Raw genomic sequence first — 54,852 nt, 5'->3', positions numbered from 1 at the left:
CCAGCAAACCACGCGCGGTACGGGCAGTAGCTTCCTGCGCGGCGACCAGCAGGGCCACCATTTCCATGGCTTTGGGTTCGCCCTTCACAGCGGGAATGGTGGTCAGCTTCTCGTAATCGGCATAGCTACCCGGGGCTTTCACACCCAGGGCCCGGATACGCTCGGCGATGATATCCAGCGCATTCCACTGCTCGGTGTACTGGCCCATGAACATCACATGCAGGCTGTTGAACATCGGCCCGGTCACGTTCCAGTGGAAGTTGTGGGTCATCAGGTAGAGGGTGAAACTATCGGCAAGCAGTTTGGAGAGGCCGCCTGCAATCGCAACGCGGTCCTTCTCGGAAATGCCGATATCGATCTTGCTCACGGACGTGCTTTTCTTGGCTTTCATGGCAGAACTCCTGAGTGATTGAAGGGAAACCGGGGGCACCGACCAGACGGCCGGTGCCGATATGAAGACACTATCGCAGAAAAGGTTTTTGATCCAATTACAAAATAGCAACATCAGCATAGCCTGCCGCCATCCGGCAGTGCAGCCAGACGCTGCCCTTCCCTGCAACCCATGCTGACACGTACACTTGCGGGATGACCGACACCGCCCTGCCCATCTCCCTGCGCGGCGACCTGCTGCTGCGCAAATCCCGCCGCTGGGGCCTTTTCGCCCTGCTGGCTCTGCTGCTGACCCTGCCCTGCGTACTCTTCATGAAGCCCTTGTGGTCTTTTCTGATCACCCTCGGCTCCGGAAGTTTCATGCTGATGGCCGGCCTCTGGGGGCTGATCCTCGCTGCCGGCCCGCTGGCCTTTCTGGCCTGTGGCCTGGCCGCCCTGTTCCTGCGCGTCGAAGCGCGCTTCGCCCCGCGCAGCCGCCAACAGCCCTTCAGCGATACGCTGGCGATCAGCTTCGCCCTGTTGTTGAGCTTCCTTCCAGCGCTGGCCGCACTTTACCCGCCCGTCAAAGCCATTCTTACCGGCTACATCGGCTTTCGCGGTCTGGGCCAGCAATACCCGCTGGCCTCTGACCCCTATGGTTTCTGGCAGGCGGTTGCCTTCTGGTTCATGGGTGCCGCGACCCTCGCCTTCCTGGCGGGCCTCTACTGGCGCGGCAAGTGGCGCGCCCACCGCACAGCTACGACAACGGCTGCGGCATGAGCCGCAGTAACTCGTTGTATCGGGCGATCCTCGCCCATGCCGGCCCCATCCTGATCGCCCAGCTCGCCTCGATGAGCACCACGCTGGTCGACACCCTGATCAGCGCGCGCGTGAATACGGTGGATCTGGCCGCCGTAGGCATCGGCGCCGGTCTCTACATCTCGGTGATGCTGGCCGCCGCCGGCGTGGTGCAGGGGCTCACGCCGATCGCCGCGCATCAGGTCGGCGCCAGGCAATTCGACCGCCTGCCCGCCACCTTCCAGCACGGCCTGATGCTGTGCGCGCTGCTGGCGCTGGGCTGCTTCGCGATTCTGGCCACGCCGGGCTGGATGCTGCGCATGAACGCGGTGAGCCCGGAAGTGGCCGAGCGCACCCGCGCCTATCTCTTCATCCTCGCCCTGAGCCTGCCCGGCACCCTGATCTATCGCGCCTGCGGCGGCATGCTCAACGCTCTCGGGCGGCCGCGCGCGCTGATGTTCCTGGGGCTGGCCAACGCCGTCAGCCACGCCCTGCTGGCGCCCGCTCTCGCCTTCGGCTGGCTGGGCCTGCCAGCGCTCGGTGCGGTGGGCTGCGCGGCCTCAGTGGCGATCAACACCACTCTGCTGGCAGTGGCCGGCCTGCTTTATCTGGCCCGCTCCAAGGTGAGTCGCGAGCTGCATCTCTTGCGCGGCTGGCAGCGCCCGCAATTGACCCAACTCGCCGAGCACCTGAAGCTGGGCCTGCCGATCGGCATGTCGATGTTTGTCGAGATGAGCAGCTTCGCGCTGATCGGCCTCTTGGTCGCCTCGCTCGGCGCGGAAGCCATCGGCGCCAACCGCCTGCTCGGGAACTTCGCCGGCACCTGCTACATGCTGCCGCTCTCGATCTCGATTGCCACCCTGGCGCTGGTGGGTCAGGCCGCCGGCGCGCAGGACTGGCCGCGCGTGCGGCGCACTGCGCTGACCGGGCTTTTCCTGGGCTGCAGCATCTCCAGCGTGATTGGCCTGCTGCTGTGGCTCTTCGCCGGGCCGCTGGTGCGCGGTTTCGTGCCGGACCCGGCCGTGCAGGCCATGGCGCTGGGCCTGGTAGTGCTGATCGCGCTGTACCAGTTCTGCGACGCCGCCCAGACCATCGCTGCCCAGGCCCTGCGCGGCCTGAAGATCACCACCCTGCCGATGCTGGGCCACATCCTGAGCTTCTGGGGCGTTGGCCTCGCCGGCGGCTGGTGGCTGTGCTATCACGGCTGGAGCGCGCCGCTGGGCCTGGCCGGCTTCTGGATTGCCGCTGTCGCTTCCTCCGGGCTGGCCAGCGTATTGTTCGGCGCCATGCTCGCATTCGCGCTGCAAAGGAGAGCCTGATGAATCCGCTGCATGACACGCTGGACCTGCCGGATCTGAATACCGTGGTCACCCGCCTGCTGGCAGCAAAGCGTGTGCTGGTCATCACCGGCGCCGGCATCTCGGCGGACTCGGGCCTGCCCACCTATCGCGGCATCGGCGGGCTCTACAACGACCAGCACACCGACGACGGCCTACCGATCGAGGTGGCACTGTCCGGCGAAGTCATGGAGGCCGAGCCCTCCATCACCTGGAAACATCTGGCCGCCATTGAGGCCAACTGCCGCGGCGCGCACCCCAACGCCGCCCACAAGGTGATCGCGGCAATGCAGGAGGTGGTGCCGACCACGGTGCTGACTCAGAACATCGACGGTTTTCACCGTCAGGCCGGCAGCCGCGACCTGATCGAGATCCACGGCGATCTGTTCGAACTCGAATGCGTGCATTGCAGCCACCACGAAACCGTGGCCGACTACAGCCGCTTCAGGCAGCTGCCGCCCCCCTGCCCGCACTGCCTGGGGCATCTGCGCCCGGCCGTGGTGCTGTTTGGCGAAGCGCTGCCGCGCCCGGCCATCCAGCGTCTGGAAAAGGTCCTGCAGGAGGGTTTCGACTTGGTGTTCTCGATCGGCACCACCAGCGTCTTCCCCTACATCGCCCAGCCCTTCACGGCGGCCCGCCATTTCGGCGCGCTGGCGGTGGAGATCAATCCGGGCGATACGGAAGTGAGCCGCCACGCCAATGTGCGCTGGCGCTGCGGCGCGGCCGCCGCACTGGAGCGGCTGTGGCAGGCAGTGTCGGTCGCACGCCATGCGGCGCACGCCTCACGCGCAGCCCCACAGCCCTGAGCGAAACGCGGCTCAGAGCGGGTCCTGGCGCAGGTTGCGGCGCGCAAACTCGGCGCAGCGCTCGGCGAATTCCTCGGTGCTCTTGGGCATCGACACGCGGGCGCGGGTAATGTCCGAAATCAGGTCGCGAGCCTGGCGAATCAGGCGCACGCCATGCTCGGCCTCCAGCACCACGCGCTCATTGGCATACTCGGGCAGGACCGGGCTGAAATCCCACAAGCGCTCGCCGGCAACCGCGAACCGCGCCCACACATCGAAAATGTCGGCATCGGTGCGTAACACCTCGCTCTTGATGCGAGCCGTTTCCGCGTATGCGGCCGCCAGCTTGTCCACCCCGGCAAACATCGGACGATCGACAAAACTGGCCGACAGGGCATTGGCGATCGCATCGATATCGCGCATCGCCGCCGCAATCTTGTTGTAGCGACTCTCGTAGAAGGCCTCGACCGGAATCGAGAAAGCCTTGAAAGGCTCGCCCCACAGCTCGTCGATGCCTTCATCGCCGCTGCGGTGCTGCACTGTGCGGCCCAGTTGCAGCGCATCCTGCAGGCAGCGGCCACATTCGCGCATCAGGGCGTTGTCGGTAGCGATCTCCACGCCCACCGCCTGCAGATCGACCAGCTTGGTGAAGATGTCGGTGGCGCGGTTGAACAGCGCGCCCGCCAGCATGGCGCCCTTCACACGCTTGAGTTCCGGATCGGTCTCGGCCTCGAAAGCCGCACGCGCCTCACCCAGGCGCCGGCCCGGGATGTTGATGCCGTGCTCGACGTGGTTGAACAGTCGCCGCGTGAGGGCCTCGATCAGGCGCTTCTTGGCGTCCAGCGTACTCGCCGGGGCCTCGTAGGTCTTGATCCAGTAACCGTAGTAATAGACCCGCTCGACGCCGTCGATGATCCGCTTCGTGCCGCAGGGAGTGTCTTCGTTCATGGTGCCGCTTCTACCGCCAGATTCATGCGGGCGTAACTCTACTGTGTTTCGCAAGGTGGGCAGCAGGCAGCGTTGTATTGCTGCCAACTTTGCCACACTGAGTCACACAGAGGCGCTGCAGCTATACTCGGCCGATGCCCGCATCCTCCCTGTTCCAGGGCCTCCTCTGTGCGCTGGGTGCCGGCGTTCTATGGGGCCTGGTGTTCATCACTCCGGCGATCCTCACCGATTATCCGCCCGCCCTGCTCGCCTTCGGCCGCTATCTCGCTTTCGGTCTGGTGTGCCTGCCGCTCGCCTGGCGCGACCGCCGCCGCCTCGCGCCCCTCAGCCGGGCGGACTGGCTGGCCGCCTTCGAGCTGGCCCTGATCGGCAACATCCTCTACTACCTGTGTCTGGCTGCCGCCATCCAGCGCAGTGGCGTGCCCCTGCCGACGCTGATCATCGGCACCCTGCCACTGGTGATTGCGATCGTTGCCAACCTGCGCGAGCGCCTGCCCTGGCTGCGTCTGCTGCCTTCCCTGGTGCTGATCGGCAGCGGCCTGTTGCTGGCCCGCCTGCATGAGTTGCCCGCCGGCGATAGCGGCCCGCTCGGCAGCGGCCCGCTCGGCAGCGGCCCGCTCGGCAGCGGCCTGATCCTGGCCGTGGCGGCCCTGGCTTGCTGGACCTGGTATCCGCTGCGCAATGCGCGCTGGCTCAAGCGTCACCCAGCGCTCGCCTCCAGCACCTGGGCCACCGCCCAGGGCCTTGCCACCCTGCCGCTGGCCTTGCTGGGCATGGCTGGCAGCCTGGGGTGGCAAGTCGGCGGAGCCAGCTTCAGCCAGCCTCTGGGCCCGCGCCCGGCACTCTATGTGGGCCTGATGCTGGCCATCGGCCTGCTCGCCTCGTGGCTCGGCACCTTGCTGTGGAATCGCGCCAGCCGCCTCTTGCCGACTACCCTGAGCGGCCAGCTGATCGTTTTCGAAACCCTCGCCGCCCTGCTCTATGCCTATCTGTGGCGCGGCGAAGCGCCGGGCCTGCTGACCGCCACGGGCATCCTGCTGCTGATCAGCGGTGTGCTGGCCGGCGTGCATGCCTGCCAGAATTCCGGACGCACTGGAGACAAGACATGATTGAAAGCCTTATCGCTCTGCTGGCGCTGTGTGCGCTCGGCTGGTACTGGCAGGATTCGGCGCATGCGCGCGAGTTCGGCGTAGCCGCAGCACGGGCCGCCTGCGCCCGCGAGAACCTGCAGTTTCTGGACGACAGCGTGGCTCAGCGCGGCCTGCGCTGGGTGCGGAATGCTGCCGGCCGGCTGACCTTGCAGCGCAGCTACACCTTCGAATACAGCCTCACCGGCGATGATCGCCAGCCGGGCCTGGTCGTGCTGCAGGATCGTGAAGTGGTGCTCCTGCAGCTCAGCCCGGCGACAAGATCACCGGGACCGATGCTGCACTGATTCAGAGCGGCAACAACAGCTTGTGCAAGACCAGCGCCGCGGCGCCGGCCGGCACCGCCTGGGCACCGAAGCGCGCGTGCTGCAGCACCGGCATTTCGAGGCCAGCGGCCTGCGCCAGAGCGTCGAAGCTGCGCCGCGCCGAGTTCAGGAAGGCCTGCCCAAGCTCGGTGGCCGAGCCGCCCAGCACGATCATGGCCGGGTCCAGAGTGGTCCACAGATTGTGGATCAGCAGGCCCAGGCGCTGGCCTGCGGTCTGCAGCGCCTTAACGGTTTCCGGATCCGCATTGCGGGCTCGCTCGAACAGCTCGGGCACGCTGCAGTGCTGCGCATTGGCCAGCGATTGCAGACCGAAATAGGATTCGGCGCAGCCATGCCGGCCACAGGAACAGAGCGGGCCATCGGCCTGCAGCTGGATGTGCCCGACCTCGCCGGCAAAGCCGCGGCGGCCCAGCAGCAGGCGCTCGCCCACCACCACACCGGCGCCCACACCGATGCCGAGGCCGATGAAGAGCAGCGGATCGCCCATCTCACCGGCGGCAAACTCCACTTCGCCCAGTGCGGCCACATCACAATCGTTCTGCACCCACAGCGGTAGGTCAGCAAGGCCACGGCTGCCCAGCACGCGCAGCAATTCGTCGCGCACCGGCACATTGCGCCAGCCCAGGTTCGGCGCCACCACCAGCAGGCCATCCGCTTCCTGCACGGCACCTGGCAGGGCCACGCCAATACCGAGCAGGCCACGCCCCTCGCCACGCAGGCAGCCCACCATGTCGGCCAGCATGCCGGCCAGCGTGCCGAGAATTTCGCCCGGCCGCTCGCTGCTGCTGAAGCTCTCCTCCAAGCGGTGCAGTACCTCGCCATCAAGCGACATGCCCAGCACGCACAGCTTGCCCACCGCCAGCTCCGCACCGATCAGGGCCAGACGGCGCCCGTCGATACGCAGCGGGGTCGGGCGGCGGCCGATGGCACCGGTGACCAGCACCTCCTCCTCGCGCAGCCAGCCCTCGTCCACCAGTTCCTGCACCAGCAGACTCACGGTGGACTTGGTCAGCCCGGTCTCCACCGCCAGTTCTGCACGCGAGAGCCCGGGGCGCGCGCGCACCAACCGGACCAAGGCCATGCGGTTGATCCTTTTAAGGAGCCGCTGGTCACCTGTTATTGCCATCTTTGATCTGCCTCCAAGCCATGTAATTTTTTTGTTTTCCGGCCGATTGTTTCACACTACCTTGCCCGAAAGGGCGGCAACTTATCATCCGCCACGAAACATGTCACACCCGTTTGCATTCGCTCAGAACTTGCCTTCACGCTGAACTGAAGATACTGATTTTTTTGGCAAAATCGCAAACAATTCGCAGCCTTTCGCACTATCCCCCTCCACTCGCGGTTGCAGCCGCGTTTTTTTACAGGAGCAAGCCCAGCATGCAAGACACCCCCTCCCACAACGGACCGGTCTGGCGCCAAGCCATTTCCGGGGCCCAGATCCTCTTCGTCGCCTTCGGCGCACTGGTCCTGGTGCCCCTGCTGACCGGCCTGAATCCGAGCATGGCCCTGCTCGGCGCCGGGGTGGGTACCCTGCTGTTCCAGCTGGTCACCCGCCGCCAGGTGCCGATCTTCCTCGGCTCTTCCTTTGCCTTCATCGCCCCGATCATCTATGCCACCCAGCACTGGGGCTTGCCCGCCACGATGGGCGCACTGGCCTGTGTGAGCGTGATGTACTTCATCTTTGCCGGCCTGATTGCCCGCCACGGCGCCGGCATCGTGCACAAGTTCATGCCACCGGTCGTGATCGGTCCGATCATCATGGTGATCGGCCTCGCCCTGGCCGGCGTGGCGGTGAACATGGCCATGGGCAAGGACAATCCGATCGGCTACGGCCCCTCGCTGCTGCTCGCCGCCGTGTCGCTGGGCACCACCATCATCGTATCGATTTTCGCCCATCGCTTCCTCAAACTGATCCCGATCCTGATCGGTGTGGGCGTCGGCTACGCTCTGGCGGCCGTCCTGGGCTATGTGGATTTCGGCAAGATCGCGGCCGCGCCCTGGTTCGCCCTGCCGAATTTCGTGGCACCTGAATTCAACCTCTCGGCCGTACTTTTCATGCTGCCGGTCGCGCTGGCGCCGGCCATCGAACACGTCGGCAACGTGATCGCCGTGGGCGGCATCACCGGCAAGGATTACACCGAACAGCCGGGTCTGCATCGCACCCTCGCCGGTGACGGCCTCGGCGTGCTGTTTGCCGGCCTGGTCGGCGGCCCGCCGATCACCACCTATGCCGAAGTGACCGGCGCACTGACGCTGACCCGCAATTTCAACCCGGTGATCATGACCTGGGCGGCCGGCCTCGCAGTCGCGATGGCCTTCGTCGGCAAGTTCAACGCCATCCTGCAATCCATCCCGGCACCGGTAATGGGCGGCATCATGATCCTGCTCTTCGGCTCGATCGCCGCCATCGGCCTGAAGACCCTGATCAGCGCTCGCACCGATCTGGAACAGCCGCGCAATCTGGTCATCGTATCCACCGTACTGGTGCTGGGCATCGGCGCCTTCAGTGTGGAAATCGGCAGTTTCGTGCTGCAGGGCGTGAGCCTGTGCGGTGTAGTCGCCATTGTGCTGAACCTCTTGCTGCCCAAGCCGCGTAGTTAAGCCGGCACAGCCTGCCCCTCAAGCCCCGCCGCGTGCGGGGCTTTTTCTTGTCCTTCGGGCAGCCCCTCGGTGCGCTTCAGGGCAAAGCCGCCAGGGTCGTTAGCAAACCAGACGCCTGCGCATGGCGACGCCCCGCTTCTGTCTCCGCCCCCCGGCTGCCGATCATGAATCTGCTCACCCAAACCCTCGCTCTCGCCCGCATCGAGCTGTGCTTCTTCACCCGCTACCCGCGCATGCTGCTGGCCGCTGCCGTGGTGATGGTGATCCCGGCACTGTATCTGGTGATCTACCTTGCCAGCGTCTGGGATCCGGGTGCCCACACCGGCGAGTTGCGCGTGGCGCTCGTCAATCTCGATCGTGGCGCGTCCCTGCAGGGGCACAGCATCAATCTCGGTCAGGAAATCGTGGCCGCACTGCGTGCGGAGGGGCGCTTCGGCTATCTCGAAATGCCGGATGCTGAAGCCGCCCTCGCCCGCGTACGCAACGGTCAGCTAGCCTTTGCACTGATCCTGCCAGCCGATTTCAGTGCCGCCAGCCTGCCAGGCAGCCAGCCCGGTGCCGGGCAACCGCTGATCCACGCCTCGGAAGGCAACAACTATCAGGGCGCGCTGCTCGCCCGCCACTTCGCCGAAACCCTCGGCCACAAGATCAATGAAGAACTCAATGCTCAGCGCTGGCTGCGCGTAATTGCGACAGCGCAGGAGGCGCACCTGCGCTTCAGCGAATTCCGCCAGCACATGGAGAGCCTGCGCGAAGGCGCCCGGCGACTCAGCCAGGGGGCCGGCCAAACTGCCAGCGGAGCACAGGATCTGGCTTTTGGCGGTAGCCGCCTGAACGCTGGCGTGGAGCAGCTCACTTCCGGCGTGAAGCAACTCGGCAGCGGCCTCAAGACCATGGACGCAGCCCTGCCACCGAGCACCGAGCTGCAGCGCCTTGCCAGTGGCGCCGAACGGCTGGCCAGCAGTCACGAGGAGTTCGGCAACGGACTCTTCGCCTTGCAGCGCGGTGCCAGCCAGCTCAACTCCGGCTTGCTGGCCTTCAAGGATGAATTCGAAGAGAGTCTGTTCATCCCGACCAGCGTTAGCCAGGGCGTGGCGCAATTGGCTGGCGGCCTGTCGCGCGTCGATCACGGCCTGACCGCCGCCACCGAAGCCGAGCAGCGCCTGACCGACGGAGCCCTGCAGCTCAGAAGCGGCGTGGACGCCCTTACCCAGGGCATGCAGCAAGTGGGCAGCGGCATCCAGACCATGGTGCGGGTGCTGCCCCAGGATCAGCAGCTCGACGAACTCTCCAGTGGCGCCGGCCAGCTAAGCCACGGCGTGCAGCGGGTTTCCGGTGCCAGTCGCCAGGTCGCCGGTGGTGCGCAGCGCCTGGCCGTCGGCATCGAGCAGCTGGCCAGCGCGCTGCCCGCCAGCCTGCCCTGGCCCGCCGGCAATCCGCTCGGGCTGGCACGCTCGGTAGAGCCACGGGTGGAACGCGTAGCCCCGGTCGCCAACAGCGGCAGCAGCTTCGCCCCCAATGTGCTCGCCGCCGCGCTGTGGCTGGGTGCCGGGATCGCGGCCTTCCTACTCCACGCCCGAGTGCTACCGCAGGAAGCGCAGGCCTTCAGCCGGCCGGCCCGCCTTGCCGGCAAGCTCGCCCTGCCGGCAGGCGTGGTGCTGGCCCAGGCGCTCGTCGCAGGCATGGCCCTGCACAGCCTGCTGCGGGTCGACATCCAGCAGCCAGCCGCCTTCGCCCTGACCCTGGCACTGGCAGCAATGTGTTTCCTGCTGATCGTGTTCGCCCTGACCCTGGCCTTCGGGGACGCCGGCAAGGCCATCGCCATGCTCTTGCTGGCGGTGCAGCTTTCCTGCTCCGGCGGCGTGTTGCCGGTGGAGCTCAACGGAGGCCTGTTTGCGAGCATCAGCCCGTGGCTGCCGGTGACCTGGACCGTACGGGCCCTCAAGGCCAGCCTGTTCGGCGCCTATGCCGGAGCCTGGCAGGCGCCGGTGCTGCAACTGGCGCTCTGCAGCCTGCTGTGCGCCGTGCTGGCCAGCCGCTTTGCGCGCTGGCGCTTCACCTGCCCGAGCGCTGTGCGGCCGGCAGTCGATATTTGACAAGGGACATCAGGCAGACCTTCGGACCCATCATCTCAACTTGCCCCAAACCCAACCGTAAGCCCTCCATGAAGCCGGCGAGCCGGTAAGCATCGACGAGGGCGTCACCATGAACCAAGCAGCCAGAACCGCCGTATTCGTGCTTGAGCAGGACAGCGCCATGCGCCAGGAAGTGTGCGCCGAACTAGCCCGGATCTGCCCCGACGTGCGCGGCTTCGGCCTCCAGGAGGAGCTCCTGCCGGCGCTCGAAATCGCTCCGGCGGTGTGCCTGCTCGACATGGATTCACCGGAAGCCGGCGGCCTTGAGATCTGCCGCCATCTGCGCGCCCAGGGTGACGATCAGGCCCACGTGATCCTCAGTTCGCGCCACGACAATATCCAGCTGCGCCTGAACGCCTACGACGCCGGCTGCAATGACTACATCCAGCGCCCGCTGATTCCGGAAGAGATCGTGCGCAAGGTCGACGGTGTACTCAAGGCCCACGCCCAGGTCGCCGCCCTCTCCTCACAGCTCGACTACGCCATGAGCACCGCCTTCAGCGCCATGAGCACGATGGCCGAGATGGGCACGGTGATGAAGTTCATGCGTGAAGTGTTCGCCTGCGACACCCCCCAGCAGATCATCGACCAGACCATCGCCGCGTGCCGCGACTACGAGCTGAACACCCTGGTCGCCTGCCGCCTCGGCGATAGCTCACTGGCCCACAGCGAGCACGGCCCGGCCAGCCCGCTCGAATGCTCCCTGCTCGAACACGCCCGCAACAACGACCGTATCACCCAGTTCTCCGGGCGTCTGTCGATCAGCTATCCGCACCTGACCCTGCTGGTCACCAACTGGCCGAAAACCGACGAGGACCGCGCCGGCCGCTTGCGTGACCATCTGGCCTTCGTGGCCGAGGCGGCGGACATCCGCTGCAAGGTGCTGGAACACGACACGCGGCGCCTGCAGCGCACCGAAACCATCCTCGAAGCGGTCAATGGCCTCATGCGCATGGTCGATTACCTGCGCGAGCGCCAGCAGAGCCAGCGCGAAAGCGTGATGCGCATGGTGGCCGACCAGGGCGACGAGATCGCCCGCTCCTTCTACCGCATGGGCCTCACCGACGCGCAGGAAGGCGTCATCCTGAACCTGGTCAGCAGCCGAGGCGCCGAGATCTGCGAACAGATGGCCGGCTTCGGCCTCGAACAGGAACGCATGCTCGAAGGCATCATCGAGACCATGAAGAGTCTCGCGGAGGACTAGGCCTGCTCAGGCCTCGCCGCCCCTGCACGGACGGCCTGGGGGCACAGACCGCGCAGTCAAAACGCTTCGCCCGGCGCCACGCCGCTCAGGCCAGTGAATGACCGGAACGGCGCTCACGCGCTCAGTCCCAGCGCCAGGCATCCATGGCCAGGGTGCCACGCTCGAACGCCTCATGAAAGCACTTGCCCTGCGCGCCCTCACCGGCCGCTCCCAGCGCCACGAAGAGCGGCAGAAAGTGATCCGGCGTGGGATGGGCGCGCTGCGCATGCGGCGCCTTATAGGCCCACTCCAGCAGGCTGCGGCTGTCACCGCTGGCCAGACGCGTAGCCACCCAGTCGCGAAATTCGCGTGCATAAGCCCCCGCGCCGCCACTGGCGCCATGAAACCAGTCGCGCAGATTGTGAGTCATGTGGCCCGAGCCGACGATCAGCACGCCCTGCTCGCGCAACGGTGCCAGTGCCGCGCCAAGCGCCAGATGGTGAGCCGCATCCAGGCCGGGCTGCACCGAGAGCTGAAGAACCGGCACATCGGCTTGCGGATACATTTTCATCATCGGCACCCAAGCTCCGTGGTCGAGCCCGCGGCAACCTTCGATCCCGGCCGGGAAACCGGCCTCGCGCAGCAAGGCCAGCGCCTGCCGGGCGATTTCCGGGGCCCCCGCGGCGGGGTAGCGCAAACGGTACAGCTCGGCCGGAAAACCGCCGAAATCATGGATCGTTTCGGGCGCTGCGGCGCCGCCCAGCAAGGGCAGATTGCTTTCCCAGTGAGCGGACACCATCAGCACCGCTGCCGGTACCGGCAATTGCGCCGCCTCCACCGCCCAGGCCGTGGCGGCCGCACTAGGCTCCACGGCATGCATGGGCGAGCCATGGGAAAGGAAAAAAACGGGCCGACGGCTGGCCATGATCAACTCCTGTGCGCGGCTGCCGGCCGCGCCTGAAATACGCAGAAACAAAACCTGCAAGAGAAAAACGGCCTCCTCGGCAAGGAAGCTGCAAGCATTGTCTGCCCGAGCCGATCAGGGATAAAGCAGCTAAACTGCGATGAATTCTTGCCTGATTCGCAACAATCACTCCGGAGAGCCCGCATGGACCGCTTCGCCGCCATGAACGTTTTCTGCAAGGTCGTCGAGCTTGGCAGTTTTGCTGCAGCCGCCGAGCATCTTGAAATGTCCACCTCGGCCGTTTCGCGCCAGCTGGCCCAACTCGAAGCCCTGCTCGACGCTCGCCTGCTCAACCGCAGCACCCGTCGCCTGAGCCTCACCGAGAACGGCCGCGCCTACTATGAGCGCTGCCTGCAGCTGTTGGCCGAGCTTGAAGAAGTCGAGGAGATGGTCGGCAACGCCGATGCCAGCCCGCGCGGTACGCTGCGCCTGACCGCCCCGATCAGCTTCGGTGCCACCCACCTCGCCCCGGCACTGGGCGAGTTCGCACGCCTGCACCCGGCCATGAAGTTCGACGTTCAGCTCTCCGACCGCCCGGTGGACCTGATCGAGGAAGGCCTTGATCTCGCCATCCGCATCGGCCGCCCGGCCCATCAGAACCTGGTGGCCCGGCGCATCGGCAGCACCCGCTTGCTCACCTGCGCCAGCCCGGACTACCTCGCCCGTCATGGCACGCCGCAGAGCCCGCAGGAGCTGACGCAACATGCCTGCTTCGCCTACGCCTACGCCGAGGAAGCCAATGCCTGGCGCTTCCAGCGCGACGCGGAAACCGAGCTGCAGGTGCGCTTCGAGGCCAGCATCGGCGCCAACAACGGCACCGTGCTCGCCGAACTCGCGGCCGCCGGCCACGGTATCACCCGCGCCCCGGAATTCATCCTCGGCCCCTACATCGCCAGCGGGCGCCTCAAGGCCATCCTGACCGACTGGCCCGGGCCGGCACTACCGATCTCGGCCATGTACCCGAGCCGCAAGCACCTTGCCGCCCGCGTGCGCAGCTTCGTCAGCTTCATGGAGACCTGGCTGGCGCGGCAGCCGGCCCAGGCCTGAGCCGGCAGGGCCATCGGTGACACAGCCGTGCAACATGCCGTCTGCTTTAATGAGTCTGCATACTCCCCGCTCAGGCCTCAGACCATGCCCTTGCTCCGACTCCTTTCCGTCTGCGCTGCCCTGCTGCTTGCCGGCTGCGGCAACTTCCTCAACCTGAAGCAGAACCTGGAGGAATACCAGAGCCACTACACGGCGGCGCCGATCAGCGTTCGCGCCGAGGACTGTGCGAACTGCCTCCTGTTTGCCGTCATCATGGCGCGCGACGAACCGGGCAAGGTGCTCAGCTTCCGTCTGCTCACGCAGGATGAGAGCTGGCGCGCGCTGCTGCCGAAAAATGCCGGCAGCGTGTTTGCCTTCCGTGATCTCGACCAGGACTTCACTTACAGCGCGACCGAGCCATACGCGGAATTCCCATTGCCCGTCAGCGTAAGCGCGGGACAGGCACCGGACGCCATGCTCCTGCACATCCCAGCACGCCCATCCGCCCCGGCCGGCAACCCGCCAGGCAGCAGCCTGCTCGGTGCGCTGGGCGCCATTGCCGATGGCTTTCATCTGCACAGCGGCAGCCTCACCACCCTCGATGATCCGCGCTTCAGCGCCGAGTTCGCCCGCCAGGGCATGTGGGAAGCGCTGGACTTCATCCGTCAGGAGCGGGCCGGCATCTACTTCCTGGAGCCCTATGATGCAACGCGCACGCCGGTACTCTTCGTGCACGGCATCAGCGGCCACCCGGGCGAGTTCAAGGCCTTACTGGCAAGCCTGGATCGCCGCCGCTTTCAGCCCTGGTTCTTCTATTACCCTTCCGGCCTCGAAATCCCCACCGTCAGCAGCGGCCTGCACAGCCTGCTGAGCAAGCTCCATTACCAGCACCGCTTTACCGATCTGCACATCGTTGCCCATAGCATGGGTGGGCTAGCCGTAAGAGCCTTGCTGGCCGATTGCGAGCAGGCGCGCAGCTGTCCTTACCTGCGCAGCTTCATCTCACTGTCCTCACCTTTCGGCGGCGATTGGGCGGCGCAGAGCGGCGTCGATCATTCACCGGTGGTGATGCCGGTCTGGCGCAGCATGGCCCGGCAAGGTCCGTTCATGCGCACGCTGTTCGCGCGCCCGCTGCCCCGGCAGCTTAGCCATCACGCAGGTTTTGGCTTCCTGAACGAAGGCCTGTTCAGCCACAAGAGCGGAGACGGCGTGATTCCGCTGGAGAGCCAGCTGCGCGCCGAAATGCAGCAGCAAGCCACGAGTATTCGTGGCTTCAATACGACCCACGCCGGCATCCTCGAAGACCCTGCTGCAATCGCCTGGGTAATGGCACTGCTGGAGCAGGCCGCGCACTGACGACGCGGCCCCTGATAGGCTCAGAAGCCTTTCAGGCCCTGCAGCGGCTGGCGCAAGCGGATCAGCCACAGAGAGGTCGGCTCATGATTTGGCTCGACGCTGAGCTGGCCGCCTGCGGTGAGCTTGCCGTTCTCGACCCGGTAAGCCCCGACATTGTCACCCTGTGCACCGCTCAGCCGAGTCTGCAGGCCGAAATCATTGTCGTTGATCACCGCGATGCCATCTTCCAGCAGCGCCAGGCCCTCGGCCTTCTCGGCCTGCCAGCCCAGCTCGCGCAGATCCAGCAAGGCTTTCACCTGCACCATGCGCACGCCCTTCAGCTCGGCCTCGCTGGCAAACTCGAGGGCCTGCCCGCTCTGCGTGCGGCGCTCGCTGATGTCCTCGGCATCACGGATATCGATCAGCTGGATCAGGTTGCGCATGCCGTTCTTGCCAGCGCCCTGATCGATCAGGGCGAAGCGCTCATCGTCGATGGCCACCAGATCGCCGATCTTGGCGTCGCCAGCGCGCCGGTAGTGCTTCAGATCAAGCGGGTAGGCGAACTGGCGGGTCTTGCCGCTGACCGGATCGAGTTCGACGATGCGCGTGAAGCGGGCCTGGTGCTTACTCTTGCCATCGATATCGAGCGTGGACTGCACGGCCGCATAAACCTTGCCGGAAGGGCTCAGCGCCACACCCTCGAAACCGCGATTGGGCTGACGCGCTGCGAGGATCTCCGGCAGGCCCTTGCCCGGCGCATAGTGGCGCAGCACCTGGCCGCGCGCATCGAGCTGGGTCAGGAAGGGACCGTATTCGTCGACGATCCAGAAATTGCCCGCGCGATCGCGCACGATGCCTTCCGGGTCCAGTCCGCGCAGGCTGAAGGGCAAGGGCTGCAAATGATCATCAAGCGCCTGCTCGCCGCTGGCGCCAGTCTGGCCGACCGGAATCGGCAAGCCAGAGGCCGGCTCGGCGCCAAAATGGATCGGCAGCGTACGCAGCACGCGCGCGCCCTCCCCCGGTCTCACCCGGATCTCGGCCAGGCGCGGCACGAAAGCCGGCACCAGGAAAATCTTGCTGGCCTGCTCACGGCCCGCCTTGCGAACGGAGGGCGAATCCGCGTTGGGGCCGCGATCACCGATGCCCCAGAACACCAGCTCGCCCTCCGCGGAGCGGCCAGCATAGCTCAGGCCGGAGCCGGGCGCGTAGGGCAGGCTGCCATCGAAGGCCGCCGCAAAAGCGCCGGCGTAAGGCAGGCGCTCGCGCTGCGGCAGGCGCACTTCGTAGCGCTCCACGCTGCGCACCGCCGGATGAGTGGCTGCAACCTGTTCGAAGGCTTTGCCCTGCAAGGGCGACAGCGCATCGGGGCTATGCGCACAGGCAGCCAGCAGCACGGGCAGAAGGGCAAGGCTTGAACGCATGGTGTTCTCCGGACAAAAGGCGAGAGTCTCTGCCTGACAGCTTACAGGCGGATGACAGGCCCTTGCCTGTGCAGCTGCCCTCTGCCCACACCCACCCGCCGCGTGAGACGGGTAACAGCTCCACAGACAGCAGCTTTCGATGCTCAGGCATGCAGTCTATGCTGAGGACTCACCCTGTTCGCGAGCCTTCTCCATGCTCCGCTGCCGACCTTGCTGCCTTCTGCTGCTCCTGCTCAGTCCACTTCTGCGCGCGGCCGAGCCAGCAGCAGAAGTGATCTGGTATTACCCGGATTTCCCGCCGACCTACATCGTAGCGGGCCCCTACAAGGGAGAAGGCCTGGCAGACAAACGCGAGGCCTTCATTCTCCGGGCGCTGGGTGAATTTCGTCACAGTCGCGTGATGGCCAACACGGCGCGCATGATGCAGGACATGAGGCAACGCGAGATCTGTCAGAGCGCCATGCTCAAGACACCCGAACGCGAGACTTTCATGGTGTTTTCCGAACCTGTTGCTGAACTGCTGCCCGCCGGGTTGATCGTCAGCACCGAGCGCAAGGCCGAGATTGCGCCACATCTGAATCCGCGCGGTGAAGTTCGCCTGCCCGAGCTGCTGAAAGCCGGCAGGCTGAAAGTGCTGATGGCGGCAGGGCGCAGCTATGGCGAGCATGTCGATGCAGCCCTGAAACTCGGCCGCAACAAGCGCAGCGTGGAAGCCTTCTATGCGCCGGATCTGTTTGTGAGCGGCCTGCTCACGGTCGTGCGGCAGAAAAAAGCGGATGCCGTGGTCGGCTATCCGATCGAACTCATCTGGGCCCAGCAGCAGTTCGAGCTCGCGCCAGACACCCTGCTGTTTCTGCCGATAGAAAGTGAAACCCAGCTCCTGCAATCACGCGTGGGGTGCTCACGTGGCCCTACGGGTGAAGCGGTGGTGGCCCACGTCAACGAGCTGCTGCGCAACGGCCAGCTCGCCGAGGTAGCCGAGCGCGCCTACCTGGAGTGGGTGCCGGAAGCCAATCACGCCTACTACCGCCAGTTGCGCCAGACCAGCAAGCGCGAGAGCGCCCCCGCCCGCTAGATGCGAAAAGGGGCGCAGCACGCTACGCCCCTTTTTCCCTGCCCTGGCTTCGATCAGCCCAGATGGCGCTTGAGGAAATCCAGCGTGCGCTGCCAGGCCAGCTTGGCCGCAGCTTCGTTGTAGCGTGCAGCGCCGGTGTCATTGTTGAAGGCGTGATTCACCCCCTCATACAGGAACAGTTCATACGGCTTGCCAGCGGCCTTGAGCGCCGCCTCGTAGGCCGGAATACCCGCATTGATGCCCTGATCGAGGCCGGCATAGTGCAGTTGCAGCGGCGCCTTAATCTTCGGCACATCCTCGGCCTTGGCCTGGCGGCCATAGAAGGCCACGCCAGCGTCCAGATCCGGCGCCAGTACCGCCAACTGGTTGACCGCTGCGCCACCCCAGCAGAAGCCGACCACGCCGACCTTGCCAGTGGACTGGGCGTGGCCCTTGAGGTACTTCAGCGCAGCCAGCGAAATCGCGCCAATGGTGGTGGCATCGAGCTTGCCGATCAGGTCGCGGGCATTGTCTTCATCCGCCGGGGTGCCGCCCAGTGCGCTGAGGTAATCCACACCAAGCGCCAGATAACCCGCCAGCGCGAGGCGACGGGTGATGTCCTGGATATGAGGGTTGAGGCCACGATTCTCGTGGATCACGATCACCGCTGGCAGTTTGCCGCTCACGCCTTTAGGTGCCGCCAGGTAGGCATTGAAGTTGCCGCCGGGGCCGGCAAAGCTGACAGTCTGGGTGCTGATGCGTGCATCGTCCGGCGGCAGGATGGCGGCCTGGGCGTAGTTATTTTCAAGAATGGGCAGCAGCGCACTGGCGGCCACCGTGCTACCCGTGATCGCGCTGAGGCGCTTCATGAACACCCGGCGCGGCAAAGGCGCATGGGTGTATTCGTCGTAGAGCGCGATGATTTCCTGATTGATGGCCGGCTCCTGGCCCTGCGGCTTGCTCATGCGGCTTCCTCTCGTATCGTGGGTTGGCGGTAGGTCATGCACTGGCTGTTGCAACAGCTCTGCTGGCCAAGGGTAAGCCAGCCTCCGCTATGGATACAGGGGAGAGGAATAAGTTTCAAGCACCAAGGGGCATAGCGCGAGGCTATTGCCCGATTTCAACCGAGCCTTCAGTTCTCGTAGCCCGCCTCCAGCGCCGCCCAGTCCACGTCCCCGCAGAGCACGAAGCGCTGCGCGCCCTGCTCGATGCAGATCGACACCGTGGCACACAGGCGGCCGCTGGCCACCGACAGATAGGGGCGGGTGGCCTGGGCTTCGCCCGGTGCCCGTATGGCCTTGACGAAATACTCGCGCCGCGACCAGCGTGCGCCCGGCTGGTGACCAAGCCGGAAGCTCATTTGTGAATCCGCCACGCGGCCGGCTTCGATGCTCACACCCAGCTGGCAGCCTTCCTGATCCAGCAGATAGAGGCTGTTGGCATAAGGCAGATGCTGCCAGCAGGCAGCCGCCGATTCGAGCGCCTCGCCCCGCCCCAGACGCCAGGCCGCATCACGGATGCAGCGCAGGTAATCGCTCAGGGGATCGAGCCGCGCTTCCGGTTGCGGTAACAGCTCGGTGCTCTGGTGCTGCCAGATCGCACCGATGCGTGCATCGAGCAAGGCATCCTTGCTCACCGGCTGGCTGATCGGGTGGGCGAAATACCAGCCCTGACCGAAATCGATATTGGCATCCATGGCAATCCAGGCCTGATCCAGGGTCTCTATCCCTTCGAGCAGCACCAGGGTGCCGGCCTCGTGCAACAAACTCACGATCTGCGGCAGCAGGCGGCGCACCGAACGATCCTCCGCTGCGCGCGCGGCGAAGGAACGATCGAGCTTGACGACCTCGGGGCGAATCTTCCACACCCGGTCGAAATTCGAGTGGCCGGCACCGAAATCGTCCAGTGCAATCCCCAGCCCCACATCCCGCAAGGCCGCCACACCCTCCTCGAAATGGGCATGGTCGGTGATTTCCTCTTCCACGATCTCGATCACGAAGCGCGACTCGGAACCCTCGACGAATTCGCCGATGGCGCGTGCGGCCTCCAGCGAATCGCCGTGGCGCAGGCTGTCGAAAAGCTGCGGATGCAGGTTCAGAAAGAAGCGCCCGGGCAGGCGGCGCGAATTGATGATGTGCATCAGGCGCGTGGCGCGGTCCAGATGCAGCAGATCGTCCTGACCGAAGAGCGGACTGAACAGGGCGGACGGCGACATGCTGCGCCCGCCGGGACCGACGACGCGCAACAAGGCCTCGTGCGCCACGATGCTGGCGTGGCTGAAACTGACGATGGGCTGGAACACGCTGGCGAGGCGATAACCGCCCCAGTTCAGCTTGAGCTGGCCGTGCTGCCAATCGCTGCCCGCCAGATAGGGGTGCAAACGCTCGGGAACACCGGCCAGCTCTGGGCGGCGCGGCGGGACGGGAGCGGCCGGCCCGAGGCTGCTGAGGATTCCTTCGCTGTTGATGAACATATGGCGGCGGCCCTTCCGTGATGCTGGCGGGCCGGGGCGCACACAGGCGCACCGGCAGAGTTTTATGGTCAGCGCAGATGATCCGGACAGGGCCCCGGCCCGTCTAGAACTTTAGTTATAAATTCGTGAAAAGTTACAAAGTAAGCACACCAACTCCCGACAAACGGCAGCTCACCCCGCCGGCCCGGCGCCTGCCTCACTCGGGCAACCCCAGCGCGGCTCGCGCATTGGCACTGGTGGCGCCCACCACGCTGCTGACATCAAGCCCGCGCAGAGCCGCCAGCTCAATCGCGAAACGCGCCACAGCAGCCGGCTCGTTGCGCATCTGCGCAGCCCAGGCTGGCGGGATGTCTGGCGCGTCAGACTCCAGCACCAGCGCTTCGAGCGGCAGGCTGGCCGCCAGCTGCCGGATGCGTGTCGAGCCGGCGTAGGTCATTGCACCACCGAAACCGAGCCGGAAGCCCAGCCCGATGAAGGTCTGCGCCTGCTGCAGGCTACCGTTGAAGGCATGGGCGATGCCGCCACGCACACGGTGGCGGCGCAGGTACTTGAGCACCCGATCCTGAGCGCGGCGGATGTGCAGGATCACCGGTAGATCGAACTCCCGCGCGAGCTTCAGCTGCTCGGCGAAAAACCATTCGCGACGCGCCGGGTCCGGCTCTGCCTCAAAGCCATCCAGGCCGATCTCGCCGACGGCCACGGCGCCGCCTTTAGCCAGCTGGGCCCGCAAACGGTCGATATCGCCCTCAAGCGCACGATCCACGTAGAGTGGATGAATCCCGCAGGCAAAGGCACTGCCCGGCAAGCTGGCAGCCAGGGCACGCACCGTGGGGCCATTAGCGATTTCGACGGCCGGCAGCACGAAGCGCGTCACACCCGCGGCGCAAGCCCGCGCCACGACCGCAGCACGATCGGGATCGAACTCGGGAGCATCCAAATGCAGGTGGGTGTCGATCAACATCCGGCGCTCACCCGTTGAAGGGCCTCAGGGCTGCAGGCAGAACTGCTCGATATCGCCGCTGATCCAGGCACTGGTGATCTCCGCGAGCTGGATCACGGCCTGGCGCTCACCGATGGCCAGCGCGGAGGGCTCCACCTTCTCCAGCGGCACCCGCACATCGACGATGCGCCGATACACCGAAGTGCGTCCATCGAGCGAGATGCGCAGCGTGCCGGCGAGCAAGGCGGTGGCTTTGTCGGCTTCATCGATTTCGAGGATGAAGTCGGACAGCAACAGGTTCAGCCGGCAGCGCCCAGCCGGATCCATCGGCAGCAGGCGCGACAAGGCCTGATCCACCAGAGTAGCAGGCGGTGCAGCCCAGCGGTTGAAGGCATACGCACCGCGCGTGGTGGAGCGCTCGGCATCGCGGTAATGCATGTTGAGCCCCGCCACCACCGGCGTCGCGCTCACGGTCAGCGAGCGCAAGGGCAACTGCTTGCGGGCCTGGGTGCGGAAGCCGCCCCCCAGATCATGCTGAATCAGGGCCGGGGTGGCCTTGGGCGCAATGCCGCAACCGGCCAGCAAAGTCGTCAGCACGACAAGGAGAGAAAAGATCTTCATGGTCACGGTGCGTGCTCGCCTGGGCCGGCCTCCTGCTGGCGCTTGCCGAGCAGGAGTAATTGCGGGTTGCGCTCGATATCGTCCAGCACCCGGGAGAGCTGCTGAGTGTTGGTCTGCAGTTCAAGCATCAGCTGGTTCATGCGTGGCAGGGTCTCAGCGGTCAGGCTGGCCTGCACATCGCCGCCAAGCTTGTCGATACGTGTGCCGGCAGCGGCAACCTTGCCGGCCGCATTCCGGAAATCTTCCACCGCCGGGCCCAGCTTGGTGGACAGGCCGCGCAGCTGGTCCAGCGTGTCGGCCAGTCGCTCGGCGTTTTCGGGGGCCGAAAAGCGGCGCAGGTCGGCGGCGAGGCCGGCCGTCTGGCTCAGCGCCTTTTCCAGATTGGCCGAGCTGGCGGCGAGGTTCTGCAAGGTCTGGTCGATGCGCGCCACATTCTCTTCCGAGAGCAGCTTCTCGACGCGCTCGCTGCTCCTCCTGAGGCGGGCCATGACTTCCTGGGCGCCCTCAGTGGCGTTCTCCATCAGAGAACCACCCGTGCTCATGGCAATCAGCGGCAGGCCGCTGCCGGGCATGATCTTGGGTGGCACCGGGTCCGAGCCATCATCATCGAGCTGGATGAAGCCCTGGCCGGTAAGACCCTGGGTGCCGATGCGGGCGCGGGTGCCACGGGTGATCGGAATATCCGAATCCACGCGCACAAGGATGTTTACCTCGCGGGTATCGGTGAGGTCGACATCGATCACCTTGCCCACCCGCACGCCGCGATAGCGCACGGCGGCCTGCGGATTAAGACCGGTGACGCTCTTCGGCGACACGATCAGGTAGCGCGTCGTATCCTGCGCACCGCCCGAAAACCACCAGAACCCGGCCAGCGCGGCAGCGCCCAGCACCAAGGTAAAGAGGCCGACCATCAGGGCGTAAGCGCGGTTTTCCATCTTCAGTCGGAATCCGGTTCGGGCGGAGCTTCGTCCACCGTCGCGTGGTAGCGGAAAAATTTCTGGATGAAGGGATGCTCGACAGCATGAATCTCGTCGAGCGTGCCTGCGGCGAGTATACGGTGTTCGGCCAGCACCGCAACGCGGTTGGCCAGCGCCGAGAGGGTATCCAGGTCATGCGTCACGAAAACCACGGTGAGCCCCAGTTCGCCGTGCAGCTGACGGATCAGGCGCACGAAGCCGGCACTGCGCTCCGGATCCAGCCCGGCAGTGGGCTCATCGAGCAGCAGCAGCTCGGGCTCCAGCGCCAGGGAACGGGCCAGTGCTGCACGCTTGACCATGCCACCGGAAAGCTCGGCCGGCATCAGGCCGGCATGGCGCGGCTCCAGCTCCACCAGCGCCATCTTCGAGAGCACCAGCGGACGGATCTCGTCTTCATGCAGACCGCCGAATTCACGGAGCGGAAAAGCGATATTGTCGAACACCGAAAAAGCCGAAAACAGCGCGCCATGCTGGAACAGCACCCCCATCCGGCGCAGGCGCGCAAAGCGCTCGGCGCGGTGGCCGGCCTGGTGCCGCTCGCCGAACAGCAGGACCTCGCCCAGGGTCGGCCGGCTCAGCCCGATCATCTGACGCAGCAAGGTCGTCTTGCCGGCGCCCGAGCCGCCCACCAGGGCCAGCAGATCGCCCCGCTCGACCTTCAAATCCAGATTGCGATGGATCCAGTGCCCGCCCAGGCGGGTACACACATCGCGCAGCTCGATCACCGGCACGCTCGTCGTGCCCGTCGTACTCATCGCAGCGGCACTCCGACTCCACGCGTCAGCATCGCGAAGACAGCATCCAGCAGGATCACCGCCGTAATCGCCGTCACCACGGCGGAGGTGGTGTTGCGCGACAGGCTTTCGGTATTGGGGCGAATACGCAGGCCGAAATGACAAGCGATCAGGGCGATGGCTACGCCGAACACGGCCCCCTTGGAGAGGCCGATGTAGAGGTTCTGCACCGGCACCACATGCGGCAGCGACATCAGGAAGAAACGCCAGTCGATCTCAAGCTGCAGGTCCGCCGCCAGCATGCCGCCGCCCAGCGCAGCCACCGAGGTCCACAGCACCAGCAAGGGCATCGCAATCGCCATCGCAAGCACTTTGGGCCAGATCAGGCGCTGATAGGGCGAAACGCCGATCGCCGACAGCGCATCGAGCTCCTCGGTAACGCGCATCACGCCGAGCTGGGCCGTGATCGCCGAGCCGGAGCGCCCGGCCACCAGGATCGACACCAGCACCGGCCCGAGCTCGCGGATGATGCCGATACCGAGGATGTTGATGATCAGCGCGTCAGCCCCGAAGTTGCGCAGCTGCAAGGCCGACAGGTAGCTCAGCACGATGCCGATCAGGAAACCCACCAGGGCCGAGATTGGCATGGCCTGCACGCCGGCCTTGTAGAGCGCTGCTGAAAACTCCTTGAACGGAATGCTGCGCGGCTCGATCAGCAGACGCCCCACTTCGCTCACCACCATCCCCAGCATGTGGCTGAAGTCGCGTAACTGGTCGAGCAGGCCAAGCACCGTGCGCCCCACCCGCAACACAGGAAGCCACGGGTCGCGATGCGGCGACGGCGGGCGCAGGCCTGCCAGCGGCTTGATACGATCAAAGGCACTGTGCAGCGCCGGCGGCATGACCAGGGTTTCCGGCTCACGCATGCCCCAGGCACGCCACAGCAGCAGCGCACCGAAGCTGTCGATGCGACTGATCTGCGACAGATCCCACACCGGCACCGCGCGCACCACCAGCAAACGCGCACGCAACCACACCAGACGCGGGCGCAGCGCGGCGAGAGTCCAGTCTCCCGAGAGGCGGCAGTGCGCGCCTTCGTGTTCCAGATGCGGTTGCGGACGCGCCTGCATCGTCAGACGCCTAGCGCATCCGCAGGACGCCGGGCACGCACCCGCAGGCTGCGGCCAAGACGCGCCCACTGCGCCTCTTCATCGTGCAGGGCTGCAGCACTCAGCGGAGAGGCCTGCAGCCAGTCCTGGGCAGCGTGCACGATGAAGCCGCCACGCTTGTCGAGCTCGACCTGAACCGGCACCGCTTCGCGCGGCTGACGTGAGCGATGCAGCATCGTAGCCAGACGCAGGCACAGGATCAAACGCCAGTCCGGGCTCTGCGGGCCGAGCGCCTGAACCCGTTCAAGCTTGCCGCGATGGGCCAGCGCCAGCCTTGCCAGGCGCCCCTGCTCCATGCGCGAGAAGCCCGGCATGTCGGCGTTGGCCACAATGTAGGCGCTGTGTTTGTGGTAGCTCGAGTGCGCCACCGACAGGCCGATTTCGTGCAGCTGGGCGGCCCACTCGAGGAAGCGCCGCTCATCCCGTGCCAGCTCCTCGTTCTCACCCGCCAGCAGCGGCACCAGCAATTGCAGCGCAGTATCGGCCACCCGGCGGGCCTGGGCGGCATCCACCTGATAACGGCGCACAAAGTTTTCCACCGTCGCATCGCGCAAGTCATGGCGGTGATAGCGCCCGAGCAGGTCGTAGAGCACGCCGAGGCGCAGAGCGCCATCGGAGAACTCCATGCGCTCGAGGCCAAACGCCGTAAAGATCGCCGACATGATCGCGAAGCCGCCGGCAAACACCGGCAGACGGTCGTTCTTAAGGCCTTCGAGCTGCAGCTTGTCGATATGGCCAGCGCGCAGCATCAGCTCGCGCAGCTTGTCGATGCCATCGCGGGTGATGCCGCCGCTAGACAGGCCATTGAGTTCCAGCACGTCGCACAAGGCCTTGGCGCTGCCGGAAGAGCCCACCGCCAACTCCCAGCCGGTGCTGCGGTAAGTCTGCGCGATCGACTCCAGCTCGGTTGCTGCCGCCAGCTCCGCTTCGCGCAGCGCCGCCCGCGTGAGGCGCCCCTCTGGGAAGAAGCGCAGGGTATAGCTGACGCAACCCATGTACAGCGATTCGAGATGCAGGGGCTCAAAATCACGGCCGATGATGAATTCGGTGGAACCGCCGCCAATATCGACCACCAGTTGCTGACGCTGCGGATCCGGCAGGGTATGCGCCACGCCGACATAAATCAGGCGTGCTTCCTCGCGCCCGGCGATCACCTCGATCGGGAAGCCCAGCGCCTCTTCGGCGCGCAGCAGGAACTCCGGGGCGTTCTTGGCCACCCGCAAGGTATTGGTTGCTACCGCACGCACTGCATCCGGGCGAAACCCGCGCAGGCGCTCGTTGAAGCGGCGCAGGGCCTCGAGTCCGCGCTGCTGGGCTGCCTCGTCGAGCAGCTTGTCCGGCCCCAGACCGGCGGCCAGGCGCACCGCCTCCTTGAGGCCATCGAGCGGATAGATCTGATCCCCCTGCACCCGCCCGACCATCAGGCGAAAGCTGTTGGAACCCAGATCAACGGCACAGACGAGACTTTGCGGCATGAGCAGAATGTGCGCTTGGCAATCGAAGCCCCGATTCTAGCCCGGAAAACCGGGCTCCACGGCAGCTGTCGGCGCTGCCCGCATGGCGCCTGACGCTGTCATCATGCTGTAACTAGAATGTCACACACTCACGCGCCGATCCTGTTGCGCGCCGATCCCACTCTCATGCCTGCCATGCCCCATTCGCTGACCTACCCCACGCCCGCACCAGAGAACCTGCTCAATCGCGAGCTTTCCATCCTGGCCTTCCAGCGCCGGGTGCTGGCCCAGGCTGCCGACGACAACGTGCCCCTGCTTGAGCGCCTGAAATACCTGTGCATCGTGTCGAGCAACATGGACGAGTTCTTCGAAATCCGCGTGGCCGGCATCAAGGAGCAGATCAAGCAGGGCAGTGCCAACTACGCCGGCCTCTCGCCCAAGAACCACTATCGCCAGATCAGCCAGGAAGTGCACGAGATCATCGCCGAGCAGTACGCCCTGCTCAACGAAGAGATCCTGCCCGGCCTCGCCAAAGAAAGCATCGTATTCCTGCGCCGCTCGCTGTGGACTGCCGAACAGAGCGCCTGGGTACGCGCATACTTTGAAAACCAGGTCATGCCCATCCTCACGCCGGTGGGGCTGGACCCAGCCCATCCCTTCCCGCGCCTCCTGAACAAGAGCCTTAATTTCGTGGTGGAGCTCGAAGGGCGTGACGCCTTCGGGCGCAGCTCAAACATCGCCATCGTGCAGGCCCCGCGTGCCCTGCCGCGAGTGATTCGGCTGCCACGCGAGCTCACCGGCCTCGAGCATGGCTTCGTGTTCCTCTCCTCGGTGCTGCACGCCTTCGTCGGCGAGCTGTTCCCGGGCATGAACGTACTCGGCTGCTACCAGTTCCGCGTCACCCGCAACAGCGACCTGTTCGTTGATGAAGAAGAGGTCAAGGATCTGCGCAAGACCCTGCAGGGCGAATTGCAGCAGCGCAACTACGGCGACGCGGTGCGCATGGAGGTAGCCGACAACGCCTCGCCGCAGATGGTCGAATTCCTGCAGCAGCAGTTCGGACTCTCCCGTGACGAGGTCTACCGCGTACCCGGCATCGTCAATCTGGTGCGCCTGATGCAGGTGCCGGACTGGGTCGATCGCCCGGACTTGAAATTCAAGCCCTTCGTGCCCTCGCTGCCGAAGAGCCTGGACAAGCGCGCCGATCTCTTCGCCGAGATCCAGGCCCGTGATGTGCTGTTGCACCACCCCTTCCAGAGCTTCGAACCGGTCATCGAACTGCTCCGCGATGCGGCCGATGACCCCAACGTCGTCGCCATCCGCATGACGGTTTACCGCACCGGCACTGACTCCGTGCTCATGGAGCAGTTGCTGCGTGCAGCGCGCAAGGGCAAGGAAGTGAACGTGGTGGTCGAACTGATGGCGCGCTTCGACGAAGAGGCCAACATCAACTGGGCGGCCAAGCTTGAAGACGCAGGCGCCCACGTGGTGTATGGCGTGTTCGGCTACAAGACCCACGCCAAGATGCTGCTGATCGTACGCCGCGAGGAAGACCGCAACGGCCATCAGTTCCTGCGCCGCTATGTGCACCTGGGCACCGGCAACTACCATCCGCGCACCGCCCGCTTCTATACCGACTTCGGCCTGCTGACGGCCAACGAAGAAATCTGTGCCGATGTGCATGAGATCTTCAAGCAGCTCACCGGTCTCGGCCACGCCGAAGAGCTGCGTCACCTGTGGCAATCGCCATTCTCGATGCAGCGCAACGTGATCGCCGCCATCGACGCCGAAGCCGAAGCCGCACGCCAAGGGCGCAAGGGCCGCATCATTGCCAAGATGAACGCCCTGATGGAGCCGCAGACCATTCAGGCCCTGTACATGGCCTCCCAGTCCGGTGTCGAGATCGATCTCATCGTGCGCGGCGCCTGCGCCCTGCGCCCGGGCGTTGCGGGGCTCTCCGAGAACATCAAGGTACGCTCGGTAGTCGGTCGCTTCCTCGAACACACCCGGGTCTTCTACTTCCATGCCGACGGCGAGGAGCAGGTCTATCTGTCGAGCGCCGACTGGATGGATCGCAACTTCTTCCGTCGCATCGAATCCTGCTTCCCCATCCTGGATGCCAAGCTCAAGCGCCGCGTAATCCGCGAAGGCCTCAAACCTTACCTGGCTGACAACAGCCAGGCCTGGGAGATGGATGGCAACGGCCACTACCGCCGCCGCAGCCCGCGCGCCAATGCCGCCACCCACAATGCGCAGACTCTGCTGATGCTCGAGTTCGGCGGCTGAGCGTTCCGGGGGCGCTGCGCAAGCTATCCTGGATCAAGGCGGCGGCAGGAGCCCGCCGCTGAGAATCATGGCCTTCATCACCCCACGGAGGCCAGCATGGATTGCTGCAGCGAAAACCATCTCGACACCCACATCTTTGACGCGCGCGGCATCAGCAAGCGCTTCCGTCATTCGGCCATCTTCGGTGCCATCGAATCCCTCGAAGACGGCGAAGTCATGCGCTTCATCAATGATCACGACCCCCTGCCGCTGCTCGCCCAGATGGGCCAACGCTACGGCGGCCAGATCCGCGTCGAGTATGTGGACCGCAGCGGCCCGGTGGTGATTGATTTCCACATCCAGGCCCATCAGCACGCCAGTGAAAGCGAAGGCGCCGGCTCCTGCGGCGGCTCGGGCGGTTGCGGCTGCAGCGGCGGGCGCTGATCGCGCCACGCGGGCTGTTATGATCCGGGCATCCCGCTGCCCGGTTTTCTTGTCGCATGCTGCGTCTGCCAGCCTTCTGTCTTGCGCTCTTCCTGCTTCTGCTCACCGGCCTGACTGCCCAGGCCCAGCCCAGCGCCACGGCCTCGGCACCGAGCTGCGAACTCTGTCGCGAACGCCTGCTCACCCTGAACATCCTGCGTCAGCACGTACCTGCTGACTGGCAACTCTACCGCGAGCGCGAACCGGTCTGGAACAGCCAGACTCTGGTCATCGAAGCCGGTCTGGAACACAGCCAGACCATCCTACTGGTGCATGGCCTGGGCCAGAACGGCTTCACCGACTGGGCCAGCGTCATTCCGGAACTGGCCCGCCAGTATCATGTGCTGGCGCTGGATCTGCCCGGCTTCGGCTACTCCGACGCCCCCACCGGGAAATACTCGCCGACCCACTACGCCCGCGTGCTGAGCGCACTGCTGACACGCCACGCCAAGGGCCCCGCCATCGTCATCGGTCACTCCATGGGTGGCGCAGTGGCGCTGCGCCTGGCCGCCACCCGACCCGAGCTGCTCTCCCGACTGATTCTTGTCGACGCCGCCGGCATCCTGCACCGCACCGCCTTCACCAAACACTCGATCACTGGTCGCCTCGGCTCCGGGCAAACCAGCGGCACTCTGCGCGGCCTGCTCGAACGCGTACGTGATTTCTCCGACAGCACCATTGAGCGCGTCTTTGGTCTGCCGGACCCGGGCCGCCTGCTCAACAGCTCGGAGAGCCTGTGGGGCGGCGCCTTCAGCGGCCAGTCGAACGCCAATGCCGGCATGGCGCTGGTCGAGGAAGATTTCAGCAACGCAGCCACCAGCATGCCGCTGCCCACCTGGCTAATCTGGGGCGAGGCGGACCCGGTCGCCCCACTGCGCACCGGCCAGATGCTCGCCCGGCGCCTGCCCCAGGCCCAGTTGCTGAGCCTGCCCGGCGTCGGCCACACGCCAATGGAGGCGGCCAGCTTCAATGCGTTCATGAACCGTCTGGACCACGCCCTGAGCGAAGCGCCGCAAGGCTTCAGCGCGCCCCCGGCAGCACCGGCCAGCAGCCGTGACTACCTGTGCCAGGGCGAGAACGGCGGGCTCCTCAGCGGCCAGTTCCGCGAAGTGCGCATCGAAAACTGTGCCGGCCTGCTGCTGCAGGATCTCGTCGCCGAACGCCTTATCATCCGCGATTCGATCGTCCAGATGCTCAACACCCGCATCCGTGGCGAAGAGACAGGCATCACCCTCATCAACTCCGAACTCGTCGCCACCGCCAGCGAGATCAATGCCCCCACCGCGATCCATGCCGAACGCGCCCGCCTTGATCTGGCCGGCGTGATTCTTGAGGGCAGCGACACCGCCATCAGCACAGGCAGCACCTCGCGCTTCATCGCCTCCGCCTGCCCGGTGCGCAGCCCGGACTTCATGGGCTTGTGGCACACCAGTGAAACGCGTTCCAATACCCGTCAGTGGCCCTGAGGAGAATCCCAAATGCGCATGGATGGTGACGAGAGCAACAACATCGAGGATCGCCGTGGCAGCCGGATGATTCCGGGTGGGCGGGGTGGCCTGGGCATCGGCGGCATCGTGATCGCACTGGCCGCCTCCTACTTCCTCGGCATCGACCCGAGCGTGGTGCTCAACGGCCTTAGCCTGCTCGAAGGCCGCCAGCCGGCACGAGTAGAGGCCGGCCCGGTGCAGGCCAGCCCGGCTGAAGAAGCCCAGAAGCGCTTCGTAGCCCAAGTCCTGCGCGACACCGAAGTCACCTGGCAGGCGGTTTTCCGCCAGGCCGGACGCGAATACGCCGAGCCGCGCCTGGTGTTGTTCCGCGACGCCACGCAAACCGCCTGTGGCCAGGGTCAGGCGGCCATGGGCCCCTTCTACTGCCCGGCCGACCAGCGCGTCTATCTCGATCTCGACTTCTTCGATGAGCTCGAGCGCCGCTTCAAGGCGCCGGGCAATGCAGCCCAGGCCTATGTGATCGCCCACGAAGTCGGTCATCACGTACAGAACCTGCTGGGCATCTCGGAAAAAGTGCAGCGCGCACGTCAGAACGCCACCGAAAAAGAAGGCAATGCCCTCTCGGTGCGCCTCGAACTGCAGGCTGACTGCCTCGCCGGCGTGTGGGTGCATCACGCCAACCAGCAGCGCAAGGTGCTGGAAGCGGGCGATATCGAACGCGTGCTGAGCGCCGCCAGCGCCATCGGCGACGACACCTTGCAGAAGAACGCGCGCGGTTACGCCACGCCGGACAGCTTCACCCACGGCAGTTCAGCCCAGCGCCAGAAATGGTTCCGCACCGGTTTCGACGCCGGCGACATCCGCCAGTGCGACAGCTTCAAGCGTGGTGTTTAATCAGAAGAGATTCACGGAGCCCCTCATGCTGCCCATCCGCTACCTGCTTGTCTGCCTTGCCCTGCTGAGCCTGCTCGGCGGCTGTGCCACCACCCAGTTCTATCCACATGAAGCACGCGAGAACCTTCATGAAGGCAAGGGCGGCAGCCGCTTCACGGTGGAAGGTATTGATGTCTGGTTCAACGGTGAGCCGCCGCGCAAATACGCCATCCTCGGCTACATCGACGATCCGCGCGGCCTCCTGGCTGACGACAACCACCGCAGCATCGACTCTGCCGTGCTCGCCAAGGCCCGCGAGATCGGCGCCAATGCGCTGATCGAAGTGCCGATCCCGACGCGCGCCGCCCCCTCCTCCAGCATCATGGTCGGCGGAGGCTCGGGCTACTACGGCGGCGGCTTCTACGGCATGGGGATGGGAGTCGGCGTTCCGCTCAGCGACAGGCAAAGCGTCAAATACACCGCCCTGAAATATCTCGACTGAATCCTGCGGCGCAGCAATTTCCACTTCAGGAAGCCGCAAGGCTGCCGTAGAAACTTCCGGACCCGCCACTTCTCCCCCAACCGGAGGCCCGGATGTTTTCCCCCGTTTCCCTGCTTGCCCGCAGCAGCTTGCTGTTCGCCTCCCTTATTGCCCTGAGCCTGCCACCGGCACGGGCCAGCGGAGGAGGGGGCGAAGGCGCCAGCGGCCCCGCGCCGATGAATTTCATCGTGAATGTGGGCAAGACCGGACGCGGTGGCGTGATCCTCCAGCTCCAGCTGGTCATGGTGCCGGCCAAGCCTGAAAGCGCCAAGCTGATCGACGACTTCAAGCCCATGCTGCAACACAGGGTGCTGATCGTGGTGGCCGGCATGTCGCCAGACGCGCTACGCACCCAGGAAGGGCGTCAGGAACTGGCAGAATCCCTGGTCGAGGAACTCAATACCGATCTCGAAACGGACGAAAAGAGTGGCATCAAGGAGGTGTTCTTTACCTCCTTCATCTTCCAGCAGATGTAAGAAACCTTGGAAAAAAGCCGCGCGTCCCGTCATTCAGCGCTGTTCATGATCTGATGGCGAGGCCGTGATCAGGGCTTATGCGCTGCTCGGAGCCCTCAGTTATCAACATAAACTCCGGTTCCCGTGCTGGCCTTTCGCTACAGATCGTGACGGCTTCTCAGGCCCACAGCACCGCGCCACCGGACTCGCGCCAGCACAACCAGGCCCGCACATCAAACTCGAGCTGGTGATAGTCCCGCTCCATGTGGCAGCACAGTTGGTAGAAAGCCTTGTCATGATCGCGCTCCTTCAGGTGCGCCAGCTCATGCACTACGATCATGCGCAGGAAAGCCTCAGGCACCTCACGGAACACGCTGGCCACGCGGATCTCGCGCTTGGCCTTGAGTTTCCCTCCCTGCACACGCGAAATCGTGGTGTGCGTGCCGAGCGCATTGCGCAAGGTCTGCAAGCGTGCATCGAAGGCCACCTTGCTGAGCGGCGCGGCATTGCGCAGGCTGCCCGCCTTGAGGCTCTGTACATAGTCGTACAAGGCCGCATCGGAACGAATCTCATGCGCCTGCGGGTAGCGCTGCCGCAAGGCCTCGCCCAGCCGCCCCTGCTCGATGGCGAGCGCTACCTGGCCGCGCAGCGACTCGGGATATCCACTCAGATAGCTCAGCACGACTCCGTCCACGGGAACACTCGCAACACAGGGAGCCGCATTGTGCCCGCAGCCCTGCGCAGCGAAAAGCGCGGCGGGCGGATCAGGGCTGCGCCGGCAGGTCGACGATCAGCTCGGCACCGCCGAGGGCCGCATTGCGCGCCTGGATGCGCCCGCCATGGGCTAGCACGATATGCCGGCAGATCGCCAGGCCCAGGCCGGTCCCCCCCGCACCGGTACGCGTCTGGCTACTCTGCACGAATTCATCGAAGACGCTTTCCAGCTCATCTTCAGGAATGCCCGGGCCGTGATCCACGATCGCCAAGCGTAACCAGGGCAGTTCCTGGCGTGTGGCCGCAACCAGACCGAGATGCACATTAATGCTTCCACCCGGCGGCGAGAACTTGATCGCATTGGAAAGCAGATTGCGCAGCACCTGGCCGATACGCAAGGCATCCAGCGCAGCAGCAGGCAGGCAGGGCTCTTCCTGCACCTCCACCTCCAGCGAGGCCGCCTGCAGCAGAGGCGCCAGCTCCACCAGGGCGGCATCCACCAAGGGGCGCAGGCTCTGGGGCTGGAAGCTCATGCCCATGTGCCCTGCTTCCAGCTTGGAAAGATCCAGCAGCCCGTTGATCAGCCCCAGCAGACGACTGCCGCTCTGGTGCACCCGCTCGAAGTAATCGACGATCTTGCGCTCTCCCGCCCGCTCCATGCCGAGCTGGGAGAAGCTCAGGATCGCGTGCATCGGCGTGCGCAATTCGTGCGACATGTTGGCGAGGAACATGCTTTTCGCCTGACTCGCCTGCTCCGCTCGCGCGCAGGCCGCTTCAGCAGACTCCACCGCCGCCGCCAGCTCCAGTCGCAAGGCATCGGCCCGGCTGAGACTGCCCGCCGCATGGCGGCCATTGACGAAGGAAGTCAGAGTGAACACCAGCATGATGAAGCCAGTCCAGCGCTCGGCCCCGCTCTCCTGCAGGAGCAGAAAAATGCTGCCCGGCCCGAGCATGCCCAGAAAAAAAGCATAGAAGGCCGGCATGTTGGTCGACAAGGACATCACAGCCCCCGCCGCAACGCCCATCAGGCAGAGTGGGGCGACTGCACGCAAACCACTCTCGGCCTCGGGATAAAGCAGGTGACACAGCGCCCCCCAGATCAGGCCGGAGGCCCCCGCCATCAGCGCAAAACGGCGCTCCCACTGCGGCCCGCGCAGAAGTCCCTGTGGGTCGTTACGCCAGCGATGGGCAAGATAGAGTCGCCCGCCACTCACCGCGTTGAGTAACAAGGCCCAGGCATACAGCGCCCAGGCCGGACGCATGGCGCCATGAAACACCACCAGAACCAGCAGGCTGGCCAGTCCGGAAACAGCCAGGGCCCGGCGACTGTAGTCCAGATGCAGGCGCAACAAGGACTCGCGTGCGCGCGCCTGCATCACTGGATCAGGGCGATCAGAGGAACAAGCGCTATCAGCCACGGAAGACTCCTTGTCTTCCCGCTTTCACGACCGGCGAAGACGTCAACTTGAATCAGTCCTGCTTCAGATAACGGATTTCGAGCACATCCAGCTCACGCAGCCCACCCGGACTGGCAAAACGCACCGTGTCACCCTCGCGGGCTTTCATCAGCGCCTTGGCCAGGGGCGAGATCCAGCTCACCAGCCCCTCGCTGGCATTGGCCTCATCCACACCCACGATCTGATAGACGAACTCCTCGCCCTCCTGATCGCAAACCGTCACCGTCGCCCCGAAAAAGACCTGCTCCAGATTCTCCTGCGCATCCGGGTCGACCACCGTTGCCGACTCCAGCCGCTTGATCAGGAAACGGATGCGTCGGTCGATCTCGCGCAGACGGCGCTTTCCATAAATGTAGTCACCGTTCTCGGAGCGATCACCATTGGACGCCGCCCACGACACGATGGACACCACCTCCGGCCGCTCCACGCGCACCAGCTGGTCGAGCTCGGCCTTCAGGCGGTTGAAGCCGCGCCGAGTGATGTAGTACTTGCTGCCCGCAGGCAAAGAGGGTTCAGCAGCGAGTTCGTCATCGTCGTCCTCGCTGCCTTCCTTGACGAAAGCCTTGTTCATGCGGCCAAGGATGCCACAGCCGTGCCGGAGCGGAAAACTTCCGTCGCGCAGGCGCTACTGATAGATCGCCGGCTGGGTCAGCAAGGCGTCGAAGCCATCAAGATAGGGATCGAAATCAAGCTCCTCGCCCTCCTCGTTCTGCTCCATCGCATCCTTCAGCTCGCGCTTGAAACGCTGGGCTGCATCACCCTCGAGTAAAACCCCGCGGGCCTTGCGTTTGTCGATCACTTCAATCGCCCCGACCGAGGGGTAGTCCACCACGTACAACACCGGATTGTTCAATACGATATTCATGATGAACCTCCTGTTACGTCGGGTTGGCGGCAAGGCAGGAGAACGATTTCACCAGGGCCTGATTTTGATATCGGTCCGCGAAGGGATTTCTCAAGTCCCCGATGGTTACGAGTTGTGTCGATGGCTTTAGGTTCCCCTGTTCAAACGCTATCGTGGACAGGAAAGCATCACAATAAGAAAAATTTCAGGAGCACACCGATGAGCGACATGTTCCAGGCTGCGATGAGCCTCAGTCATCGTCTCGACACCCTGCGCGCCGAACACCGCGAGCTGGATGAAGCAATCTCCCGCCTGTGCAACGGCGAATCGGAAGACGAGGTCATGGTGCGGCGCCTCAAAAAACGTAAATTGCTGGTCAAAGACCGCATCAACATCATCGAACACACCCTCGGCCCGGAAACTCAGGCCTGACAACCCCATCCCTTGCGGGGATAATGCGCCGATTCATCCGCAGGGGAGTGCCATGCATCTAGCTCAGGAACTCGTTGCCAGCCAGGACCACCTGGCCAGTCTGCCTGACCTGTACTACAAGATCCGCCAGGCGCTGGCGCGCCCCGAGCTGAGCATCGGCGAACTGGCCGAGCTGATAGCCAACGACCCCGCCCTCTCCGGCACCCTGCTGCACATCGCCAACAGTGCTTTCTACGGCTTCCCGCGACGCATCGAAACGCTCTCTCGCGCCATCAGCCTGATCGGCATGGAACAAGTAGGCGATATCGTGCTGGCTGGCACCCTGGCTGCCGCCTTTCACGGCATCCGCCCGCAGCGCATGGACATGCAACGCTTCTGGCGCGGCAGCATCCGCCGTGCATTGCTCTGCCGTCAGTTCGCGCGCAGCCTTGAGAACCGAGACTCCGAACGCAGTTTCATCATCGGCTTGCTCTCGGACATGGGCCACCTCGTGATGTACCACGCGGTAGCGGACCTGATGGGCATCGTGCTCGAGATGTCCAGCCTGGACCTGCGCGAACTAGCCCAAAAGGAGCGCGAAATCATCGGCTGCGACTTCAGTGAGGTCGGCGCGGCCCTCTGCGCCTCCTGGATGCTGCCGGCCAGCATCGGCACCGTCATCGGCTCGCAGCTCCAGCCTGCACTGGCCGGCGAATTTTCCTCCGAAGCCGCACGCCTGAACCTGGCCATCTCGATGGCCGAAGCCAGCGAACGTGGCGAGACCATCAGCGCCGCCTGCCCGCTGCTGGACCCGGACACTCCGGAGCTGTCTGGCGTCGACCTCGCACTGCTGCCCGTTTTTGCCGAAAACTGCGATGCCCAGCTCGAATCGGTGATGCAGTCCCTCGGGCTGGCCTGAAAACCCGCGCTTCAGAAAAGGTTTCTCGCCCACAGCGGAATCCGCTACGGGTTTTCCCGCCATCAGCTTTTTTCATGCGCTGAAAAGCCTTGCCAAAAGGCCGTTTCCGACGCACCTGCCCTTCAAGGCACAACCCTACATCTAGTGCAAGACTGCAAATCCAAAACTAGATGTAGTACCGTTCGCCTGTTCCAACGCTGCCGCCAGCCCCTCGTACCAAACGAGGCTTCTCAGGCGCCGCACGCCACAAAAAATCACTTATGGGAGTCACCACGATGGATGCACAGATCCGCGACGAAGCCGTTTCCACCCTCGCAGAGCAAGAAATCTCGGGTGAGATCCTGCTCGAGAAATATGCGAAGGGTGACGAAACCTCGGTCACCGATGTGCGCCGTCGCGTCGCTCGCGCCCTCGCGGCCGTCGAAACTGAAGACAAGCGCGCCAAGTGGGAAGAGCGCTTCTTCGAAGCCCAGGTCGCCGGCTTCATCCCGGGTGGGCGCATCAACTCCGCCGCCGGCACCTCGCTGGCCGCCACCCTGATCAACTGCTTCGTGCAACCGGTGGGCGACTCCATCACCGAAGAAGTCGACGGCCGCCCCGGCATCTACACGGCGCTCTCGCACGCCGCCGAAACCATGCGTCGTGGCGGTGGTGTGGGTTACGACTTCTCCTCGATCCGCCCGGTGGGCGCTGCGGTGCATGGCACCCAGAGCCGCGCTTCCGGCCCGGTCAGCTACATGCGCGTGTTCGACCGCTCCTGCGAAACCGTAGAGTCCGCCGGAGCCCGCCGTGGCGCGCAGATGGGCGTATTGAGATGCGACCACCCGGATATCGAAGCCTTCATCCATGCCAAGGATTCCGGTGACCTCTCCAACTTCAACATCTCCATCGGCGTGAGCGACGCGTTCATGAGCGCCGTTGAAACCAATGGCGACATCGAACTGGTGCACAAGGCCGAGCCGGCCAGTGACATCAAGGCCGCTGGCGCCTACCAGCGCGACGACGGCCTGTGGGTGTACCGCAAGGTGCCGGCCCGCGATCTGTGGGAGCAAGTCATGCGCTCCACCTACGATCACGCCGAGCCGGGCATCCTGTTCCTGGATCGCATGAACAAGGACAACAACCTTAACTACTGCGAAACCATCGAAGCCACCAACCCCTGCGCCGAGCAGCCTCTGCCGCCGTATGGCTGCTGCTGCCTGGGCTCGATCAACCTCACCCGCTTCATCAAGAGCCCCTTCACCAAGAAGGCAAAGTTCGATGAAGTCGCCTTCGGCAAGTGCGTTGCCACCTCGATCCGCATGCTGGATAACGTGCTCGACGTGACACACTGGCCGCTCGACCTGCAAGCGCAGGAAGCCGCCAACAAGCGCCGCGTCGGCCTCGGCTTCACCGGTCTGGGCGACGCCCTGATCATGCTCGGCCTGCGTTACGACACCCAGGCCGCCCGCGACATGGCCACCCAGATCAGCAAGGCCATGCGCGACTCCGCCTACCTCGCCTCGGTCGAACTGGCCAAGGAGCGCGGCGCCTTCCCGCTGTTCAACGCCGACATGTATCTGTCGGGCGGCAACTTCGCCTCGCGCCTGCCGAACGAAGTCAAAGAGCAAGTGCGCAAGCACGGCATCCGCAACTCCCACCTACTCTCGATTGCCCCCACCGGCACGATTTCGCTGGCCTTTGCGGATAACGCCTCGAACGGCATCGAGCCGCCCTTCTCCTGGACCTACACCCGCAAAAAACGCATGGTGGATGGCACCCACAAGGAATACGCGGTCGAAGACTACGCGTGGCGCCTCTACAAGCACCTCGGCGGCAACACCGCCCAGCTGCCCGAATACTTCGTCACCGCGCTGGAACTCTCCGCCGCCGCGCACAAGGACATGGTTGCTGCCGTCGCCCCGTATGTCGACACCGCCATCTCCAAGACCGTGAACGTGCCGGAAGACTATCCCTACGCCGATTTCGAAGACCTCTACATGAGCGCCTGGAAGTCCGGTCTCAAAGGGCTGGCCACCTATCGCCCGAACAGCGTACTCGGCTCCGTCCTCTCCGTTGGCCCGAGCACCCCGGCCGCTGGCGACGACAAGAAGGCCCCGCACGACGTGCAGATGAGTGATGCCAACCGCCGCCTCACCATCCCCAACCTGCCCGCGCCCGTGCTCTCCAGCCTGCGCTGGCCGGGTCGCCCGGAGATGCCCGACGGCAACCTCTCCTGGACCTACATGCTCAACAGCCCCTCGGGCAGTTTTGCAATCTTCGTCGGCCAGGCAGAGAACGGCCGCCCCGGCCACAGCAAGCCCTTCGAAGTGTGGGTGAATGGTGCTGACCAGCCGCGCGGCCTCGGCGCCGTCGCCAAGACCCTGTCGATGGACATGCGCGCCAATGACCGCGCCTGGCTCAAGCTCAAGCTCGACACCCTGGCCCATACCGTCGGTGAAGCCTCCTTCGAGCTGCCCTTCCCGCCGCACGGCGAGCACAAGCGCGTGCCCGGCGTCGTCTCGGCCTTCGCCCAGATCATCCGTCACCGCTGCGAAGCCCTCGGAGCCTTTGAAGGCGAAGGCGAAACCCCGGTACGCGACGCCGTATTCTCGGTGGCCGAACCCAAGACCGGCGCCGATGGCACCCTTTCCTGGACGGTAGACATCCAGAACCCGGCGACCAATGAAGACTTCGTGCTGGGCCTGAAAGAAATCACCCTGCCGGACGGCCCCGGAGGTCAGCCCCAGACCCGCCCCTACTCCATGTGGCTCTCGGGCAACTACCCGCGCGCCCTGGATGGTCTGGCCCGCCTGCTCTCGCTCGACATGCGCGTGGTCGACCCGGCCTGGATCGGCATGAAGCTGCGTAAGCTCCTGAACTACCCGGAACCCCTGGGTGACTTCATGGCCTTCGTGCCCGGCACCCGCCGCCAGCAAAACTGGCCCAGCACCGTCGCCTACCTGGCCCGCCTCGTCATCCACCGCTACGCCATGCTCGGCGTGCTGGACGAGAACGGCTACCCGATGCGCGAAATGGGCATCCTCGAAACCCCACGTGAGAAGGAAGAGCCCAAAGTCATGCAGGGTGCAGCCTGCCCCGAATGCGGCAACCACACCATGATCAGGAAGGATGGGTGTGATTTCTGCACGGCTTGCGGGGCGGTGGGGACTTGTGGGTGATTGGAAGTTTGTGGAATTGAAACGAGGCTCCGAAAGGGGCCTTGTTTTTATTAGTCGAAACAAGATCTAAACAACGTTAGCGAGCATCAAAATAAGCATGGTCACTAAGCACAAGATTTCAGCCGCAAAGATTGCGATCAGAAAGCTACCGTTAGTAAATTGTGCAATCACGGCCAGAAGAAAGCTTATTGCAGCTACGGTGTCTCGAGCATATCGAGATGATCGCTTCTTTGTTGCTTGCTTGTTTCGGCGTGTGTTTTCAGTATCGGCACTTCTTGTTTCTGTGTTCGTCGTCACGTATATAAGCTCCGGCGATGAGTCGAGATTGGCTAGATATATAAAACCAGCAACTGCGGTTGTCGCATTGGTTACGTTATTATTTAAAATCGCATCTGAGAGCGTTGATGTTTCTTCGAGGAAAAACACGTTTATCCACAAACAAAGAATGAAAGCATTGGCCGTCCGTGATGTTCGCTAACAATTCCGTCGAGAGGGACGGTTTGAAGCTGCGCTTCAAATTCCCTTCGCCTGCGGCTCCGGCCGCCCCTCACGTCAAACGTTAGGCGAAGTCGAATCACCCACCATGCGAACCTACGAAGAAATCAGAAAGTACAACCCGGATTTCGTTGTCAGATATCGCTTGTACTCGCCTTCCGAAGGTGGGCGAAAAATCACGTTTCAGCATCTGCGCTGTGATTTCATGTATGAAGGTGATGATCCATCCAAAGATGGCATTTACATGATTCACCCGCAGTTTTTGGATGAGGAAGGGAATGCTTTGCCCCAAGATCAGGCAGTGCCATTGGAAGGAAAGACTTCTATGTGGATACTGGTTCCAGAAATGCGTGCCTCGATCCACAAGGCAAGAGCGACGGTTGGCACCAAGGGTTACTTCATGGAGGGTTCGCGCAAAGTTGGCGAAGTCACAATCGACGAAATCGTTGGCTTGTATGAAAACCCCGTCGCCTAACAATTCCGTCGAGAGGGACCGCCTGCAAGCTGCGCTTGCAGGTTCCCTTCGCGGCTTCGCCGCTGCGGCGGCCCCTCACGTCAAACGTTAGGCGTCGTTCAAATGTCCCGTGCCGCCCATGTCACTGTTGATTTGTCAGATGTCCGTGATTCAAATGCTCTCCACAGTTCGCTGTCGGTGTCGCTTGGCTTTCCAGGTTGGTACGGGTACAACTGGAATGCATTTTGGGATGCAATCACCGGCCTAGTTGAAATGCCGGAAGTATTAGAGTTAAAAGGTTGGGCATTGTTTTGTGCGTCTCAGCCCGGTGAAGCCGAAATGATGAAGCAGTGTCTTGATGATATGAGCGATCAGTATCCTCAGATCGCATCAAGAGTTATCTACTCATAACACCCATCACACATGCGGCCGTCGCCTAACAATTCCGTCGAGAGGGACCGCCTGCAAGCTGCGCTTGCAGGTTCCCTTCGCGGCTTTGCCGCTACGGCGGCCCCTCGCGTCAAACGTTAGACCTCTATGAACCGCCAAGAAACCGTCGAGCAACTCAAGCGCGTATGGGCTGTACTCGCCTCAGATCTAGACGAGGCTCTTGCCTATGGTCGACAGAACTCCTCGGCGTTTGCGCACCGCACCCTTGTGCGAACTCACTTCGCGATGATCGAAGGCCTCTCATACCAGCTTCGTCAAGTCACCTTGACGTCTCTTGAGGGAACGGATCTAGTGACCCCAATCGAGATCGCGTTGCTTCGGGAGGAACGCTACTTCCTGAATGGGAAGGGCCATCCAGAACCAAAAGAGGACTTCCAGACCTTCCTGCCCAGTCTTCTTTTCTCAATCCGCAGCTACCTAAAGAACCACGGTGCGACCTATGAGCCCGATACTAGTCATCACGGTTGGGAAGCACTACGGAAGGCTGTTGATATTCGAAATCGCCTTATGCATCCCAAGTCCGAGGCGTGCCTGCATCTCTCTGAAACCGATCTCAAGATCTTTACTGAGGCCGCAGCATGGTGGAAAAAGACCATTCTCGGTATGTTTTCCGCCTGCGATGAGGCCGACGACTACTGGCGATCGCAGTTGATGGCACGCGGGCAATGATCTCAATTGCTGTCGGGCCGAGGTCTAACCCCTCCGTCAAGGATACATTCCCAGGACGGTGCGCAATGCGCACCCTACATTCGATGATCACGTCCACGCACGGCGACGAGCGACCTTATGCGAACTCCAACGTAAAGGCTGGGGCCAAGTCCTAAATTTAAGCATTTGTTGTTTTGGAATCCCCGCCCGGTGGGCCATGAGCAAGTAGCTCGGATGACGGTTTCGCCGGAATCCGGCGCCTCAGCCCTGTACACTGCCCCGCTCCCCCGCACGAAAGCCTCCGATGAAGAAGAAAGGCCCGTCGAAAGACGACACCGCTTTGCTACCGCCCTTCCCGGCGCTGACGCTAGCGCAAATCCAGGTACCCAACACGCCCGATGCGTTCTCTGCCGCCGCCGCCGAAATCATGGCGGCAGGCAGCGCGGGGTTCGATACGGAAGCTCGCCCCACCTTTCATGTCGGCCAGGTGAGTGATGGCCCGCATATCGTGCAATTTGCACTCGCCGACAAGGCCTTCATCTTCCAGACGCGCCACGCCGCAGGCTGCGCTGCATTGGTCGATCTGCTGCAATCGGCACATCTGCTCAAGGCGGGGTTCGGCCTCAAGTCGGACTGCAGCCAGATCCGCCACAAGCTGGGGGCCCAGCTCGCTGGAGTGTTGGATCTCGATCATCTGTTCCGCAAGGATGGCTACAGCGGCGACATGGGCGTACGCGCAGCTGTCGGGCTGATGCTCGGCCAGCGCTTTCACAAGTCGAAGAAACTGACGACTTCGAACTGGTCACTCCCCGAACTCTCGGCCCCGCAATTGCTCTACGCGGCTAACGATGCCTATGCCGCCTTCAAGGTGCTGGAAGCCATGCGCCTGCAGCGGCCGGAGTTGCTGACCGTCTGAGCCGGCACTGGCGGGGCTCTGACCCACAATAGCCCCTGCAAGCCTACGCTTTCCTGCGCACAGCTTTCGCCCACCCTGCGGCAGAATGACGCCATGCCTGTTCGTCCACCGGAGCTTCGCAATGGATACGCTACTCGTGTCATGGGATCGATTCTGGATCGCCGCCGGTGCGCGGCAGCCCGCCCCGGGCTTGCTGGCCGAACTGCTGCTAGCCTGGACGGAGCCACATCGCCACTACCACAACCTGCAACATCTGGCTGAATGCCTTAGCCTGCTCGAGGCACATGCCCACCTGGCAAAGAGCCCGGCCGCGATCGGCCTGGCCCTGTTCTTCCACGACGCCATCTACGATCCACCCGCTCAGGACAACGAGGCCCGCAGCGCCGACTGGGCGCGTCAGGCCCTCGGCGCTGCGGGCTTCGAGGAGCGCTTCATCGAGCAGGTGGCCGACATGATCCTCGCCACCCGCCACGCCACGCAGGAGGCAGAAGGAGACACAGCACTGCTGCTGGACATCGATCTGGCCATCCTCGGCGCCAACCCGCATCGTTTTGCCGAGTACGAAGCACAGGTGCGGGCCGAGTACGCCTGGGTTGCCGAGCCGGCCTTCCGCACGGCTCGGGCGCAACTGCTGCGTAGCTTTCTCGCGCGCCCACACCTCTACCGCACAGCGGCCTTTGCTGAGCTGGAGAGCCGCGCCCGCGGCAATCTGGATACGGCCTTGCGGACCCTCGAGAACACGAGTGACACCGCAGAACACGAAGCAGCCTGAGCATTGGAGACAGACGCTGGCGCATTCCAATGCTGCGTCGCATCAACACCTCCTATCACTCGATAGAACAATTAAATCATTGATTTTGATAACTTTTCTGGATGCAAAGATTTAAAACTTGAGTTGGATACTCGGGTTTACCCGGTAGATACTTCAGCCATCAAGCACCGCATCCGGTGCCCTAACAGCGAGAGGTAGTCATCATGTCCAAGCAAGTTCAAAGCGCAATCGAATCTTCCGGCAAATATCTGGGCGCCATCGCCTTCGCATCGGTGGCTCTGCTGCCGACGGTCTATCAGGTTGTGCTGCTGAGTCACTGATCTGGCATGCTCCGCAACACGCCCGAGGGGCCGGCAAACGCCGGCCCCTCGGCATTTGTGCCGCCACAGACGCACGCAATAGAGCATTCCGGCTTCTCCTTGTAACGCGGAATCAGCTACGCTCGGCCTGTCTCCCGCCAACCGGCCGCCGCCATGCGCTTTCGCCCATATCTGTCTTGCCTCGCTGCGCTGCTGGCGCTCTTTCTCGGCGCCTGTGCTGGGCCGGCCGGCATGAACCGCGAAGAGCCGCGTGACATCATCGTACGCAATCTCAGTGAGCGGGATTTCGCCAGCGTTACGCTGCAGAACGTGCGCACCAGCAATGCGCCAGGGGCCTCTTTCGGCCAGATCGCACCACTGCCGCGAGGTGTGTCTCAGATCTATGGCCGCCCATCCAATCCAGCCCGCTTGCCGGATCAGCTGATGCTGGTGCTGACCGAGCCCTCCGGCTATCAGCACACGCGCGATTGCGAGCTCTCGACGGTACTGGGCCAGCGCGACAATCCGGCACTGGAGATGGCGCTGGTGTTCGAGATCAGTCGCACGCTGGCCGTGCGTATCTTTCTCGAACCCGTCCAGCGCTGAGCTCATGTCTGGACTTCCTGATGCTGGCTTTCTCGACGAGCGCGGCCTGAATCGCCAGCACGTCTTCAACCTCGCGGCACTCCCGGCAGATCTGCTCGCGCCGCTGGCGCCCGCCGCACACGAACGCCAGCTGATCCTTTTCGGCCACGCCGGACGGCGTCTGTGGGAATGCGTGCAGGCTGAGGGGCTGAGCAGCGCTCATCCTATCGACGAGTACAGCCTGCGCACGGTGGAGCATTGGCTGCGACGGAACCTGCCGGAAACACAGGCGCGTTTCGTGTTCCCGAATACACCCAGCCATCAGCGTATAGGCCTGCAACGCCTCGGTCAGTTCGCTGGCTGGCATCACCCCGCGCCCTTCATGCTTGGTGTGGATGCCAAGTGGGGCAGCTGGTTCGCCTATCGCGCGGCCATCCTCACCGACACAAACCTGCCCGCATCCGCCATCGAAGACCTTGGTCATCCCTGCCCAGCCTGTACAGACAAGCCCTGTATCAGCGCTTGCCCAGGCAAGGCGCTGGAGGGCGGGCGCTTCGACATGGCAGCCTGCCATCAACACCGCCTGGCTGATCAATCCCCTTGCGCGCTGGGCTGCCTTGCCCGCCAGGCTTGCCCGGTGGGTGCGGAACATCGCTATGAGGACAGCCAGATCCAGCACAGCGCTGCTGGTTCGCTGGCCTGGATCCGGGCTCAGCCAGAACCTGAAGTCTTGCTCACCGCCGCCTCGCCCACTAAGCTCGCGCCATCTCGCATCTGAAAGTCCCTCGCCCCATGCTATCCCTCTGCGTTTTCTGCGGTGCCTCCAGTGGTCACGACCACGCCTATGCCGATGCTGCCCGCGCTTTTGGCCAGAGCCTCGCGGAGCACCGCATCGAACTGGTGTGGGGCGGCGGCCATGTCGGCCTGATGGGGGTGGTGGCGGATGCGGTGCACGCCCATCGTGGCAAGAGCTACGGAGTAATCCCGGAATTCATGGCCGAACGCGAGCTGGCTCACCCCTTCGCCACCGAGATGGTGGTGGTCGATTCGATGCACACCCGCAAGGCCGCGATGGCTGAACGCGCGCAGGGTTTCGTGGCGCTGCCCGGCGGCTACGGCACCATGGATGAACTCTTCGAGATCCTCACCTGGGCACAGCTGCACATCCACCACAAACCGGTAGGGCTGCTCAATGTAAAGGGCTTTTTCGATCCGCTGCTGGCCTTCATGCGTCACATGGTCAGCGCCGGTTTCGTCAAGCAGACGCAGCTCGATCAACTGCATGTGGCCGAGTCGCCTGAAGCCCTGATTGCAGCCATGCGCCTGCACCGCGCTCCGGAAGGCGACTGGCTCGCCAAGGTATCCAGCGCGCACGGCTGAACTATCGACACCATAGGGCTGTCAATCTTCCCAGCCCAGGGCAATCTGGATAAGATTCAGTACTTGTAAGGCCGACAGAGAACTGCGGCCGTTTTTCTTTGCGAGGAATCATGAGCGACCAAATCGTCTACATCTCCGACAGCAGCTTCGAGAAGGATGTGCTGCAATCCCAACTGCCCGTGCTGGTCGACTACTGGGCCGAATGGTGCGGCCCCTGCAAGATGATCGCCCCGATCCTCGAAGAAGTGGCCAAGGACTACGCCGGCAAGATCGTGGTCGCCAAGATGAACGTGGATGAAAACTCCGCCGTGCCGGCCCAGTTCGGCATCCGTGGCATCCCGACCCTGATGCTGTTCAAGGGCGGTAATGTGGAAGCCACCAAGGTGGGCGCCCTGTCCAAATCGCAACTGACCGCCTTCCTCGACGCCAATCTCTGAGCGTTCGTGTTTGACAGGCCGGAACCTAGCGTCTAAAGTTCCGGCCAGTTACAGCCGCCGTGCGCTGTTCATTCCGGGTTACCGCCCGCAGCGCGCCGTAAAGCGGCCAGCCACCCCGACCGGGGCTGGCAAGATAAAACTCCCCTTCTTTGCTGTTCCAGCCGGGTTGCCACAAGGCCCCAATCCATCTCTGCATCTATCGTTCAGGGTCAGTCCATGCATCTGTCCGAGCTCAAGGCTCTTCACGTCAGCCAGCTCCTCGAAATGGCACACGCCAACAACATCGAGGCTGCCAACCGTCTGCGCAAGCAGGAACTCGTCTTTGCCCTGCTGAAGAACCACGCCAAGAAGGGCGAAACCATCTTCGGTGATGGTGCTCTGGAAATCCTGCCCGACGGCTTCGGCTTCCTGCGCTCGCCGGACATCTCCTATCTCGCCGGCACCGACGACATCTACGTTTCGCCCTCGCAGATCCGCCGCTTCAACCTGCATACGGGCGACACCATCGAAGGCGAGATCCGTACCCCCAAGGATGGCGAACGCTACTTCGCGCTGGTGAAGCTCGACAAGATCAACGGCGAGCCGCCTGAAAACGCCAAGCACAAGATCCTGTTCGAAAACCTCACGCCGCTGCACCCGAACAAGGTGTTCAAGCTCGAGCGCGAGATGCGTGGCGAAGAAAACATCACTTCACGCGTGATCGACATGGTTGCCCCGATCGGGCGTGGCCAGCGCGGCCTGCTGGTGGCCCCGCCTAAGTCCGGCAAGACCGTGATGCTGCAAAACATCGCTCACGCAATCACTGCCAACCATCCGGAAGCCACGCTGATCGTGCTGCTGATCGATGAGCGTCCGGAAGAAGTGACCGAAATGCAGCGTTCGGTGAAGGGCGAAGTCATCGCCTCCACCTTCGACGAGCCGGCCACGCGCCACGTGCAGGTCGCCGAAATGGTGATCGAGAAGGCCAAGCGCCTGGTCGAACACAAGCGCGACGTGATCATCCTGCTGGATTCTCTGACCCGCCTCGCTCGCGCCTACAACACCGTGGTGCCAGCCTCCGGCAAGGTGCTGACCGGCGGTGTGGACGCCAACGCCCTGCAAAAGCCCAAGCGCTTCTTTGGCGCCGCACGTAACGTCGAAGAAGGTGGCTCGCTGACCATCATTGCGACGGCACTGATCGACACCGGCAGCCGCATGGACGAAGTGATCTACGAAGAATTCAAGGGCACCGGCAACATGGAAGTGCACCTTGACCGCCGCATGGCAGAGAAGCGCATCTACCCGGCGATCAACGTCAATCGCTCCGGCACCCGCCGCGAAGAGCTGCTCATCGAGCCGGCCCAGCTGCAAAAAATCTGGGTCCTGCGCAAGCTGCTCTACGGCATGGACGATCTGGACGCGATGGACTTCCTGCTGGACAAGATCCGCCAAACCAAGGGCAATTCGGAGTTTTTCGACGCAATGCGGCGCTGAGGAAAGCGCTTCGCTTGCAGCGAAGCGAGTCTCCTGCCATAATCCCGAGTCTTATTTTCTGGGTGGTCACATCCGCCATCCGCGCAACAAGGAACCCGATATGAAGACCGAAGGCCATCCGAATTACGCCGACGTGCAGGTTACCTGCTCCTGCGGCAGCAAGTTCACCACCCGTTCCACCATGGGCAAGCCGACCTACCACGTTGAAGTGTGTGCTGAGTGCCACCCGTTCTGGACCGGCAAGCAGAAGATCATCGACACCGCAGGTCGTGTCGAGCGCTTCAAGCAAAAGTACAAGCGCTGATCCTGCGGGATCCAGCAAGGAAAGGCAGCCCACGGGCTGCCTTTTGTTTTTCCTGTCCTTACGCTGACAGGGCAGGATTTGAAGAGTGGACGTCTTACAATCCTGTGCTATTTCCCCGCATTAACTCATGGCGCACATGCAGAACTCCTCGTTCACCGAGTTTCCGAGCCGCAAACCTGCGATCCACGTGCCCAACTGGGCCCTGATCCTGGTCTTCATCGCCTACGCCCTGCCCGGCAACATTGGTCACGTTCCCTGGCGCGGCGACGACGCCCTGCACATCGGGGTGGTGTTCAGCATGCTCAGCGAAGGCCACTGGCTCACTCCGCAGATCGCCGGCCACCCTTTTTACGATTGGCCGCCGCTCACTTACTGGCTTGGCGCCTTGACCGGCAAGCTGCTCGGCTGGCTACTGCCACTGCATGACGCCATCCGACTGGGCAATGTCGCCGCCCTGACCCTGCTGATTTACTGCCTGCGCTACGCCGCCCGCGAACTCTACGGACGGGAGGCTGCCTCGGCTGCCGCCATGCTGATGCTGGGCTCTCTGGGGCTGCTGATCCACGCTCATGAAATGCAGCCACAGATCGTTCTCACCGCCACTCTGGCGGCCTGCCTGCAAGGCCTGACGCTGATGCGCAGCGCTCCCACACGGGGCGCCCTGCTCACAGGCACGGCAAGCGGCGCGGCCTTCCTTGCCGGTGGCCTGCCGGGGCTTTTCCTGTGCCTGCCCTTGTGGCTGCTGAACCCGGTCTGTTCGAGCGAGTACCGCACCCGCAGCTTCCTGCTGGCCTACCGCCATGCGCTGTGGCCACTGGTTCTCTTGGTCTCGCTGTGGCCACTGGCCCTGGCCGTCTGGCAACCCGACTTCCTGCACGCCTGGTGGGCGCATGAGCTGGCGGCGATCCTGCCGCACGCGGGACATCTGCAGCGCGGCAAGGATTTCGCCAATCTGATCGGCTGGTTCACCTGGCCGTTGTGGCCGGTGGTGATCTGGTCACTCTGGCATCGGCGCGGCAAGCTGCGCGACTTCGGCCACTCCCTGCCGCTGGCATCCGCCCTGCTGGCCCTTGCGCTGGTTGCCAGCACCGGTGGCATGCGCCCAGCCAACCTGTTGCCCTTGATGCCCGCCCTGATTCTGATGGCGTCGGGCGAGCTGTGCCGCCTGCGGCGCGGAGCGGCAAACGCCTTTGACTGGTTTGGTGTAATGACTTTCACCCTGCTCGGTCTGAGCCTGTGGCTGGCCTGGTCGGCCATGAACTTTGGTTGGCCAGCACCGCTCGCCCGCAACCTCCTGCGTCTGGTACCCGGCTTCGAGCCGCAATGGAACGCCCTGCAGCTCTTGGTGGCGATCACACTATCGGTCGCCTGGGTGATTGCAAACCTGCGCCTGCCCTTCTTCCAGTTGCGCGGCGCGGTGCACTGGGCTCTCGGGGTCACCCTCGCCTGGGGGCTTGCCGCCACCCTGCTGATGTCCTGGATTGATCACGACAAGAGCTATCGCAGCACTGCGGCCGAGATTGCCGCCGTGATTGCCAGCCAGCCCGAAGCAGCTTGTGTGGCGGGCATCGACCTTGGCGACTCACAACGGGCAGCCCTGCATTATTTTGCCCACATCAAGATCGCCGCTCGCGGCGCCAACTGCCCGCTACGCCTCGCTTACGCCACGGGGCGAAACGCCCTGCCGGAACCCGGCAAGGGCTGGGAATCAGCATGGGATCTGCGCCGCGGGCGCGGCCGCCTGGCCGAGCAGTTCGCGCTTTACCGGCGAGTGGACTGACCCCAGGTCATCGCAAAGCTTTGCAGGTGTAGCGCAGGCTGCACCTGCAGCCACTCGCGCAGCCTGGCCTCATCAGCCTCGCGGTCAGCCTGGCCGATCAGGCCGCTCAGGCTCTGCTGACGACGCTGCAGCAGCCAGGCCACCAGCGCACGCAATTCAATCTGTCCCTGCAGTGCCAGCCAGTCGCCCGCCAGCACACGCTGCCACTGCCACTCCTCATCTGCCGCACGCATCAGCGGCAAGCCTGCCAGACGGGCCACTTCAGCCAGAGGAGGCGGCGCTTCCGCACGACACAACTCGGTAGCCAATGGCACACAAGCATTCAGTCGCGGCCATGCACCATCACGCCCAACCCCAGCCTGCAGCGCGCGCAGACGTAGCGCGTCCAGCCTCGCCTCGAGTTCACTCCAGCACGCCAGAGCCGGCGCCGCCGCACAGGTATCCAGGAATGCACCAAGCAAGCCAGCCTCATCCACGGAAGCCTGAGAACACAACCGGAACTGCCCATCCTGCACGCCGAACAAGGCAAACCCGCTCAGGCGTAGCAAATGCGGCGGCAGGCTGTCGCTGCCACGGGCCGCACGGCGACGCTGGAAGGCGTACTCAGCCACTTCCACATCCGAAAGCTCGGCCGGCAGGCGATTGAGTAGACGCAGCCCGGCCACGTCCGGCAGGAAATCAAGGGCAATGGCCAACATGTCAGTCTGAGCCATCAGGCCGGGAAGACGCCGGTGGAGAGGTAGCGATCACCGCGGTCGCACACGATCGAAACGATCACTGCATTGCTGAGCTCCTGCGCCAGATTGCGCGCCACGCTCATCGCACCACCCGAGGAGATGCCTGCAAAAATACCTTCTTCGCAAGCCAGGCGGCGGGTCATGTCTTCGGCAGCGGCCTGGGCCACGTATTCGATACGATCGACACGGCTGGATTCATAGATTTTCGGCAGATAAGCCTCGGGCCATTTGCGGATTCCAGGAATCTGCGAACCTTCCTCAGGCTGGCAACCAATGATCTGAATAGCCGGGTTCTTTTCCTTCAGAAAGCGCGCCACACCCATGATGGTGCCGGTCGTGCCCATGCTACTGACGAAGTGGGTGATGCGTCCCGCTGTCTGCTCCCAGATCTCGGGGCCGGTGCCTTCATAGTGGGCAAGCGGATTGTCCGAATTGGCGAATTGGTCGAGCACCACGCCACGCCCTTCGTCGCGCATGCGATTGGCCATGTCACGCGCCAGTTCCATCCCGCCTTCGCGGGGCGTGAGCACCAGTTCGGCGCCAAAGGCCTTCATGGTCTGACGACGTTCCACGCTCTGGTTCTCGGGCATCACCAGAATCATGCGATAGCCACGCATCGCAGCCGCCATCGCCAGCGCAATGCCGGTATTGCCACTGGTAGCTTCAATCAGGGTATCGCCGGGGTGGATTTCGCCACGCATCTCGGCATGCAGGATCATCGACAGCGCAGGGCGATCCTTCACCGAACCGGCTGGGTTATTCCCCTCCAGCTTGGCCAGCACGACATTTCCGAGGCGTTCAGCCTCGGCACCGGGCAAGCGCTTGAGGCGCACCAGCGGGGTGCGTCCGACGTAATCTTCGAGACTGGGATAATTCATGGCGCGATAGGAGCAAACGGAAGCGATCAAGCCCGAATGATACCGGACTCGCGCCCGGCGCCTTGCAACAGGCCTAGTCGCGCTCGGGGATAAGGGCCGCAAGCTGGTCTGATTGATCGCGCAGTTGCCGCATATGTCCGGCCAACGCCCCTAAATGATCGCCCAGCATCCCCATCAGGCGCCCCACAGCGATATCCGGCGTACCCGCCTCGGCTCGCGACAGGTCCACCATCTCCTGCAGACTCCGCAAATCCGCATCCATACGGCTCGGCGCGGACTGGATGAAGCGCTCCAGCAAGGCCTTGCGTGCAGCAAAGAATGCAGCCGGATCCTTTTCAGCAAGCTCCCGCCAATGGTCAAAATCGAAATCAAAAACGAAACCTGCCACGTACCACCTCACTCCGGAAAACAACACCTTGTCTCCCGATGCTATGCAAGAAGCAGACCCGCCGCAAGACAGCGACACCATGCATGGCGGTATTACTTTAGGATTAGAGAACGACTCTACAAAAAGACACAAGTCATCCCATGTCCCGCCCTCTTGCTCCCACCGGGAAAGGAGGGGAACTTGCTGACTGCTTGCGCAGTCAACCTCCTGACGCCACAATCCGCGTCACCCCGACCATCCTGGAGATCGTAATAATGGATCGCACCCTCAACACCGGCTCGCTGGATCTGGCCCAAAGCCGTAACAAGGTCCTGCGCAACACCTATAACCTGCTCGCCCTGAGCATGCTGCCCACGGCAGCCGGCGCCTGGCTGGGCATGCAATTCCACTTCTCGTCCCTGTTCGCCGGCAGCCCGATCATGGGCCCATTGCTGATGCTGGGCGTGATGATCGGGCTGATGTTCGCCATCCAGCGCACACGCAACAGCAGCACTGGCGTCGGCCTGCTGCTGGCCTTCACCTTCGTGATGGGCCTGATGCTGTCCGTTACCCTCGAACGCACCCTGCGCTTCTCGAACGGCGGCACCCTGATCGCCCTCGCCGCAGGCGGCACCTCGGTGATTTTCTTCGGCATGTCGGCGCTGGCTTCTTCGATCAAACGCGATCTCTCAGGCATGGGCCAGTTCCTGTTCATTGGCACCCTGCTCCTGCTGGTAGCAGGCATCGCCAACCTGTTCTTCCAACTGCCGGCTCTGCATCTGGCACTGACGGTGATCACCTGCGGTCTGTTCTCGGCCTGGCTGCTCTTCGATCTGAACCGCATCATCCGCGGCGGCGAGACCAACTACATCAGCGCTACCTTGTCGGTGTATCTGGATCTCTACAATATTTTCGTCAGCTTGCTGCAGATTCTCGGCATCTTCGGTGGCGATCGCGACTGATCACCACCCCGAGCTAAATGAAAAAGGCCCGCGTTGCGGGCCTTTTTCATGTCTGCTTGCGACCATCAACTCCGCTCGAAAAGCGCAATCGATTCGACGTGCGAGGTCTGCGGAAACATGTTGGCCACACCCGCCGAAATGAGGCGATAGCCTTTCTCGCCCACCAACAAGGCAGCGTCGCGTGCCAGGGTTGCCGGATTGCAGGACACATAGACGATGCGACGCGGCGCCTGCTCGCCCAACGCCTGGCAGACGGCAATGGCACCTTCACGCGGTGGATCGATCAGCAACTTGTCCAGCTTACCAAGCGCCGCAATGCTCTTGGGCGTGGCCTCGAAGAGATTGGCGGCGCGAAAATCACAACGCTCTGCCAAGCCATTCAGCTCGGCATTTTCAGTCGCCCTGCGCACCATCGCTACGCTGCCTTCGACCCCGATCACAGAAGCGCCGCGCGCCGCGATCGGCAAGCTGAAGTTGCCCAGGCCACAGAACAAATCCGCGATCCGCTCGCCCGGCTGCGGATCCAGCAAAGCCATCGCCTTGCGCATCAAGATGCGGTTGATGTCCACATTCACCTGGGTAAAGTCGTTCGGCTGAAAGCGCAGGCTTACGCCGAACTCCGGCAGCGAGTAGCTCAACCAGGACTGAGCCCCCGCCTGCAACGGCCTGGCCGTATCCGGGCCGCCCGGCTGCTGCCACATGGCCACGCCATGCTGCGCTCCGAAAGCCACAATGCAGGCTTCGTCTGCAGCCGTGAACGGCAGCAGATTGCGCAGTAGCAGCACAGTCTGCTCCTCACCAACCGCGACTTCGATCTGCGGAATACGATCAGCCACCGACAAAGCACCAATCAGCTCCCGCAGCGGCATCAACAAGGCGGAGAGCGCAGGCGGCAACACCTCGCAACTGTGCATGTCGGCAATGAAGCTGCTTTTCTTCTCATGGAAGCCAACCAGCACGCGCCCATCGCTGGGGCGCTTGAAAACACTCAGGCGCGCACGATACCGGTAGCCCCAGGCCGGACCCTGAATAGCGGGCAAAAGTAAATCCGGACGAATTCGGCCCAGGTGCCAGAAAGCATTCTCAAGCACCCGCTGTTTCACTGCGACCTGGGCAGAAGCCTCCAGATGCTGCATGCTGCAACCACCGCAGGTGCCATAAAACTCGCACTTGGGTGTCACGCGCAAAGCGCTGGCCTTGTGCAAGGCGAGCATGGTGGCCTGCTCGAACTTTGGCTTGACGCGATAGCTCGAGAACTCGACGCGCTCTCCGGGCAAGGCGCCCTCAATAAAGATGGCCTTGCCGTCACAGCGCGCGATACCCCGTCCTTCGTGGTCGAGTGATTCGATGATGGCTGACGGCATGGGCGACCCCGGCTGCGGAAAAGGGGGCGATTGTACCCAGCCCGCTCCAGCTTGTGCCACAAACGCAGCGCAAAGCATTGCGGAACAAAGCCTTACGCTTCCAGGCTTAAACACCAAAGGTCTAGGGGCAAAGCCTGACTTGTGCCGGATCAAGCTGCATGGGATAAACCTGGATTGGTGTAAAGCTATTCCCCTTTTGTTCGGCCCGTTGCTATAATCCGCGCGTCGGCCGCCAGGTCGATCCTAGATTTGGCTTGTCGCCCACCTCATTTCGCAAGGGAACCGAATAATGAAACAGTCTCTCCTCGTCGCTGCTCTGCTCGCTCTGGCCCTGTCCGCCTGTGGCAAGAAGGAAGAAGCCGCTCCCGTCGTTGAAGCCTCCGCTCCGGCTGTTGAAGCTTCCGCTCCGGTTGTTGAAGCTTCCGCTCCGGCAGCTGACGCTTCCGCTCCGGCTGCTGATGCTTCCGCTCCGGCTGCTGCCGCTTCGGCCGCTCAGTAATTCCGGTGCAGGAACAAAAAAGCCGACCATATGGTCGGCTTTTTTGTTGTCTGTTTGCGGTGTGCTGCCACAGCCCCTTCTGATCACCTGGTTTCACGCATCAATCCCGGATCAACCGGCGGCAACATCAGTGTGAACACCGTCCCCACCCCAAGCGTTGAGTCCAGGCTGATAAAGCCTCCCATCTGCTCAGCCAGCTCCCGCGAGATCGCCAGACCAAGGCCGGTGCCCTCAGCATTGCGATTACCCTCGCCGCTACCGGCCTGACAGAAACGCTCGAACACCCGCTCGCGAGCTTCCGGCTGAATGCCCGGCCCGGTATCGACCACAGCAAAGGCGATCAGACCGTCGCTGGGCATCACATGCATCTCGACCTTGCCACGCTGAGTGAATTTCAGCGCATTGGCCAATAAGTTGTTGATCACCTGCCGAAGGCGCACCGGGTCCACCACGATCCGGACCGGCAGCTTCTGATCCAGAAACAAACCACTAAGCAAGCCCTTGCGCTGCGCCGCAATCGAGTGCGGCGTCCACACTTCAGCGCACAGCTGCGCCAGATCGACATCTTCAGGATGCAGCACCAACCGGCGCGCATCGAGTTTGGCCAGATCCAGCAGGTCGTTGAACATGGCATGCAGGTGACGGCCGGCGGCATGAATGCTGGCTGCGTAGTCGGCCGT

The 54,852-nt window shown here is 63.7% G+C and carries 57 protein-coding genes (2 of these 57 only partly in view); 34 read left to right on the top strand and 23 right to left on the bottom strand.

The window, feature by feature from the left end; genetic code table 11:
* Positions 1-391, bottom strand: partial view of a Dps family protein gene (locus Q3Y64_RS14605; protein WP_101944160.1) — the 5' portion only. The gene continues 107 nt to the left of window position 1, outside the view; the window shows 391 of its 498 coding nt (coding positions 1-391); its start codon is at positions 389-391; its stop codon lies off the left edge, out of view.
* Between the two features lie 194 nt (positions 392-585).
* Here Q3Y64_RS14605 and Q3Y64_RS14600 point away from each other — a divergent pair, with 194 nt between their 5' ends.
* The 3 genes from Q3Y64_RS14600 to Q3Y64_RS14590 are packed head-to-tail and all read left to right on the top strand — an operon-like array spanning position 586 to position 3,310.
* Positions 586-1,149 (top strand): hypothetical protein, encoded by a 564-nt coding sequence (locus Q3Y64_RS14600; RefSeq protein WP_101944161.1) that lies wholly within the window; start codon positions 586-588, stop codon positions 1,147-1,149.
* The gene (locus Q3Y64_RS14595) at positions 1,146-2,486 is read left to right on the top strand and encodes an MATE family efflux transporter (protein WP_303562915.1); all 1,341 of its coding nucleotides are present in this window, start codon (positions 1,146-1,148) and stop codon (positions 2,484-2,486) included. Before Q3Y64_RS14600 ends, Q3Y64_RS14595 begins: the two co-directional genes overlap by 4 nt.
* The gene (locus Q3Y64_RS14590) at positions 2,486-3,310 is read left to right on the top strand and encodes an NAD-dependent protein deacylase (RefSeq protein WP_303562913.1); all 825 of its coding nucleotides are present in this window, start codon (positions 2,486-2,488) and stop codon (positions 3,308-3,310) included. Before Q3Y64_RS14595 ends, Q3Y64_RS14590 begins: the two co-directional genes overlap by 1 nt.
* Positions 3,311-3,322: 12 nt before the next feature.
* Here Q3Y64_RS14590 and Q3Y64_RS14585 read toward each other — a convergent pair whose 3' ends face one another.
* Positions 3,323-4,237: a hypothetical protein gene (locus tag Q3Y64_RS14585; RefSeq protein WP_101944163.1), complete on the bottom strand. Its 915-nt coding sequence runs from the start codon at positions 4,235-4,237 to the stop codon at positions 3,323-3,325.
* A gap of 134 nt (positions 4,238-4,371) precedes the next feature.
* Between Q3Y64_RS14585 and Q3Y64_RS14580 the strand changes: the two genes are divergently transcribed.
* Entirely contained in the window at positions 4,372-5,346 is a 975-nt protein-coding gene (locus tag Q3Y64_RS14580) for a DMT family transporter (protein ID WP_303562910.1), read from the top strand.
* Positions 5,343-5,672: a DUF3301 domain-containing protein gene (locus tag Q3Y64_RS14575; protein ID WP_303562908.1), complete on the top strand. Its 330-nt coding sequence runs from the start codon at positions 5,343-5,345 to the stop codon at positions 5,670-5,672. Before Q3Y64_RS14580 ends, Q3Y64_RS14575 begins: the two co-directional genes overlap by 4 nt.
* Position 5,673: 1 nt before the next feature.
* Here Q3Y64_RS14575 and Q3Y64_RS14570 read toward each other — a convergent pair whose 3' ends face one another.
* Complete coding sequence (locus tag Q3Y64_RS14570) at positions 5,674-6,792, bottom strand: ROK family transcriptional regulator (RefSeq protein WP_158239271.1); 1,119 nt, start codon at positions 6,790-6,792, stop codon at positions 5,674-5,676.
* 299 nt (positions 6,793-7,091) lie between these two features.
* On the opposite strand from Q3Y64_RS14570, the gene Q3Y64_RS14565 reads away from it, so the two are divergent.
* From Q3Y64_RS14565 to Q3Y64_RS14555, 3 genes are all read left to right on the top strand, one after another.
* The gene (locus Q3Y64_RS14565; RefSeq protein WP_101944166.1) at positions 7,092-8,315 is read left to right on the top strand and encodes a uracil-xanthine permease family protein; all 1,224 of its coding nucleotides are present in this window, start codon (positions 7,092-7,094) and stop codon (positions 8,313-8,315) included.
* 164 nt (positions 8,316-8,479) lie between these two features.
* Positions 8,480-10,411, top strand: a complete 1,932-nt coding sequence (locus Q3Y64_RS14560; RefSeq protein ID WP_303562905.1) for a YhgE/Pip domain-containing protein — start codon at positions 8,480-8,482, stop codon at positions 10,409-10,411.
* 109 nt (positions 10,412-10,520) lie between these two features.
* On the top strand, positions 10,521-11,654 hold the full coding sequence (locus Q3Y64_RS14555) for a PleD family two-component system response regulator (RefSeq protein WP_303562904.1): 1,134 nt from the start codon (positions 10,521-10,523) through the stop codon (positions 11,652-11,654).
* Positions 11,655-11,775: 121 nt separating this feature from the next.
* Here the strand turns inward: Q3Y64_RS14555 and Q3Y64_RS14550 are convergent, their stop codons facing one another.
* Entirely contained in the window at positions 11,776-12,558 is a 783-nt protein-coding gene (locus tag Q3Y64_RS14550; RefSeq protein WP_303562903.1) for a class III extradiol ring-cleavage dioxygenase, read from the bottom strand.
* A gap of 183 nt (positions 12,559-12,741) precedes the next feature.
* Here Q3Y64_RS14550 and Q3Y64_RS14545 point away from each other — a divergent pair, with 183 nt between their 5' ends.
* Both Q3Y64_RS14545 and Q3Y64_RS14540 read left to right on the top strand, forming a co-directional pair.
* On the top strand, positions 12,742-13,644 hold the full coding sequence (locus Q3Y64_RS14545; protein WP_303562901.1) for a LysR family transcriptional regulator: 903 nt from the start codon (positions 12,742-12,744) through the stop codon (positions 13,642-13,644).
* Between the two features lie 84 nt (positions 13,645-13,728).
* Entirely contained in the window at positions 13,729-14,979 is a 1,251-nt protein-coding gene (locus tag Q3Y64_RS14540; RefSeq protein WP_101944171.1) for an alpha/beta hydrolase, read from the top strand.
* A gap of 20 nt (positions 14,980-14,999) precedes the next feature.
* Here the strand turns inward: Q3Y64_RS14540 and Q3Y64_RS14535 are convergent, their stop codons facing one another.
* Entirely contained in the window at positions 15,000-16,379 is a 1,380-nt protein-coding gene (locus Q3Y64_RS14535) for an esterase-like activity of phytase family protein (RefSeq protein ID WP_303562898.1), read from the bottom strand.
* Between the two features lie 193 nt (positions 16,380-16,572).
* Between Q3Y64_RS14535 and Q3Y64_RS14530 the strand changes: the two genes are divergently transcribed.
* Positions 16,573-17,454 carry a TIGR02285 family protein gene (locus tag Q3Y64_RS14530; protein ID WP_158239272.1) on the top strand — a complete coding sequence of 294 codons (882 nt, stop codon included), beginning with the start codon at positions 16,573-16,575 and terminating at the stop codon, positions 17,452-17,454.
* Between the two features lie 53 nt (positions 17,455-17,507).
* Here the strand turns inward: Q3Y64_RS14530 and Q3Y64_RS14525 are convergent, their stop codons facing one another.
* The 8 genes from Q3Y64_RS14525 to ppx form a co-directional block, all read right to left on the bottom strand.
* Complete coding sequence (locus tag Q3Y64_RS14525) at positions 17,508-18,398, bottom strand: dienelactone hydrolase family protein (protein ID WP_303562895.1); 891 nt, start codon at positions 18,396-18,398, stop codon at positions 17,508-17,510.
* Positions 18,399-18,565: 167 nt separating this feature from the next.
* Positions 18,566-19,906, bottom strand: coding sequence for an EAL domain-containing protein (locus Q3Y64_RS14520; RefSeq protein ID WP_303562893.1), 1,341 nt, complete (start codon positions 19,904-19,906; stop codon positions 18,566-18,568).
* 196 nt (positions 19,907-20,102) lie between these two features.
* Complete coding sequence (locus Q3Y64_RS14515; RefSeq protein WP_303562891.1) at positions 20,103-20,867, bottom strand: TatD family hydrolase; 765 nt, start codon at positions 20,865-20,867, stop codon at positions 20,103-20,105.
* Between the two features lie 24 nt (positions 20,868-20,891).
* Entirely contained in the window at positions 20,892-21,467 is a 576-nt protein-coding gene (locus tag Q3Y64_RS14510) for a hypothetical protein (protein WP_101944177.1), read from the bottom strand.
* A 2-nt stretch (positions 21,468-21,469) separates the two neighbouring features.
* Positions 21,470-22,402, bottom strand: coding sequence for an MlaD family protein (locus Q3Y64_RS14505; protein WP_101944178.1), 933 nt, complete (start codon positions 22,400-22,402; stop codon positions 21,470-21,472).
* 2 nt (positions 22,403-22,404) lie between these two features.
* Complete coding sequence (locus tag Q3Y64_RS14500) at positions 22,405-23,199, bottom strand: ABC transporter ATP-binding protein (RefSeq protein WP_101944179.1); 795 nt, start codon at positions 23,197-23,199, stop codon at positions 22,405-22,407.
* Positions 23,196-24,308: an ABC transporter permease gene (locus tag Q3Y64_RS14495; protein WP_101944180.1), complete on the bottom strand. Its 1,113-nt coding sequence runs from the start codon at positions 24,306-24,308 to the stop codon at positions 23,196-23,198. Before Q3Y64_RS14495 ends, Q3Y64_RS14500 begins: the two co-directional genes overlap by 4 nt.
* A gap of 2 nt (positions 24,309-24,310) precedes the next feature.
* The gene (gene ppx, locus Q3Y64_RS14490) at positions 24,311-25,822 is read right to left on the bottom strand and encodes an exopolyphosphatase (protein WP_303562887.1); all 1,512 of its coding nucleotides are present in this window, start codon (positions 25,820-25,822) and stop codon (positions 24,311-24,313) included.
* A gap of 165 nt (positions 25,823-25,987) precedes the next feature.
* Here ppx and ppk1 point away from each other — a divergent pair, with 165 nt between their 5' ends.
* The 6 genes from ppk1 to fliL all read left to right on the top strand — a co-directional run bounded on the left by ppk1 (position 25,988) and on the right by fliL (position 31,887).
* Positions 25,988-28,087, top strand: a complete 2,100-nt coding sequence (gene ppk1 / locus Q3Y64_RS14485; RefSeq protein ID WP_303562886.1) for a polyphosphate kinase 1 — start codon at positions 25,988-25,990, stop codon at positions 28,085-28,087.
* 96 nt (positions 28,088-28,183) lie between these two features.
* Complete coding sequence (locus Q3Y64_RS14480) at positions 28,184-28,510, top strand: DUF2249 domain-containing protein (RefSeq protein WP_101944182.1); 327 nt, start codon at positions 28,184-28,186, stop codon at positions 28,508-28,510.
* A gap of 56 nt (positions 28,511-28,566) precedes the next feature.
* A complete protein-coding gene (locus Q3Y64_RS14475) occupies positions 28,567-30,015 on the top strand; it encodes an alpha/beta fold hydrolase (protein WP_303562885.1) in 1,449 nt (482 codons plus the stop codon).
* Between the two features lie 12 nt (positions 30,016-30,027).
* Positions 30,028-30,891 (top strand): neutral zinc metallopeptidase, encoded by an 864-nt coding sequence (locus Q3Y64_RS14470; RefSeq protein ID WP_101944184.1) that lies wholly within the window; start codon positions 30,028-30,030, stop codon positions 30,889-30,891.
* Positions 30,892-30,916: 25 nt separating this feature from the next.
* Positions 30,917-31,372 (top strand): hypothetical protein, encoded by a 456-nt coding sequence (locus Q3Y64_RS14465; protein WP_101944185.1) that lies wholly within the window; start codon positions 30,917-30,919, stop codon positions 31,370-31,372.
* Between the two features lie 92 nt (positions 31,373-31,464).
* Positions 31,465-31,887, top strand: coding sequence for a flagellar basal body-associated protein FliL (gene fliL, locus Q3Y64_RS14460; RefSeq protein ID WP_101944186.1), 423 nt, complete (start codon positions 31,465-31,467; stop codon positions 31,885-31,887).
* A gap of 157 nt (positions 31,888-32,044) precedes the next feature.
* Here fliL and Q3Y64_RS14455 read toward each other — a convergent pair whose 3' ends face one another.
* From Q3Y64_RS14455 to Q3Y64_RS14440, 4 genes are all read right to left on the bottom strand, one after another.
* Entirely contained in the window at positions 32,045-32,560 is a 516-nt protein-coding gene (locus Q3Y64_RS14455; protein WP_101944187.1) for a M48 family metallopeptidase, read from the bottom strand.
* A 70-nt stretch (positions 32,561-32,630) separates the two neighbouring features.
* Entirely contained in the window at positions 32,631-33,998 is a 1,368-nt protein-coding gene (locus Q3Y64_RS14450) for a sensor histidine kinase KdpD (RefSeq protein ID WP_303562880.1), read from the bottom strand.
* Positions 33,999-34,050: 52 nt separating this feature from the next.
* On the bottom strand, positions 34,051-34,608 hold the full coding sequence (greB, locus tag Q3Y64_RS14445) for a transcription elongation factor GreB (RefSeq protein ID WP_101944189.1): 558 nt from the start codon (positions 34,606-34,608) through the stop codon (positions 34,051-34,053).
* Positions 34,609-34,662: 54 nt separating this feature from the next.
* Entirely contained in the window at positions 34,663-34,902 is a 240-nt protein-coding gene (locus Q3Y64_RS14440) for a DUF3567 family protein (RefSeq protein WP_101944190.1), read from the bottom strand.
* A 198-nt stretch (positions 34,903-35,100) separates the two neighbouring features.
* Between Q3Y64_RS14440 and Q3Y64_RS14435 the strand changes: the two genes are divergently transcribed.
* From Q3Y64_RS14435 to Q3Y64_RS14425, 3 genes are all read left to right on the top strand, one after another.
* Positions 35,101-35,313, top strand: coding sequence for a YdcH family protein (locus tag Q3Y64_RS14435; RefSeq protein WP_101944191.1), 213 nt, complete (start codon positions 35,101-35,103; stop codon positions 35,311-35,313).
* A gap of 52 nt (positions 35,314-35,365) precedes the next feature.
* Positions 35,366-36,211, top strand: coding sequence for an HDOD domain-containing protein (locus Q3Y64_RS14430; protein WP_101944192.1), 846 nt, complete (start codon positions 35,366-35,368; stop codon positions 36,209-36,211).
* A gap of 275 nt (positions 36,212-36,486) precedes the next feature.
* The gene (locus Q3Y64_RS14425) at positions 36,487-39,372 is read left to right on the top strand and encodes an adenosylcobalamin-dependent ribonucleoside-diphosphate reductase (protein ID WP_303562872.1); all 2,886 of its coding nucleotides are present in this window, start codon (positions 36,487-36,489) and stop codon (positions 39,370-39,372) included.
* A 66-nt stretch (positions 39,373-39,438) separates the two neighbouring features.
* On the opposite strand, the gene Q3Y64_RS14420 is transcribed toward Q3Y64_RS14425, so the two are convergent.
* Entirely contained in the window at positions 39,439-39,798 is a 360-nt protein-coding gene (locus Q3Y64_RS14420; protein ID WP_303562870.1) for a hypothetical protein, read from the bottom strand.
* Between the two features lie 157 nt (positions 39,799-39,955).
* Here Q3Y64_RS14420 and Q3Y64_RS14415 point away from each other — a divergent pair, with 157 nt between their 5' ends.
* From Q3Y64_RS14415 to Q3Y64_RS14360, 12 genes are all read left to right on the top strand, one after another.
* Complete coding sequence (locus Q3Y64_RS14415; RefSeq protein WP_303562868.1) at positions 39,956-40,342, top strand: hypothetical protein; 387 nt, start codon at positions 39,956-39,958, stop codon at positions 40,340-40,342.
* Between the two features lie 102 nt (positions 40,343-40,444).
* Positions 40,445-40,732 carry a barstar family protein gene (locus Q3Y64_RS14410; RefSeq protein WP_101944466.1) on the top strand — a complete coding sequence of 96 codons (288 nt, stop codon included), beginning with the start codon at positions 40,445-40,447 and terminating at the stop codon, positions 40,730-40,732.
* Positions 40,733-40,858: 126 nt separating this feature from the next.
* Positions 40,859-41,440: a hypothetical protein gene (locus Q3Y64_RS14405; protein ID WP_101944465.1), complete on the top strand. Its 582-nt coding sequence runs from the start codon at positions 40,859-40,861 to the stop codon at positions 41,438-41,440.
* 283 nt (positions 41,441-41,723) lie between these two features.
* Positions 41,724-42,335, top strand: a complete 612-nt coding sequence (locus Q3Y64_RS14400) for a 3'-5' exonuclease (protein ID WP_303562863.1) — start codon at positions 41,724-41,726, stop codon at positions 42,333-42,335.
* Between the two features lie 121 nt (positions 42,336-42,456).
* Positions 42,457-43,107, top strand: a complete 651-nt coding sequence (locus Q3Y64_RS14395; RefSeq protein WP_303562861.1) for an N-methyl-D-aspartate receptor NMDAR2C subunit — start codon at positions 42,457-42,459, stop codon at positions 43,105-43,107.
* 473 nt (positions 43,108-43,580) lie between these two features.
* Positions 43,581-44,012 carry a hypothetical protein gene (locus Q3Y64_RS14390; RefSeq protein ID WP_303562859.1) on the top strand — a complete coding sequence of 144 codons (432 nt, stop codon included), beginning with the start codon at positions 43,581-43,583 and terminating at the stop codon, positions 44,010-44,012.
* 4 nt (positions 44,013-44,016) lie between these two features.
* Positions 44,017-44,769, top strand: a complete 753-nt coding sequence (locus Q3Y64_RS14385) for a hypothetical protein (RefSeq protein ID WP_303562857.1) — start codon at positions 44,017-44,019, stop codon at positions 44,767-44,769.
* Between the two features lie 14 nt (positions 44,770-44,783).
* Positions 44,784-45,371, top strand: a complete 588-nt coding sequence (locus Q3Y64_RS14380) for a TIGR00730 family Rossman fold protein (protein ID WP_303562855.1) — start codon at positions 44,784-44,786, stop codon at positions 45,369-45,371.
* A 110-nt stretch (positions 45,372-45,481) separates the two neighbouring features.
* Entirely contained in the window at positions 45,482-45,808 is a 327-nt protein-coding gene (gene trxA / locus Q3Y64_RS14375; RefSeq protein ID WP_101944459.1) for a thioredoxin TrxA, read from the top strand.
* 216 nt (positions 45,809-46,024) lie between these two features.
* On the top strand, positions 46,025-47,281 hold the full coding sequence (rho, locus tag Q3Y64_RS14370) for a transcription termination factor Rho (protein WP_101944458.1): 1,257 nt from the start codon (positions 46,025-46,027) through the stop codon (positions 47,279-47,281).
* 100 nt (positions 47,282-47,381) lie between these two features.
* Positions 47,382-47,585: a 50S ribosomal protein L31 gene (gene rpmE, locus Q3Y64_RS14365; protein WP_101944457.1), complete on the top strand. Its 204-nt coding sequence runs from the start codon at positions 47,382-47,384 to the stop codon at positions 47,583-47,585.
* A gap of 127 nt (positions 47,586-47,712) precedes the next feature.
* Complete coding sequence (locus tag Q3Y64_RS14360) at positions 47,713-49,365, top strand: glycosyltransferase family 39 protein (protein WP_303562851.1); 1,653 nt, start codon at positions 47,713-47,715, stop codon at positions 49,363-49,365.
* Here Q3Y64_RS14360 and Q3Y64_RS14355 read toward each other — a convergent pair.
* The 3 genes from Q3Y64_RS14355 to Q3Y64_RS14345 all read right to left on the bottom strand — a co-directional run bounded on the left by Q3Y64_RS14355 (position 49,347) and on the right by Q3Y64_RS14345 (position 51,392).
* A complete protein-coding gene (locus Q3Y64_RS14355) occupies positions 49,347-50,063 on the bottom strand; it encodes a hypothetical protein (protein WP_303562849.1) in 717 nt (238 codons plus the stop codon). The two genes, Q3Y64_RS14360 and Q3Y64_RS14355, sit on opposite strands and share 19 nt — an antisense overlap.
* A gap of 14 nt (positions 50,064-50,077) precedes the next feature.
* Positions 50,078-50,980 (bottom strand): cysteine synthase CysM, encoded by a 903-nt coding sequence (cysM, locus tag Q3Y64_RS14350; protein WP_303562847.1) that lies wholly within the window; start codon positions 50,978-50,980, stop codon positions 50,078-50,080.
* Between the two features lie 73 nt (positions 50,981-51,053).
* On the bottom strand, positions 51,054-51,392 hold the full coding sequence (locus tag Q3Y64_RS14345; RefSeq protein ID WP_303562845.1) for a DUF3135 domain-containing protein: 339 nt from the start codon (positions 51,390-51,392) through the stop codon (positions 51,054-51,056).
* A gap of 230 nt (positions 51,393-51,622) precedes the next feature.
* On the opposite strand from Q3Y64_RS14345, the gene Q3Y64_RS14340 reads away from it, so the two are divergent.
* Positions 51,623-52,309, top strand: a complete 687-nt coding sequence (locus Q3Y64_RS14340; RefSeq protein WP_303562843.1) for a Bax inhibitor-1/YccA family protein — start codon at positions 51,623-51,625, stop codon at positions 52,307-52,309.
* A gap of 65 nt (positions 52,310-52,374) precedes the next feature.
* On the opposite strand, the gene rlmD is transcribed toward Q3Y64_RS14340, so the two are convergent.
* Positions 52,375-53,673: a 23S rRNA (uracil(1939)-C(5))-methyltransferase RlmD gene (gene rlmD, locus Q3Y64_RS14335; protein ID WP_101944451.1), complete on the bottom strand. Its 1,299-nt coding sequence runs from the start codon at positions 53,671-53,673 to the stop codon at positions 52,375-52,377.
* Between the two features lie 289 nt (positions 53,674-53,962).
* Here rlmD and Q3Y64_RS14330 point away from each other — a divergent pair, with 289 nt between their 5' ends.
* Complete coding sequence (locus Q3Y64_RS14330) at positions 53,963-54,172, top strand: hypothetical protein (protein ID WP_101944450.1); 210 nt, start codon at positions 53,963-53,965, stop codon at positions 54,170-54,172.
* Positions 54,173-54,255: 83 nt separating this feature from the next.
* On the opposite strand, the gene Q3Y64_RS14325 is transcribed toward Q3Y64_RS14330, so the two are convergent.
* Positions 54,256-54,852, bottom strand: the 3' portion of a protein-coding gene (locus Q3Y64_RS14325; RefSeq protein ID WP_303562839.1) for a HAMP domain-containing sensor histidine kinase. The gene runs 582 nt beyond the window's last position; only the last 597 of its 1,179 coding nucleotides appear in the window; the start codon falls outside the window, past its right edge — the gene reads right to left on this strand; its stop codon occupies positions 54,256-54,258.

The organism is Uliginosibacterium sp. 31-12 (assembly GCF_030548425.1).
Lineage (GTDB): Bacteria > Pseudomonadota > Gammaproteobacteria > Burkholderiales > Rhodocyclaceae > Uliginosibacterium > Uliginosibacterium aquaticum.
Note: the sequence above shows the minus strand (reverse complement) of the source record. Positions and strands in the feature narration are given on the sequence as shown.

Bases quoted from the DNA above. Each gene is read 5' to 3' on its own strand.
- Q3Y64_RS14600 (WP_101944161.1), top strand. From the start codon at position 586: ATGACCGACACCGCCCTGCCCATCTCCCTGCGCGGCGACCTGCTGCTG.
- Q3Y64_RS14595 (WP_303562915.1), top strand. From the start codon at position 1,146: ATGAGCCGCAGTAACTCGTTGTATCGGGCGATCCTCGCCCATGCCGGC.
- Q3Y64_RS14590 (WP_303562913.1), top strand. From the start codon at position 2,486: ATGAATCCGCTGCATGACACGCTGGACCTGCCGGATCTGAATACCGTG.
- Q3Y64_RS14585 (WP_101944163.1), bottom strand. From the start codon at position 4,237: ATGAACGAAGACACTCCCTGCGGCACGAAGCGGATCATCGACGGCGTC.
- Q3Y64_RS14580 (WP_303562910.1), top strand. From the start codon at position 4,372: ATGCCCGCATCCTCCCTGTTCCAGGGCCTCCTCTGTGCGCTGGGTGCC.
- Q3Y64_RS14575 (WP_303562908.1), top strand. From the start codon at position 5,343: ATGATTGAAAGCCTTATCGCTCTGCTGGCGCTGTGTGCGCTCGGCTGG.
- Q3Y64_RS14570 (WP_158239271.1), bottom strand. From the start codon at position 6,792: ATGGCCTTGGTCCGGTTGGTGCGCGCGCGCCCCGGGCTCTCGCGTGCA.
- Q3Y64_RS14565 (WP_101944166.1), top strand. From the start codon at position 7,092: ATGCAAGACACCCCCTCCCACAACGGACCGGTCTGGCGCCAAGCCATT.
- Q3Y64_RS14560 (WP_303562905.1), top strand. From the start codon at position 8,480: ATGAATCTGCTCACCCAAACCCTCGCTCTCGCCCGCATCGAGCTGTGC.
- Q3Y64_RS14555 (WP_303562904.1), top strand. From the start codon at position 10,521: ATGAACCAAGCAGCCAGAACCGCCGTATTCGTGCTTGAGCAGGACAGC.
- Q3Y64_RS14550 (WP_303562903.1), bottom strand. From the start codon at position 12,558: ATGGCCAGCCGTCGGCCCGTTTTTTTCCTTTCCCATGGCTCGCCCATG.
- Q3Y64_RS14545 (WP_303562901.1), top strand. From the start codon at position 12,742: ATGGACCGCTTCGCCGCCATGAACGTTTTCTGCAAGGTCGTCGAGCTT.
- Q3Y64_RS14540 (WP_101944171.1), top strand. From the start codon at position 13,729: ATGCCCTTGCTCCGACTCCTTTCCGTCTGCGCTGCCCTGCTGCTTGCC.
- Q3Y64_RS14535 (WP_303562898.1), bottom strand. From the start codon at position 16,379: ATGCGTTCAAGCCTTGCCCTTCTGCCCGTGCTGCTGGCTGCCTGTGCG.
- Q3Y64_RS14530 (WP_158239272.1), top strand. From the start codon at position 16,573: ATGCTCCGCTGCCGACCTTGCTGCCTTCTGCTGCTCCTGCTCAGTCCA.
- Q3Y64_RS14525 (WP_303562895.1), bottom strand. From the start codon at position 18,398: ATGAGCAAGCCGCAGGGCCAGGAGCCGGCCATCAATCAGGAAATCATC.
- Q3Y64_RS14520 (WP_303562893.1), bottom strand. From the start codon at position 19,906: ATGTTCATCAACAGCGAAGGAATCCTCAGCAGCCTCGGGCCGGCCGCT.
- Q3Y64_RS14515 (WP_303562891.1), bottom strand. From the start codon at position 20,867: ATGTTGATCGACACCCACCTGCATTTGGATGCTCCCGAGTTCGATCCC.
- Q3Y64_RS14510 (WP_101944177.1), bottom strand. From the start codon at position 21,467: ATGAAGATCTTTTCTCTCCTTGTCGTGCTGACGACTTTGCTGGCCGGT.
- Q3Y64_RS14505 (WP_101944178.1), bottom strand. From the start codon at position 22,402: ATGGAAAACCGCGCTTACGCCCTGATGGTCGGCCTCTTTACCTTGGTG.
- Q3Y64_RS14500 (WP_101944179.1), bottom strand. From the start codon at position 23,199: ATGAGTACGACGGGCACGACGAGCGTGCCGGTGATCGAGCTGCGCGAT.
- Q3Y64_RS14495 (WP_101944180.1), bottom strand. From the start codon at position 24,308: ATGCAGGCGCGTCCGCAACCGCATCTGGAACACGAAGGCGCGCACTGC.
- ppx (WP_303562887.1), bottom strand. From the start codon at position 25,822: ATGCCGCAAAGTCTCGTCTGTGCCGTTGATCTGGGTTCCAACAGCTTT.
- ppk1 (WP_303562886.1), top strand. From the start codon at position 25,988: ATGCCTGCCATGCCCCATTCGCTGACCTACCCCACGCCCGCACCAGAG.
- Q3Y64_RS14480 (WP_101944182.1), top strand. From the start codon at position 28,184: ATGGATTGCTGCAGCGAAAACCATCTCGACACCCACATCTTTGACGCG.
- Q3Y64_RS14475 (WP_303562885.1), top strand. From the start codon at position 28,567: ATGCTGCGTCTGCCAGCCTTCTGTCTTGCGCTCTTCCTGCTTCTGCTC.
- Q3Y64_RS14470 (WP_101944184.1), top strand. From the start codon at position 30,028: ATGCGCATGGATGGTGACGAGAGCAACAACATCGAGGATCGCCGTGGC.
- Q3Y64_RS14465 (WP_101944185.1), top strand. From the start codon at position 30,917: ATGCTGCCCATCCGCTACCTGCTTGTCTGCCTTGCCCTGCTGAGCCTG.
- fliL (WP_101944186.1), top strand. From the start codon at position 31,465: ATGTTTTCCCCCGTTTCCCTGCTTGCCCGCAGCAGCTTGCTGTTCGCC.
- greB (WP_101944189.1), bottom strand. From the start codon at position 34,608: ATGAACAAGGCTTTCGTCAAGGAAGGCAGCGAGGACGACGATGACGAA.
- Q3Y64_RS14440 (WP_101944190.1), bottom strand. From the start codon at position 34,902: ATGAATATCGTATTGAACAATCCGGTGTTGTACGTGGTGGACTACCCC.
- Q3Y64_RS14435 (WP_101944191.1), top strand. From the start codon at position 35,101: ATGAGCGACATGTTCCAGGCTGCGATGAGCCTCAGTCATCGTCTCGAC.
- Q3Y64_RS14430 (WP_101944192.1), top strand. From the start codon at position 35,366: ATGCATCTAGCTCAGGAACTCGTTGCCAGCCAGGACCACCTGGCCAGT.
- Q3Y64_RS14425 (WP_303562872.1), top strand. From the start codon at position 36,487: ATGGATGCACAGATCCGCGACGAAGCCGTTTCCACCCTCGCAGAGCAA.
- Q3Y64_RS14415 (WP_303562868.1), top strand. From the start codon at position 39,956: ATGCGAACCTACGAAGAAATCAGAAAGTACAACCCGGATTTCGTTGTC.
- Q3Y64_RS14410 (WP_101944466.1), top strand. From the start codon at position 40,445: ATGTCCCGTGCCGCCCATGTCACTGTTGATTTGTCAGATGTCCGTGAT.
- Q3Y64_RS14405 (WP_101944465.1), top strand. From the start codon at position 40,859: ATGAACCGCCAAGAAACCGTCGAGCAACTCAAGCGCGTATGGGCTGTA.
- Q3Y64_RS14400 (WP_303562863.1), top strand. From the start codon at position 41,724: ATGAAGAAGAAAGGCCCGTCGAAAGACGACACCGCTTTGCTACCGCCC.
- Q3Y64_RS14395 (WP_303562861.1), top strand. From the start codon at position 42,457: ATGGATACGCTACTCGTGTCATGGGATCGATTCTGGATCGCCGCCGGT.
- Q3Y64_RS14390 (WP_303562859.1), top strand. From the start codon at position 43,581: ATGCGCTTTCGCCCATATCTGTCTTGCCTCGCTGCGCTGCTGGCGCTC.
- Q3Y64_RS14385 (WP_303562857.1), top strand. From the start codon at position 44,017: ATGTCTGGACTTCCTGATGCTGGCTTTCTCGACGAGCGCGGCCTGAAT.
- Q3Y64_RS14380 (WP_303562855.1), top strand. From the start codon at position 44,784: ATGCTATCCCTCTGCGTTTTCTGCGGTGCCTCCAGTGGTCACGACCAC.
- trxA (WP_101944459.1), top strand. From the start codon at position 45,482: ATGAGCGACCAAATCGTCTACATCTCCGACAGCAGCTTCGAGAAGGAT.
- rho (WP_101944458.1), top strand. From the start codon at position 46,025: ATGCATCTGTCCGAGCTCAAGGCTCTTCACGTCAGCCAGCTCCTCGAA.
- rpmE (WP_101944457.1), top strand. From the start codon at position 47,382: ATGAAGACCGAAGGCCATCCGAATTACGCCGACGTGCAGGTTACCTGC.
- Q3Y64_RS14360 (WP_303562851.1), top strand. From the start codon at position 47,713: ATGGCGCACATGCAGAACTCCTCGTTCACCGAGTTTCCGAGCCGCAAA.
- Q3Y64_RS14355 (WP_303562849.1), bottom strand. From the start codon at position 50,063: ATGTTGGCCATTGCCCTTGATTTCCTGCCGGACGTGGCCGGGCTGCGT.
- cysM (WP_303562847.1), bottom strand. From the start codon at position 50,980: ATGAATTATCCCAGTCTCGAAGATTACGTCGGACGCACCCCGCTGGTG.
- Q3Y64_RS14340 (WP_303562843.1), top strand. From the start codon at position 51,623: ATGGATCGCACCCTCAACACCGGCTCGCTGGATCTGGCCCAAAGCCGT.
- rlmD (WP_101944451.1), bottom strand. From the start codon at position 53,673: ATGCCGTCAGCCATCATCGAATCACTCGACCACGAAGGACGGGGTATC.
- Q3Y64_RS14330 (WP_101944450.1), top strand. From the start codon at position 53,963: ATGAAACAGTCTCTCCTCGTCGCTGCTCTGCTCGCTCTGGCCCTGTCC.